Genomic DNA, 56789 nt, shown 5'->3' with positions numbered 1-56789 from the left:
CCTCGACCAGCCCGGCATAGGGGGCATCGACCCCCGGCAGGCGGAAGATTCCGCACACCCAGGGCGCGGTCTGCACCGTCCTCGTCCCCATGCGGGCAAAAGCGCCGGCGCCGGAGACGACCACCTGGAAGGCGCGCACCCGCGCGCGGCTGGTGGTGATGTATTTCCGCAGGCCGTTGAGATCGGCCGAGAGCGCCCCGTCGATGGGAACGAACCGGACGCCCGCCGCCCGCGCGGCGGTTTCCAGCGCCGCGCGCAGGGGTGCTGTGGCGATACGCTCGGCCGGCACCACGCCGAGGGCGGCGGCAAATGCCGAGGTCCCGAGCAGCGCCGCGACGTCCTGCGCATCGATGAGCACGGTGGAATCGGGGGCGAGCTTCTGCCGGATCTCATGCTCGCGCACCAGTGCGTCGGCCGCGTGCGCGCGGGCCACCGCCAGTGCGCCTCGGGGTCCGGCGGACACGCCGGCCTTTTCCGCCAATCGCAGGCCACGCTCGGCGGCATGGGCGGAGAGGATCAGAAGTTCCTGCGCATCGGCCTCACCCACCCGCGCGACGAGTTCAAGGGTGGGAAGGGCAAAGCCGGGTGCGAGCACACCGTCGAGCGGTAGCCAAGTGACCTCCCCGGTCGACAGCAGGATGACGTCGCGACCGCGCGAGGCGAGATCGCCGGCGACGACAAGTCCCGCCACGTCGTCGCCGACGACGCAGACATCGCAGTCCAGGGTGCGCTTCGGCGCCGCTCCCGACCGCCCGGAGGCAGGGGCTTGCTGCACCGCCGCGCGGGGAGAAACCGTCTGGGTCATCTGAAATCATCCGCCGGCGCCGGAGGCCACCCTCGCGCCTTCCCCTTGAGAAAACGTTTATTTGCGGCGCTCTCGTGACGCGCGAAGGGGAGCACCCGGGTGGGCGTGACGCCGGAGCGCGGCAGCGCCGGTTGCACCGCACACATTGCCTCTGCGATAAGGACCCACATTTTGATGATTGGTTCGGATATCCATGCGCCGTCTGATTTTGCTGCGCCACGCCAAGTCCGACTGGCCGGACGGTGTCGCCGACCCCGAGCGCCCCCTCGCCCCCCGCGGGCGGACGGCGGCGCCGCGCATCGGCATCTACATTGCGCGGGAGGAACTCGTCGCCGACCGCGTCCTCGTCTCCCCCGCCCGCCGCACCCGGGAAACCTGGGACCTGGTGGCGGCCCAGCTGCCGCCGGTGAAGGTGGTGGCGAGCGAGCCGCGCATCTACGATGCCTCCGCCAGCCGCCTCCTCTCCGTCCTGCGCGAACAGCCCAGGGACGCCCATTCGCTGATGCTGGTGGGCCACAATCCCGGCCTCGAGGACCTCGCGGAGATGCTTGCGGCCGGCGGATCTGCCACCTATCTGTCGAAAATGTCCGAGAAATTCCCAACCGGCGCGCTGGCCGTGATCGACCTGCCGGTGGACGACTGGAGCCTTGTGGCCCCTGGGAGCGGGCGTCTCGACCGCTTCGTCACCCCCCGCGACCTCCCCGGAGCCGACTGACCGATGGTGCCCTTCACCGCCGCCATGGATGATGCGCGCATCGCGCTGAAGACCCTGGCAGACCGCGTGGAGGGCTTGGCCCATCCCACCCTGCGCCTGGGGGTGACCGGCCTGTCGCGGGCCGGCAAGACCATCTTTACCACCGCCCTTGTCCATGCGCTGACCCGCGGCGGGCGCCTGCCGGTGTTCGAGGCCATGCAATCCGGCCGCATCGCCCGCGCAGAGCTCGAGCCGCAGCCCGACGACGCGGTGCCGCGCTTCGCCTATGAGGACCACCTGAAAACGCTCTCGCAGGTTCGGGCCTGGCCGGCCTCCACCACGCGGGTGAGCGAATTGCGGCTTTCCATCCGGTTCGCCACGGCGCGCGGCAGCCTGCGGACTCTGACGCTCGACCTCGTCGACTATCCGGGCGAGTGGCTGCTGGACCTGCCGCTGCTCGACATGAGCTATGAGCAGTTCGCCCGCCAGAGCCTCGCTCTCGCCCGCGCCCCGGCACGGGCCGACGTGGCCGCGCCCTATCTCGCCGCCGTGGCCGACGCGCCAGCCGCCGGCCCGGTCGACGAGGCCAAGGCTCGGGAAGTGGCGGCGCTGTTCACCACCTATCTCGAAGCCTGCCGCACGGAAAAGCTCGCCATGAGCCTTTTGCCGCCCGGCCGCTTCCTGATGCCCGGCGATCTTGAGGGCTCCCCCGCCCTCACCTTCGCTCCCCTCGACGTGGGCGACGACACGCCACGCGCCGGTACTCTGGGCGCCATGATGGAGCGCCGCTACGAGGCCTACCGCAACGCCGTCGTGCGTCCCTTCTTCCGCAACCATTTCGCCCGCCTCGATCGGCAGATCGTGCTGGTGGACGCGCTGTCCGCCCTCAATGCCGGCCCGGCGGCTCTCGCCGACCTCGAGCGGGCGCTGGACGGCATCCTCGCGGCCTTCCGGACCGGCCGGAACAGCCTCGTCAGCACCCTGTTCCGCCCACGCATCGAGAAGGTGCTGTTCGCCGCCACCAAGGCGGACCACCTGCACCGGGCCAGCCATGACCGGCTGGAAGCGATCCTCGCCCGCCTGGTGGAACGGGCGCGCGGGCGGGCAAGCGATCACGGCGCCTCCCTCGACGTGGTGGCGCTGGCCGCCATCCGCGCCACCCGCGAGGCGCGCGTGCGGCGCGACGGTCACGAGCTCGACGCCATTGTCGGCACGCCCGACAAGGGACAGGAGGCCGGTGGCCACGTCTTCGACGGGGAGGAGGAGGTGGCGGTGTTTCCCGGCGAGCTCCCGGCCGATCCGGACACGCTGTTCGATCCCTCCGGCGCCGGATTCCGCGGCCTCGCCTCGGCGGTGGACGGGGACGTGGACTTCCGCTTCCTGCGCTTTCGTCCGCCCGCTGGCATCGGCGCGGGCCCCATGCCGCACATCCGCCTCGACCGGGCGCTGCAATTCCTGCTGGGCGACCGGCTGGCGTGAGGCGCCGGAGGGGCTTGCCAGCGCCACACTTGCGCGCCATGCCTTGCTCATGAGCGACGAACGATGAGCGACCAACGCCCCTCCTCCCGGCGGCCGCAGGTGTTTCGCCTCGATGAGACGAACATCACCCTGGCACCGCCCGACCCCATCGAGCCGGAGACCGCCCTGCTCCCAGCCGCCGCGCCGCCGCGCCGCTCCGGCATGTCCTGGGGCGGCCTGTTCTGGTCGGCGCTGGGCGGCATCGCCAGCCTCGCGGCCTATGTCGGCCTGAGCCGCCTCGTCGAGGACCTGTTCGCGCGGGCCGAATGGCTGGGCTACGTGGGGCTCGGCTTTACCGCGCTGCTGGTGCTCGCCGTGGTGATCATCGTCGGCCGGGAGGTGGCGGGCCTCTCCCGCCTCGCCCGGCTCGACGACATCCGCCGCCGCGCCACCCTGGCCATCGCCGCCGACGACCGGTCGGAGGCCGAAGGCGTGGCACGCGACATGCTGCGGCTCGCCGCGCAGACCCCGACCCTCGCCCGCGCCCACGCGGACCTCGAAAGCCACCTCTCCGGCATCATCGACGGCGCCGACCTCGTGCGCCTCACCGAGCGCACCTTGCTGGCGAGCCTGGATTCCCGCGCGCGGCAGATGGTGTCCGACGCGGCGCGCAACGTCTCCGTGGTCACCGCCGTCTCGCCGCGCGCCCTGGTGGACCTCGCCTTCGTGCTCTACAGCGCGGTCTCCCTCGTGCGGCGGCTGGCGCTCCTCTATGGCGGCCGGCCGGGAGCGCTCGGCATGCTGCGGCTGGTGCAGCATGTGGTGGGGCATCTCGCCATCACCGGCGGCATGGCGGCCGGAGATACGCTGGTGCAGCAGATCGTCGGGCAGGGCCTCGCGGCGCGCCTTTCCGCCCGGCTCGGCGAAGGCGTGGTGAACGGGCTTCTGACCGCCCGCCTCGGGCTCGCCGCCATGGCGGTCACCCGGCCCCTGCCCTTCGCGGCCCTGCCGGCCCCCCGTCTCGCCGACGTGGCCTCCGGCCTGCTGCGAAAGGCTGAGGAGGAAGAAGCGGTCGCCTCACGCCGGCAGTAGGTGGGCGGGGATGGCGTCCGGCTGGTAGGTGACGGGGCGGTTCCGCCAGATCAGTTGCGCCGTGGGCCAGACGACGAAGGCCGACATCGCGGCGAGGAACATGGCGAAGCTCCATTGCCGTTCCACGAGGGCGAACCCCAACACGGCGGCGAGGCCGGCAAGGGCGATGGCGCCCATGGCCGCCATCAGCCAGAAGCGCCACGCGGGAAAGCCGCCCCGGAACAGGCACGGACCGCCAGCCTGCGCCCGCGCCTGATGGAATGCGCGCACGAATGCGGCATAATCCGGCCCCTGGTCGCGCACGCCGGTGAGCGAGATGCGCGAGGCGGAGCCGATCTTGAGCCGGGTCCCGTCCCGCGCCGAAAGTTCCATCTCGAAGCTCGAGCCGGCGAACTTCGCCGCCTGAAAGCGCAGCCGCACCCCGTCCACATCGGCAAGGGCGAGATGCCCCTCCTTTGCGCCGACGGCCCAGTCGAGGGCCGGCGGCGCCAGATCGAGGCGCACCCCCGCCCCGCCCAGGCGCGGCAGATAGGCATAGGAACGCGCGCCCTGCCCGCCCTCGGCCCTCACGTGAGCTCCCGCATGGCGGCATCGAGGCCGTGGACGGTGAGCGGATACATCCGGTCCTCCATCAGGTGGCGGACGAGCCGGATGGATTCCGTATAGCCCCACTGCGCCTCCGGCACCGGGTTAAGCCAGGCCGCCTTGGGATAGGTGGCGAGAAGCCGCGACAGCCACACCTTGCCGGGCTCGGCGTTGCTGTGTTCAACCGAACCGTTGGACATGGTAATTTCGTACGGGCTCATGGAGGCGTCGCCGACGAAGATCAGCTTGTAGTCGTGGGCGAACGTGTGGAGTACGTCGAACAGGGGGAAGCGCTCCGAAGCCCGGCGGACATTGGATTTCCACACGCTCTCATAGACGCAGTTGTGAAAATAGAAGTGCTCGAGGTGCTTGAATTCCGAGCGGGCGGCGGAGAACAGTTCCTCCACCTGGGCGATGTGCCAGTCCATGGACCCGCCAATATCGAGAAAGAGCAGCACCTTCACCGCATTGCGCCGCTCAGGCCGCAGCCGGACGTCGAGATAGCCCTGCCGCGCCGTCTCCCGGATGGTCCCGTCGAGGTCCAGTTCCTCCGGCGCGCCCACACGGGCGAACTTGCGCAGGCGGCGCAGCGCCACCTTGATGTTGCGCGTGCCCAGCTCGACCTGGTCGTCCAGGTCCCGGAATTCCCTTTTGTCCCAGACCTTCACCGCGCGAAAGTTGCGGTTGCCGTCCTGCCCGATGCGGATGCCTTCCGGATTGTAGCCATAGGCGCCGAAGGGCGAGGTACCGGCGGTGCCGATCCACTTGCTACCCCCCTGGTGGCGCCCCTTCTGCTCCTCCAGGCGTTTCTTCAGCGTCTCCAGAAGCTTGTCGAGACCGCCCAGGGCCTCGATCTGGCGTTTCTCCTCGTCGGAGAGATGCTTTTCCGCGAGCTTTTTCAACCACTCCTCGGGAATCGCCTGACCCATCTCATCAGCAATCGCCTCCAACCCCTTGAAGCATTTGCCGAACACCTGATCGAACCGATCGAGGTGCCGCTCGTCCTTCACCAGGCAAGAACGGGCGAGATAATAGAAGGCATCCACTTGGCGGCCGGCCACATCCTTGTCCATGGCCTCCATGAGGGTGAGATACTCGCGCACCGAAACCGGCACGCCGGCGGCCTTGAGCGCCTCGAAGAAGGCGATGAACATGCGGGTCGATCCTTCCTGAGGCGCGTCTGCCGCGAAAGCCCTTGCGAGGATAACCCGCCTCGGCTGGGCGAAGCAAAATCCCGCCGGTCTCGACACCCTGCATTCTCGCAACGCCGCCCCGACGCGCCGGGATGCAGGCGCTTCATACGAAAGCGCCCCGGCAAAGCCGGGGCGCGAGCACTTCCGAGGCTGACGGGCGCCGGAAACCCGGCGCCGCTCCCGCTCAGTTCGGGCCGTACAGGATGGAGTTCGCGTCCGCGATTTCCCGCGCCGTGGTGGCGCCGAGGAGCACGAGGTTCAGGAACTTGGTGATCTCCACCGAACCGGCATTGCCGATATAGATGATGTCCTTGTTGCGCATGGGCACCTTGGTGGTCAGCAGGAAGCCGGTCGGCTCCCGGTAGTTCACCGTGTAGATGGTGGGCACCTTGCCTTCGGTGGGAATATCGGACACGTCCACGCCCATGCGCTCCAGAGTCGAGCGGTTCTCCAGGCGGAACATGAAGACGGACTGCGGGTCCGCCTGCGCATCCACCAGGCCCTCGGCCTTGGCCACCGCCTCGCTGAGGCTGATCGCATCGTCGCTGAAGTTGAACTGTCCCTGCTTGCCCGAGGCACCGAAGGCGAGGAACGTGCGCGCGCGGCCGTAGATGTAGATGGTGTCGGACGGCTGCAGATAGATGTTGTTGACCGGATCGCGGATCAGCCGGTTGAAGCTGATGGTGGCTTCGCGCCCGCCGCGCTGCAGGGTCACGAACATGTCGTAGCCCTTGTTCTGCGTGGCGCCGGCGCGGCTGATGGCGTCGAGAACGCGCTCGCCGTTCGCGGTCAGCGGGAACTTGATGGGCGCGTCCACCTCGCCGAGAACGGTCACCGTGTTGGAGCGCTGCTCCTTCACCGTCACCACGGCCTGAGGATCGATGGCCCGGTTGCGAAGACGGTCGATGATCTCTTTTTCCACCTGCGAGGGGCGCAGGCCCGCGACCCTCAGCTGGCCGGCATACGGAACCGAGATAGATCCGGTGCTGTCCACCTGCTGTGTGGGAATGTCGACGAAGTTACCGGCGCGCGAGGCCGCTTCCGCCGGGATGAACAGGCCGCCGGCGGACGCCTCGAAGATCGAAACGCCCACGAGGTCGCCGATTCCGATCTTCACGTCCGGGATGGGGCGGCGGTCGTTGCGGAAGGTGCCGATGAGGCCTTCCCCGTCCAGCTGGGACAGAACCCGGACGACGCTGGCCGTCATCGGGACCAGCTTGTAGCCGACACCATCGGTGTCCTGCGTCTGCGGATTGCGTACTTCCGCGCTATAGGGCCCCGAAGCCGGAAGAAGATTGCATCCCGCGAGCAAAGCTGCAGCGGCAATGCAACCGGCGATCCGAAGGCGTCCGAGCCAGCCGTTCTGGAAAGTGTGCACTACGAAATCCCCAGCGAAAGCATTGACCACGCCATAACACGGGGGGCATCTCGCGAAAATTCAGAAAGGGGGTGAAAGCCCGTGGGCGCTGGCGTTTGGAAGGCCTTGTAGTTTCTTCGCAACAGGTGGCATCGTATCATGATACCGCAAAACAGGGTGCAAAATCAGCTTTGAGGATCGCACCCGAGCGCTCCCGCTCAGGTTGCGCCACTAAACCTCAAGCCGTGCATGGGCTTAAGTGATCCAACGGAAAGCGAGGCAGCCTCACGTGGCGATGAGGAAGCGATCGGCACCCTCGAGTACCAGGCAGGTGAGGTGCCCGGTTGCATAGGCCCCGGTATCGATGTTGATTCGATTGCCGAGAACCTCCGCATCGCGCATGGGCGTGTGGCCGTGGACGACGCAATGGCCGAACCAGTCGGGGCAGTCGAGGAACTCCCGCCGGATCCACAGCATGTCTTCCCGCCGCTGCGCCTCGAGCGGGATGCCCGGGCGCAGGCCTGCATGGACGAACAGATAGTTGCCGCACACGTAATTGGTTGAGAGACGGCGCAGAAAGGCCACGTGCTCCTGCGGCACGGCGCTGCGCCAGTCGAGCCACAGCTGCGCTTCCTCGATCCCCGGAGCCGCCGGAAGGTAGGAAAAGACCGTTTCGAGCCCGCCCATCCGCAGCCAGTGGGAGAAGGCCTCCTGGGAGGCCATGGCATCGAGCATCACCGCTTCATGGTTGCCGGAAAGGCAGACGACACGGCGATGATTCGCCCGCTCCATCAGGGTATCGAGGACACCGGCGGAGTGTGCCCCGCGATCCACGTAGTCCCCGAGATAGATCTCCATGCACGCGGGACCTGGATGGGCCTCCATGTCCTCGTCGATGGCCGCCTGAAGAGTGGTCAGGAGATCGAGGCGCCCGTGCACGTCGCCCACGGCGTAGATGCGCACATCGTCAGGCACGATCGGAGCCACCGGCTCGTGCAGGACTTCGGGAGCAACCTGGGGTCGGGGCTTCAGCATATTCATGACACTACCCGCCGTGCCGGCCCAGCGCCCCACCGTGCTGGCACGGCGCCTTGCAAACCGCTAGAAGACTTTACATTAACATGACATTTTGATTTTTGCGAAGTCATTATTGCGATGCAGCATCCCGGCAGGGGCGCACGCGGGCTTTGGCTTACCTCCTTTCACGGGCCTGTGATTCGAGGAAAGCGGCCAAGCTTGCGGATGGCCGGTACGTTGGGGAAGGACTCTCGATGGCGTTCGACGTGGCAGCGCTCTCCATGGCGCTGGAGGCTCTGCTCGGCTATCCGGCATGGCTGGTGCGGCGCATCGGCCATCCGGTGATCTGGATCGGCCGTCTCATCGTCGTCCTTGACCATGGCTTGAACCGGCCCGGCGTCTCCGCCTCCGGACGTCGCCTGCTCGGCATTTTCGCCCTGCTGGTCGTGCTGGTCGGGGCGGCAGCCCCCGCCCTCGCCCTTGAATGGCTGCTTCGCCCCCTGCCCTTCGGGCTTGTTCTCATCGGCCTCGTCGGCAGCACCTTCATCGCCCAGCGCTCCCTGCACTGGCATGTGGCGCGCGTCGCGCAGGCGCTCGAAGTTGAGGGGCTCGATGCCGCGCGCGCGGCGGTGAGCCACATCGTGGGGCGCGATCCCCAGACGCTGGACGAAGCCGGCGTCGCCCGCGCCGCTATCGAGAGCCTGGCGGAGAACTTCTCCGACGGCGTGGTCGCGCCCACCCTCTGGATGTGCGTCGCCGGGCTGGCTGGAGGCGCGGCCTACAAGGCGCTGAACACCGCCGACAGCATGATCGGCCACCTCACCGCCCGGCACGCCGCCTTCGGCTGGGCCTCGGCCCGCACCGATGACTACGTGAACCTGCCGGCCTCGCGCCTTGCCGGCATGCTGCTCATCGCCGCCGCCGCCGTGACGCCGGGAGCCGATGCGCGGGCAGCCCGGCAGGCCATGCTGCGCGATGCCCCGCGTCACCGTTCGCCCAATGCGGGCTGGTCGGAGGCGGCCATGGCCGGCGCGCTGGGCCTGAAGCTGAACGGACCGAAGGTCTATGCCGGCGTCCTCACCGAGGACGCCTACATGGGCAACGGACGCAGCGAGGTGACCGCCGCGGACGTGCGGGCCGCCCTCCGGCTCTATCGGCGGGCGGATGCAATGCTGATGCTCATCGTGCTGGCCGGCGCCGCCCTGCCGTTCATCGTGCCAGGCTGAGGAGGCGGTCGAGGTCGAGATGCCCCTCGAGGTGCGCCGCGAGGCGATCGAGCGTCGCCTCCACCTCCCGTTCGTAGGCCACGCCGGTATCCTCAGCCCCAAGCCCCTCCAGCCACGACCGGCGGAAGGCGTCCGAGGCAAACAGGCCGTGCACGTAGGTCCCGGCGACCCGCCCGGAGGCGGCGATTGCGCCGTCGGCCCGACCGTCGGAGAGCATGGCGAACGGGCGCTGCGTATCCGTGCCGGCGGTGATGCCCATATGCATCTCGTAACCCGAAAAGACGGCGCCAGCGGCGGTCCCCGTCACCTCCTCCAGCCGCTTTTCGCCCGACAGCACCGTATGGGCCTTCAACAGCCCGAGCCCGCGCGCGATTCGGGGCTCCCCCTCGACCCCTTCCGGATCGGCGATGGTTTCTCCCAGCATCTGGTAGCCGCCGCACAGGCCGAGCACGCGCCCGCCGCGCCGCGCGAAGGCGAGGATGTCGTGGTGCAGGCCCTCAGCCTTCAGCGCCGCGAGGTCGGCGATGGTGGCCTTGGAGCCGATGAGGAGGACGAGATCTGTGTCGGGCGGGAGCGTCTCATGCGGGCGGATGCGGCTCACCTCCACCTGGGGCTCCGCGTCGAGCGGGTCGAGATCGTCGAAATTGGAGACATGGGGCAGGATCGGCACGCAGATCCGCACGGTTGCACCGGGGTTCGGCGCGGGCGGGGCGGACAAGGCAAGGGCGTCCTCCGCCGGCAGGCGGGCGGCGTCGGCGAAATGCGGCACCAGCCCGAGCGCGGCCCAGCCGGTCTTCTCGGCGATCAGCGCCATGCCCGCGGAAAAGAGGCTCGGATCGCCACGGAACCGGTTCACCACGAAACCGGCGATCAGGGCCGCGTCGGCGGGGTCGACCACCACTTTGGTACCGACGAGGCTGGCGATGACGCCGCCGCGGTCGATGTCGCCGATGACCACCACCGGCACGTCCGCCGCCCGCGCGAAACCCATGTTGGCGATGTCGCCGGTCCGCAGGTTTACTTCGGAGGCACTGCCGGCGCCCTCCACCAGCACCAGATCGGCCTCCGCCTTCAGCCGGCCGAAGCTCTCCAGCACGAACGGCAGGAGGGAGGGCTTCATGCCCTGGTAGGCGGCGGCCTTCGCCGTGCCGTGCACGCGGCCCTGCACCACCACCTGGGCGCCGCTCTCGCCCTGCGGCTTGAGCAGGACCGGGTTCATGTGCACGCTCGAAGGAACGCGCGCCGCCTGCGCCTGAAGCGCCTGCGCCCGGCCGATCTCGCCGCCGTCCGCCGTCACCGCTGCATTGTTGGACATGTTCTGCGGCTTGAACGGCCGCACCTTGAGCCCGCGCAGGGTGAAGGCCCGCGCAAGGCCGGCAACGAGCAGGGACTTGCCCACGTCGGAGCCGGTGCCCTGGAACATGAGCGCGCGCGCCATGGAGGTCAGAACTCGATGCCGGCCTGCGCTTTCACGCCGGCGGCAAAATGATGCTTCACCAGGCCCATCTCGGTCACGAGGTCAGCGGCGGCAACCAGCTCCGGCTTCGCATTGCGCCCGGTCACCACCACGTGCAGGCCGGGGCGGCGGTTGGTGAGGGTCGCCACCACGTCGGCGAGGTCGAGATAGTCGTAGCGCAGGGCGATGTTGAGCTCATCGAGCACCAGCAGGTCGATGCTGTCATCCGCCATCAGCTCCCGCACCCGCTCGAAGGCGCGGGCGGCGGCGGCGCGGTCGCGGACGAGGTCCTGCGTCTCCCAGGTGAAGCCTTCGCCCATGGTGTGCCAGACGACCTTGTCCCCGAACGCGGAAAACGCCTCGGCCTCCCCGGTCTGCCAGGCGCCCTTGATGAACTGCACCACGCCCACGCGCCCGCCCCGCCCGAGCATGCGCAAGGCCAAACCGAACGCCGCGGTGCTTTTCCCCTTGCCGGGGCCGGTATGGACGATGAGCAGGCCCTTCTCGACGGTCTTGCCGGCCACTTCCCGGTCCTGCACGGCCTTGCGCTTGGCCATCTTCGCGCGATGGCGGGCGGCTTCGGCCGCCTCCGCGGCGGCGGGCGGTGCGGGATCGGTCACGGCGTTTCGTCCTTCACGATGAGGGGCAGGCCGGCCACCACCAGCACAACGCGCCGGGCGCTGCGGGCGAGGCGCTGGTTGAGCAGGCCCGCGGCGTCACGGAAGCGACGGGCCAGCGCGTTGTCCGGGACGATGCCGAAGCCCACTTCGTTGGCGACGCAGACCGTGAGGCCGCGCCGCGCCGCCAGCGCCTGCTCCAGCACCGCCCCCTCGGTCGACAGGTCATGTTCGGCGAGCAGATGGTTGGTGAGCCACAGGGTCAGGCAGTCCACCAGCACCGGCTGCTCCGGCGGGAGCTTCGCCAGAAGCCCGGCGAGATCGAGGGGCGCATCATGCGTCTCCCACCCCACGCTCCGGCGGGCGCGGTGGTGGGCGATGCGCGCCTCCATCTCGGCGTCCCGCGCCTCGGCGGTGGCGACATAGGCCCAGGGGGCCGGCCGGCGCTCCACCTCGGCCTCGGCGAAGCGGCTCTTGCCGGAGCGCGCGCCGCCGAGGACGAGGACGAGGCCACCGCTCAAGCGGCGCGCCGGGTGAAATGCTGCCGCAGGAACCCGGCGAGGGCACCGAGCACCGCCCAGAACACGAAGCTCGTGACCACCACCGTCACCGCAAAGCTCTGGGCGAGGGCGTGGGGCACCGGGCTGTCGTGGCTCGCCGGCTGGGGCGCGCCCACCAGATGGGGCAGCACGATGAGACCGACGGCGAGCGCCGCCAGCGGCAGCGAGCGGCCATAGACCAGCAGCGCGATGCCGGCGCCCGTCGCCACCACCGTGCCGACCCACCATGCCTGACGAGCGAGGAGGTCCGCCGCCGGCATGGCGGGCAGTTCCGGAGGAAGGCTGATGCTCGGCGCCAGCGCAACGGCGGCGAAAGCGGCAAGGCCCCAGGCGAGCCCGTCCCGCCATCCGGAGAGGCCGCCGGCGGCCTCCGAGACAGCAAGGAGCAGCAGCGCGAAGCCCGCTGCGCCCACCACGTTGGCAAGGGCGGTGTAGAGCAGGCGCTCCATCCCCTCCGCGGGGGTCCATTCGTCCGCATGGTCATGGCCGGCGGCCACCTGGCCGGCACCAGCCGGGCCGGGATCGGAATGGTCTTGGGCGGCATGGTCATGGGAGGCATGGTCATGGACCGCAGGCGGGGCTGCTTCCTCGTAGGTCTCGGCCTTGAGGATAAGCGGAACGGTTGCGGTCTGCTGCATCACGGCCAGCAGGAGGCCGGCCAAAAGTCCGCTGATCGCCGCCGCGAACACGAGGGCGCGAAAGATAGCCATGATGGTTTTCCCCTCAGTGGCAGGGAAAGCCGGTGGAATGGCGATAATCGTGCGCCGCATTGTGCAGGGCCGGCAGGCTGGTGAAGCCCGTGCCGACGATGATGAACAGGCCGAGCAGGCCCGCGAACGTGATCTGGACGGCGCGGGAGGCAAGCCCGGCCTGAACGAGGGAGTCTGTGCGCGTCGTCATGTCCAACCCTTTCGATCCTCCCGCCGAGGACCCGGTGGTGATGCCCTGAACGGGCGATGCGCGTCGGCAGGTCTCCTGGCTCGCGGTTCATCACGGCGCCTGCGCCTTCCCGGATTGCTCCAGTGGCCTCTTGCAGGTCCGCTCACCGCCGACAGTTGCGGGGGCAGCCGCGGCTTTGGGCCCAAGGCCCGCACCGCATTCCCTTTTCGTCCGCCCGGGGGGCGGACACCGACGACACCGCGACTATAAGCCTCCCGCAGCGCATCGCAACCGCGCCGTCGGGGGCGCAGGGTGTCTCACGTCACCGCGTTTCGCGGCTTCAGGTGGCCGTTCACATATGCCGCGACACCGTCCTCCAGCGAGGTGAAGGGGCGCGTGAAACCGGCCGAGCGCAGCTTGGCAACGTCGGCCTGCGTGAAATACTGGTACGCCTTCTGCAGGCTCTCCGGCATGTCCACATAGGTGATGTCCGGCGCGATGCCGAGCGCCGAGAACACCGCGTTGGCGAGGTCCGCGAAGGAACGCGCCACGCCGGTGCCCACGTTGAAGATGCCGGAGACGTCCGGGCTTTCGAGCAGCCACCGCACCACCTCCACGCAGTCGGACACGTGGACGAAGTCGCGCAACTGCCCGCCATCCGGGTAGCGCGGGTCATGCGACTTGAACAGCGTGACGCTCTCGCCCGCCGCCGCCGCTGGATAGATCTTGTGCACCACGGAGCGCATGTCGCCCTTGTGCGCCTCGCCGGGGCCGTAGACGTTGAAGAAGCGCAGCCCCGCGAACTGCGGCGGGCGCGGCCGGCCTTCCGCCACGTCGGCCATAACGCGCCGGTCCACGAACAGCTTCGACCAGCCGTAGGGATTGAGCGGGGCAAGGGCCGCGAGCGCCGCGGCCTCCTCCGCATCCACGAAGCCGTCGGCGCCGTCGCCGTAGGTGGCCGCGGAGGAGGCGTAGATGAGGCCCAGCGCCTTGCGCGCGCACAACTCCCACAGGTCCAGGCTGGCGCGAATGTTGCGCGCGACGATCTTGTCCGCGTCGCGCTCCGTGGTGGCGGAGATGGCGCCCATGTGCACCACCGCGGTGAGGCGGCCCCCCTCCTTCTCCACGAAGGCGTTGACCGACTCGGGCCGGATCACGTCATGGAGTGGGATATCGGCGATGTTGCGCCACTTGGGGCCGTCTTCCAGCCAGTCGGCCACCACCACGCGGTAGCCATCCTCGGCGGCGGCGCGGGCGATGTTCGATCCGATGAAGCCGGCACCGCCGGTCACGAGGAGCAGGTCGCGGCTCAGCGCCACCGGTCGGGTCATGTCGGGCTCCCCTCGTCTGTCGGGAGCCCCGTGTGCCATGCCGGCTCAGGCCTTGTCCATCGCGGCACCGGCGCGCAGGCGGGTGAGCGCGTTCCATACCTCGACGGCGGCGATGTCCGCGAGGCAAGGCGGCCCCTCCCGGGTTTCCGGCGCGATGCGGCAGACCGCCTTTTCGCATGGCGCACAGGGCCGGCGTGCCTTCAGCTCCAGCGCGCGCGGCCCATAAAGGCCGGTCAGGCGCGGATCGGTGGGGCCATACAGACCCACTGTCGGCACCCCGCAGGCGGCGGCCAGGTGGCCAAGCCCGGTATCGACGCTGACCACCCCGGCGGCACCGGCGATGACCGGGGCAAGGGTTTCAAGCGTCTGGGGCGGAAGGAGCCGCACCTGCGGCAACCCCTCGGCGATGGCATCCGCCCGCGCCCGCTCCTGCGGCCCGTGGGCGAAGAGCACCACCTCGAGCCCGGCCGCGCCCGCAAGGTCGGCCAAGGCGCGCCACCCGGCCAGGCTCCAGGTCTTGGTGGGCCAGGTGGTGCCGTGCAGAAAGACCAGATAGGGCGCGCCATCCACCGGTGCCGGCCGCAGGCCCGCATCGGCCGGCCGGCCTTCGAGGCCATAGCCGAGCGCGGCGGCGAACAGCTTGCGGATGCGCACCGCCATGTGCTCCACCTCGGGCACGTGGTGGCGGCGGGAATAAGTCAGCGCCGCGGCGGTTTCGCGCGCGCTCGCCCGGTCGAAGCCGTGACGGGGACCGCGGGCGAGGGCGGCGACGGCGGCGCTCTTCATCAGCCCCTGGGCATCGATGACCAGATCGTAGGGCTCCGCCGCAAGCGCCGCCCGGATGCGCGCCACCTCCCCACCTCGGAACGCCGCGAGCGGATTGCGCAGGAGCCGGCGCAGGGGCACCGTGATCACGTTCCGCACCGCCGGATGCAGCCGCGCGACGGGGGCGAAGGCCTCCTCCACCGCCCAGTCCAGCTCAAGGCCGGGGATGGCGGTGCGCGCGTCCGTCAGCGCCGGGAACGTGTGCACCACGTCGCCCAGCGAGGACAGCTTCACCAGCAGCACCTTCATCGGCGCAGATGCTCGGCGGCTGCCAGGACCTCCTCGGCGGCAATGCCCTCAAGGCAGGCGAGGGTCTTCAGCGGGCATTCCCGCTTGTGGCACGGGCGGCACGGCAGGTCGCGCGCCAGCACGCGGGCGAAGGGCGAGGCGGGTGGCGTCATCTTCTCGGACGAGGCGCCATAGAGCACCACCAGCCGCCGGTCGAATGCCCCGGCCACGTGCATGAGGCCGGAATCGTTGGAGACCACCACGTCCGCGCAGGCGAGGATCGCGGCGGCCTCGATGAGGGTGGTTCGGCCGACCAGATTGTCCACCGGCACGCCCGCGCCGCCCGCGATGGCGTCGGCGGCTTCCGCGTCCTTGGGCGAGCCGAGGATGCGGATGCGGTAGCCGGCCTTCACCGCGAGGGCGGCAAGGGCAGCGAATTTCGCGGCGGGCCAACGCTTCGCCGGGCCGTACTCGGCACCGGGACACAGCACCATCACCGGCCCTTCGCCCTCCAGCGGGAACTTGGCCGTCGCCACGTCCACGGCGCCGTCCGGCAGCATCAGCCGCGGACGGGGTGCGCGGGCGATGGAGCCCACGGGCAATCCAAGCGCGACGAAGCGGTCGAGGGTGCGTGCCGTCTTGCGGTTGGGGTCGGGGCGCGCGTCGGTGAGCAGCGGGCTGCGAAGCTCCGCCTTGTAGCCTACCCGCTCGGGGATGTCGGCCGCGAGGGGCACGATGGCGGCCTTGAAGGCGCGGGGCAGGATGATGGCCTTGCCGTAGCCTTCATTGCGCAGGGCGCGGCCAGCGCGCCAGCGTGCCAGCACGCCGAGTTCGCCGTGGCCAAGGCCAAGAGGAATGGTCCGCCGGACCCCGGGAATCATGCGCGCGATGGGAAGGGCGGCGGGCGGGGCCAGCACGTCGATGGGACGCCCCGGCTCGCGCAGGCGCAATACCTCGACCAGGCTCGCCGCCATGACCATGTCGCCGACCCAGGAGGGGCCGACCACAAGCAGGGGCGAAACAGATCCAAGGGCACGCATGCGAACAGCTCGCGGGAAATGATGCCCGCGTCATTGCAAGGTGAACCCGCCACGTCAAGCGCGATCGCACCCCACGTGGCGGAGGTTGCCGCTTCAGACCAGGTCCGAATGGCGGTCAGGCGGCGGGACGAATCGTCTTCTCGACCGAGCTTTTCAGCGGCTCGGCGGATTCGGCGGCGACCTTCTGCGCCAGCGAGGTGAGATCCTTCGCCTGGGCGGTGAGGGTCTCGAACTGCTTGCGCGCATGGCCGGTGGAAAGTTCCACGGCCTCGGCCACCGTCTTCGCAGTCAGCAGCGAGTTGAAGTAGTCAAAGGCGGAGTTCACGTTCGATTGAACCGCCTCGAACACCTTTGAATTATACTGCGCCACGCCCTTGCTGGCAGTGGTGTAGGTATCTTCAAGGGCGGTGTTGACCTGGTCCGCAGCACCCTTGAGCTTGGCGTAATTCTCCTTGCAGGCGGCGAGGCCCTTCTCGGCCACCTCGCGCACCGCCGGGGGCACTTCCACGCCGGGGACGCCGTTGGCGGAGAACGCCTTTTTCGCGGCTTCGATCTGGTCCTGGTAGGCCTTGATGAAGGTGTCGTTCATGTCTTCCTCGATGAAGCGGGCAGGCCGATCCGTGCGCCGAGTCACGCCGCCGGCGCCATCGAGACGGGGGGCACCGAAAACGGTGCAGCCACACGACCGAACGACGAAAAGAGTGGCAGTAGATCCCCGACCACCCGACTATACCCGAGGGAAGAATGCAGCGCAAAAAGAAATTCTGCGCTGCACAAGCACTTGAGGCCGAAACGCGGCCCGAATCAGTGCGACTGGTTCGGATCGGTGGCCTGGGCAGCGGTGGTGGCGGCGTGCTCGGCCGTGGTCTTGGCATCACGCACGGCGGTCTCGCTTACGCTCTTGAAGTCCTGCGCGGCGCTCTGGGCGTTCTGGGCGGCAGTGGCGGCCAGCGTCTTCAGGCGTTCTGCAAGGACACGCGCGTCCTCGCCGAACGTGCGCACGGCGGATTCACCCAGCGACTTCGCCTCGGTACCGAAGCTCTTGGCCTGTTCCGCCACCGACTTCATCTGGGTGGTGAGGAACTCCGCCTGCACGCTCAACATCTCCTGAGGGCTCTTGGCGGCGACCAGCTTGTGCAGGAAGTCGAAGCTCGCCTCCACATTGGCCTCCATCAGGCCGATGGCCTTCTGGCGCAGGTCCAGGATGCCGCTGCGCACCTCCTCCAGCCGGCCCTCGGTGTCGCCCACGGCCTCGCGCGCATTGGTGAAGAGCGTCTCGAAGGCCTGGCGCGCCTGCGCCACGTTCTTCTCGGCGATGGCGCGCATTTCCGCAGGCAGCTCCAGGTCCGGACCGAATTTCGTCGTCATGGCCGTCACTCCTCGGGTTGTCAGGGCGGCGCAAGCAACCGCACCTTCACAGATCTTAGTATGGCGCGGGTGCGCCTCGGCAATATGAAAGGCGAATTTTCGCTCACATTGCACCGACATTAATCAATAGTCATGACAATCCGGAGCGCATGATCGCAACGGACCCGCGCGCCGCGGCGGAAGGGATGACGCGAACAGATGACGCAGACGAGCGCACGCCCCCTCCTCGTGTCGCATGCGGCCCTGGCGCCGCTGGCGCGGACCGACCTCCCCTCCTTCGCCGTCGCGCTGCCGTCCCGGCTGATCGTCGAGGCGACGCCGGCTTGTGCGGCCCTGGGGCTGGCCGTGGGCGAGGAAGCGCCGGCCGCCCTTGCCCGCACGGTGAAGGGGCTGTCCCGCAACCAGATCAAGACCTTCGGCTTCGCGCGCCTGCTTCTGCCCGGCGCCTTCGTGCCCCGGCTCTTTCGCTACGCACCGGTGCTGCTGGCGTCGGGCCCGGCGGTGCTGTTCGCCGATCCGGGCGCCCTCGATCAGGCGACGACGGACAAGGCCCTGCCGCGTCGCATCCGCGAGACTCCCCCTCATCAGCTCCCCGTGGCCGCGACCGCACAGGCCGGCCCGCTGCGCATCTCGTTCGAGACGGACGCCGATGACCGCGTCCGTCGCCTCTCGCCCCAGTTCGCTGAGGCTCTGGGCGCGCGGGCGGGGGCCATTCTTGGCCAGACCTTCGCGGCCCTTGAGGCGGAGGGGCTCATGGTCTCGAACGGCGCACTCGCGGCGGCGTTGGCGTCCGGCGGCAGCTTCAGTGACATCGCCGTCGAAGTGCCCCCGCTCGGACCCGACGAAGCCGCCCTTGAGCTCGAGCTCGGCGGTGTCCCGCTCATGGATTCCGCCCGGCGACGGCGCGCCATCCTTGGATTCGGCCTGATGCGCGGGCAGATCCCGCCGGCCCCGCTGCCCGAGGCCGTGCCGGCGCGGCCGGTCGGCGCGGGCGACGCCCCCATTCGCGCGCAGAACGTGGTGCCGCTGCGCGGCGGCGGGCTCTCGCCGCAGGAGCGCAGCGCTTTCCGGGAGATCGCCCGCACCCTCGCCGCCGCCATCGAGGACTGGCCCAAGCCGAAGACCGTCCCTTCCCTGCTCGGTTCCGACGACGCCGATGGCGTGTCGGTGGACGCCGCCGAAGCCGGGCTCATGCCCGCGGAGCCGGGGGCGACCGACGCGCCCGTTCATGCGGAGACGGACCTGCTCGACCGCCTGCCGGTCGGGCTCATCGTCCAGCAGGATGGCGACCTTGCCTTCGCCAACCAGACGCTGCTCCGCTTGTCTGGATGGGCCGACCTCCCGGCCCTCAAGGCGACCGGGGGGCTCGGGCGGGTGCTGGAGCGCGAACCTTCCGGGGCGCTCTGCCTCGTGAACGCGGACGGACGGCGCCTGCCGGTGGAGGTGCGCCTGGTGGCGGCTCCGTTCATGGGGCGTCCCGCTTTGCTGCACGTCATCCGCCAGATCGACGTGGACGACGCCCGGGAGGCGCGCGCCGTGGCCCGCCGCGAAGCGCTGGACATGGTCCCCTGCCCCGTCTTCCTGCTGGAAGCGGAAGGCACGATCCGCGTGGCGAACCGGGCCGCCGCGGAACGATTCGGCTTTGCCGCGCTGGACCTTGCCGGCGAGCCGTTCACCATCGCCGTGGCTCCGGAGGACCGGGGAGCGGCCATCGCGGCCCTTGATCGCGCGGCATCGGGCGGAGCCGCCGAAGAGGTGATGCTCACGTTGCGTGACAGCACGGGCGTGACGTTTGCCGGGCGCGTCGGCATCGGCCGGGCCGGCGCCGACCAGCACCTGCTGTGCGCGGTCGTCAGCGCGGTGGTCGCCGACCCGATCGAAACGCAGGCGGCGCCGGATCGACTGCCGCATCTCGCGCGCAGGATGATGGAAAGCCTGGGTCAGCCCATCGACACCGCCTTGTCGTACGCCGAGCGCCACGCGACCGCGACGGATAGGTTTCCGGGCGAGGTGACCCAGGCCCTGTCCACGCTGCGCCATTCCCTCGGCGACCTCGCCGCGCTCGCCACTCCGGTGCCGGACGTAGCGCCCGGTCCCTGCAATCTGACCGATCTGGTCCGGGCCGCCATTGCCGGGCTCGTTCCGGCGGCCCGCCGTCGGCGACTGGTGTTGCGCTCGGATCTGCCCGAAGCGCTCACCGTGACCGCTCGCGTGCCCCACCTCGCACGCCTGGTGCGCATGATGATCGAGGAAGCGGTGGAAGCGACTCCCGCCGGCGGCACCGTGGCGGTTTCGCTCTTTCGCGACGAGGACATGGCCGGCCAGGCCTGCCTTCAGGTGTCCGACGGAGGCGAAGCGCTGGACGAAGTCACGCGCGCCGCAGCGCTGGCCCCCCTGGAGAACGCGACCGGGCTGGACCGATTCAGTCTCGCGGGCCGGCCGTTGCGAGCGACGCGCCTGTCGTCCGAGGCAGAAGCCCTGGGCGGCGTGTTCAGCCTGCGCCCCGATCTCACCCGCGGCATGATCGCGCGGCTCACCCTGCCCTGACCGGCCCGACTCGCCGATTCTGGTGCAGGGGCACCGCCCGCGGGGCATCTAAAAATAGAATGGCTCGAATCTGGCATGGGATGACTTCCGCATGGCCGGCAGAAGCACCATGTCGCATTTTACCGGAGTTGACGAAAGTCGGCCCTATCTGCGAAAAGTGTAATAGAAACAACTCTTTAGAAGTCTTCTAATTCAGCCGTTTCGGACCGAGACCATGATCGTTTGTTCATGCAACGTCTTTTCAGACCGTCAGGTTCTCGACGCCCTTTCGGGTCCCCAGAGCCTGCGCACGCCGGGTGAGGTTTACCGCTGCCTCGGCTGCTCCCCCAGTGCGGGCGCTGCGCCCGCACCATCCGGGCCTTGATGGACCAGGTTCAGGCGCACAATTGCGGCGCCTGTGCCGAAGACTGCCCGGTGGCCGCCATAACCGGTCTTGTCGCGGCGGAATAGCCCACTTAACCAGCTGAACGGATCTGCCCCTTCCGTAAGGAATCCTCGGGTAACGCGGGACCGCTGTTGCCAGAAGATTAGAATTAGTCTAAGCCTGAATCCAAACTACACGCCTGCCGATACGGCACCAGGAGCAAAAACATGAAGGGCGATCCCAAGGTCATCGAGTACCTGAACCGGGGCCTGCGCTCGGAGCTCACCGCCATCAACCAGTACTGGCTGCATTACCGCATGCTGGACAATTGGGGATACAAGGCGCTGGCGAAGAAGTGGCGTGCGGAATCCATCGAGGAGATGGTGCACGCCGACAAGTTCACCGACCGTATCCTGTTCCTCGATGGCTTCCCCAACATGCAGGTGCTCGATCCGCTGCGGATCGGCCAGGACGTCAAGGAAATCCTCGACGCCGACCTCGCCGCCGAGCTGGACGCCCGCGCCCTCTATCAGGAAGCTGCCACCTACTGCCATTCGGTGAAGGACTACCCGAGCCGCGACCTCTTCGAGGAGCTGATGGCGGACGAGGAAGGCCACATCGACTTCCTGGAAACCCAGCTCGACCTCGTCTCCAAGCTCGGACTTCAGCTTTACGCCCAGCACCACATCGGAGAGCTCGACGAGGATTGATCACCCGTCCAAGGCACGTCTTTTCGGAAGCCCGGCCATGCGCCGGGCTTCTTGCATTTCAGGGCATGCTTGCGATGATGCCGCCACGGCGGACGCCGCGAATGGTGCAATCCCCCTCTCCGGCCGGACGGGGTTCCGTTCATTTTAATTAGAGTGATTTTAAAGAAGAATTAGACGTCTTCCAATGTTGTTTTCTCACCTCCTTATTCATTGACGTTAGGGCAAAGCAAAAGCTAGCGATTAGAGCAATCCGACGTCCAACTCCGCGCACCTCTACGGGAGTTCCGGAAAGGGAACTTGGAAGGTTTGCTCCACTACCGCCGGCGTGCGCCCGCAGAGGACTTCCCATGCTTGAGTATCGCGTTTCCCGCCGCCTTCTCGCCGCTGGCGCACTTGTGCTCGCCGCGGGCCTGCTCTCGGCGCTGCCGACCATCCCGGCCCGCGCGCAGCAGGTGGTGAACATCTACACCACCCGCGAGCCCGGCCTCGCGGCCCCGCTGTTCGAGGCCTTCACCAAAGCCACCGGCATCGAGGTCAAGAGCGTCTACATCAAGGACGGTCTCGCCGAACGGGTGAAGGCGGAGGGAGCTTCCTCCCCGGCCGACATCCTGATGACGGTGGACGTGGGCAACCTGCTCGACGTGGTCGATGCCGGCGTGACCCAGCCGGTGGAGACGCCGACCCTGAAGGCCGCCATCCCCGCCAACCTGCGCGATCCGGCCGGCAACTGGTATGCCCTGTCGCTGCGCGCGCGCCTGGTCTACACCGCGAAGGACGTGGTGAAGCTCGACGCCATCACCTACGAGGACCTCGCCGACCCCAGGTGGAAGGGCAAGGTCTGCATCCGCTCCGGGCAGCACCCCTACAATGTGGGGCTCGTCGCGGCCTTCCTCGTCCATCACGGCGAGGAGAAGACGGAAGCCTGGCTGCGCGGCCTCAAGGCCAACCTTGCGCGCAAGGCCGCCGGCGGCGACCGCGAGGGCGCGCGCGACATCCTCGGCGGCATCTGCGACCTCGCCGTCGGCAATTCCTACTATGTGGGCCTCATGCGCTCGGGCAAGGGCGGGCCGGACCAGAAGAAGTGGGGCGACGGCATCGGCGTGCTGCTGCCCACCTTCGCCGGCGGCGGCACTCACGTGAACGTCTCCGGCGCGGCCGTGGCGAAGAACGCACCCCACAAGGACGCTGCCATCACGTTCCTCGAGTTCGCGGTGTCCCCGGCCATGCAGGCGGTCTACGCCAGGGAGAACATGGAATATCCCGTGATCGCCGAGGCCAGCATCGACCCCGTCATCGCCGGGCTCGGCAAGCTCAAGGTGGATCCCATCTCGCTGGTGGACATCGCCAAGAACCGCAAGCGGGCCAGCGAGCTCATCGACAAGGTCGGCTTCGACAACTGACCCCAACGCGCCCCGTGGCCGACGCCACCACGAGCCAGATGTCCCTCCGGGCGCGCCTGCCGGCGTTCCGGAGGGTTTCGCCTTGGGTGGCGGCCTCCGGCCTCGTGGCGCTGTTCGTCCTGCTGCCGCTTCTCGCCCTCCTGCGCATCGCCGCGGAAGGCTCCGGGGACATGTGGCCCCACCTGATCGCCACGGTGCTGCCGTCGGCCCTGATGCAGACGGGCACGCTGCTCCTCGGCGTCGGCCTGCTCACCCTCGCCTTCGCGGTGCCGTGCGCCTTCCTCGTCGCAACCTGCAGCTTTCCGGGCCGTGGCGTGCTGGAATGGGCGCTGCTGCTGCCCCTGGCCGTGCCCGGCTACATCGTGGCCTTCTCCTATCTCGATGTGCTGCATCCGCTGGGGCCGGTGCAGGAGGCCCTGCGGGCGCTCCTCGGCATCGCCAGCCCGCGCGACCTGCGCCTGCCGGACATCCGCTCGACCGGGGGGTGCATCATCGTTCTGTCGGCGGTGCTCTATCCGTACATCTACCTCTCTGCGCGGGCCAGCTTCGCGCTCCAGTCCGCCGCCGCGCTGGAGGTCGCCCGCACCCTCGGGGCGAGCCGCGCGCGCGCCTTCGTTCGCGTCGCCCTGCCCCTCGCCCGGCCGGCCATCGTCGCCGGCCTGACCCTGGTGCTGCTGGAGACGCTCGGCGACATCGGCGCATCCGAATTCCTCGGCGTGCGCACACTCACCGTGTCCATCTACGCCACCTGGGTGAACCGCTCGAACCTGCCGGGGGCCGCGCAGATCGCCCTGGTCATGCTGACCCTAGTGCTGGTGCTGATCCTGGTGGAGCGGGCCGCGCGCCGGTCCCGGCGCTTCACCGCCACCGGCTCCGTCCGGCCCCAGAGCCCCACCGCGCTGAAGGGAATCGCCGGCCTCGCCGCGACCCTCTTCTGCCTCGTCCCGGTGACGGCCGGCTTCATCGTGCCGTTCGTGCACCTCTCCGTTTCCGCAGTGCGGCGGCTGGGCGAGACCGGCCTGCCGGTGCGCATCTTCGGCGAGGCCGCCACCACGGCCACCATCGCCTTGTGCACCACCGTCCTCGCCCTCGGCCTCGGCCTCGTGGTGACGCTGGCGCAGAGGCTCGACCGGCGCCCCCTCGCTTTCGCCTTCGCCCGGCTGTCAAGCCTCGGCTATGCCGTGCCCGGCACCGTGCTCGCTGTCGGCCTGCTCAGCCCCCTCGCCGGCTTCGACAACATGCTCGACGCGACCCTGCGGCAGACGTTCGGCCTCTCCAGCGGCCTGCTGCTTTCCGGGTCCGGCGCCGCATTGGTCGCGGCGCTCGCCATCCGCTTCCTCGCCATTCCCGTCGGCGGCATCGAAGCGGGGTTCGCCAAGCTCTCCCCGCATCTCGACATGGCGGCGCGCAGCCTTGGCTGCGACCGGCCCTCCACCGTGCGCCGGGTGCTGCTGCCGCTGCTGCGCCCCTCCCTTGCCACCGCCGCTCTTCTGGTCTTCGTGGATGCCATGAAGGAGCTGCCCGCCACCCTCCTCTTGCGCCCGCTCGGGCTCGAGACGTTGGCCACCCACGTCTACGGCGAGGCGGCGCGCGGCACCTACGAGGATGGCGCCCTCGCGGCGCTCGTCATTCTGCTGGTGGGGCTCGGCCCGGTGATTCTCCTGGCGCGCATGTCGGCATCGGCCATACGCGCCTCCTCCGACACGCCGCGCAGCACGCGAGGCCGTTGAATCCGGGCCGCTTCCGGCCCGGCGCCCCCAGCCATCAAAGCGACACAGACGCCAAGGATCTTGCGCCCACTTGATCGGGTCCGGCTTCGGGCCGCTGCCCCGCCTGCCCTTCGAGGCACGGGTGCCCCTCGCGATCGGAGACTTCTGGGCCGAAATGGTGCGTCTCGGGAAACATGCCCGCCGGGCAGGCGTGGTGGCTCTTTCAGCCGTTGGCGGTGCCGTGGTCGTGGCGCTCGTCCTGGCGCTCGCTTTGCCGCGGCTGATTTCCGGTGACGAGCTGCGCCGCGCCGCCGCCCAGGCGCTGTCGGGGTCCACCGGCCAGCGGGTGGTGATTCTCGGCGAGCCGTCGCTCAGCGTCCTGCCGTCGCCGCGGATCCATCTCGGCAAGGTGTCCTTTCCCCTGCCCGCCGGCCAGTCCCTCGACGCGGAGAATGTGGACGCGCGGCTGGACCTCTGGCACCTCCTCGCCGGCCGCGTGGACGTGACCGACGTGATCGTCGTGCGTCCCACCCTGGTGCTCACCGGCGACGGCCTGAGGCCCGCCCTCGCGGTAGCGCCCGCCCTCGCGGCGCAGGACCGGCCGGAGCTGCGCATCGTCGGCGGCACCATCGCATGGCGGACGGCGGGCGGCCTGACCCGCGAGCTGGTCAGCGACATCGACGCCAGTCTCGACCGGATCATGAAAGGGCGCGGCATAGCCCTGTCCGTGGAGTTCGACTGGCGCGAGGAACGCATCGCTTCCACCCTCATCCTGGACGATGCGACAGACTTCCTCGCCGGCACGCCCACCACCGCGCGCTTCCTCATCGCGCGCGACGGCGCGAAGGCACGCTTTACCGGGGAGGCCTCGGCCGGAACGGCGCTCGCCCTCGACGGCAAGGTCACCGCCGAGGCAGACTCCCTGCGCGACCTCTTCGACTGGGCCGACATGAGCATGCCCGGGCGGAACGGCTTCGGCGACTTCCTCCTGGGCGCCCACCTGAACGTGGACGATGACGGAATCTCGCTGACCGAGGCGACCCTCGACCTCGATGGAAACCGGGCTGAAGGCGGACTGCTGGTGAAGCTCGGCGGTGCGCGCCCGGTGGTGCAGGGCACCTTTGCCACCGAACGGCTGAATCTTGCTCCTTATGGCACCATCCAGCTCACCACCGCGGAAGGACGGGAGTGGGACCGCAGCGCCATCGACCTCGATTTCCTGCGGGCCTTCGACCTCGATCTGCGCCTCTCGGCGGGGCAGGTGCGGCTGGAGCACTCGGCGTTCGAAACCATCGCCGCGAGCGCCGTGCTGAATGACGGACGCCTCGTGCTCGCCCTCGGCGAGGCGCGGGGCTGGGGCGGCCTGCTTCAGGCGTCCCTCACCCTCGCCCCCGCCAACGACGGAACGACGGGCCCCACCGGGGCCGAAGTCCGCCTGGAGGCGGAAACCAGCGACCTCGATCTTGCCCGCGCCCTCGACGAGTTGGCCGGCGTCCGGCGGGTCGAGGGGACGGGCGCGCTTCAGTTCGACGTGCAGGGGCGCGGGCGCAGCGTGCACGACATCGCGCGCAGCCTCTCGGGCACGGCGAGCCTCACCAGCGCCGATGGCTATCTCTCCGGCATGGACGTGGCGCAGATGCTCCAGCGCATCGAGCGCCGCCCGCTTTCAGCGGTCAACGAGGCGCGGGGAGGACGGACCGCCTTCTCGAACCTCACCGGCCGCATCGCCATCGCCAATGGCGTCGGTGCCGTGGAAGAGCTGCGGATCGAGGGCAAGCAGATGCGCGTGACCGCCGAGGGCGACGTCTCCATCGTCGGCCGCTCGCTCGACCTGAGCGGGCACGCGGCCCTGCTGCTGCCGGCACGCGGCAGCGAAACGACGGGAAGCACCGGCCGGACCGCGCAGGGCGCCGCGCCGCGCGAACCGACGGACCTGCCCTTCACCGTGCGCGGGCCGTGGGACAATCCGAGCATCATGGCCGACCCGCTGAGCCTGATCGAGCGCTCGGGCGCGGCCCAGTCCCTCATCGAGGCGGTGAAGAGCCGGAGCGGCCCGGCGAACGCCCAGCCGGCGCTCAACACCATCACCGGCCCGGCGGCTCAATCCCCGGCGGCGGTGCCGCCAGGCAATTGAGGGCAAGCATCTGAGGGCAAGCATCGCTTTCAGGCTGGCCGATTCAGGCTGCTCGCCGCAGATCCCACCCGCGCAGGACTTTGCCGGTCGGCTCCGTCAGCCCTTCAGGCTCGCCTCGAGCGCGACGCCGAGGCCCTTGAAGGAGAGCGGCAGGATGATGGGATGGCGCGAGCCGTCCTCGAACATGAGATCGCCCACGCCGGCACTGGCCTTCAGCGCGGTAATCTCCTCGGCCTTCAGCTCGGTCGAGGCGATGCAATACTGGCCGCACCGCTTATAGGTAAGGACCACATCCGGCACGCCGGCGACCTTCAGGGTGACGTGGGCGGGCAACCACACGCCGGGAGGCACCTGGGTGATCAGGCGCACCAGTCCGCCCTTCTCCGCCCGCACCGCCACATGGGCGAGGATGCCCTTGCCATCGGCAGGCTGAAGGGTTTGCACCGCCTCGCACTCCCGCTTGTCGCCCGCGCCCTTGCAGCGCACCGTCCAGTCGTCGTGGGTGGAGCGGGTCTCGGACGCGGGGGCCGCCGCCGTCTGGGCGGCCGCCGGGGCAACGAACGCGGCGGCGGACAGGAACAGCGCCGGCAGAAGGGCGGCGCGGAGGGAGGGGACCAGATCGGAAAGCGCCATCTGCTTCGTCCTTTGCATTTCGCCGTCTCGCCGGCCGTAGCCAGGCGCCCCGCCCTCGCCCACCCGCGCAGGCCATGGGGACATATCCGACGCGGGCCGCCGGTGGCAACGGGAATTGCGGACCGGCGCAGCGTCACTCCCGCCGTTATCGGATCACGCGCCGGCCCGACGTGTCGCCACCGCATCCAGCACCCGCTCCGCCGTTGCCGGCGCATCGAGGCGGATGGGTCCCTCCCCGGGAATGCTCGCGACGGCGTCGCGGATGGCCAGCCATATGGAAATGGCGAGCATGAGCGGCGGCTCGCCCACGGCCTTGGAGCGCAGCACCGTCTCCTCCCGGTTCGGCCGGTCGAGGAGATGGACACGCAAATCCGGCGGCACGTCGCGCGAGCCGGGGATCTTGTAGGTGGAGGGGCCGCGGGTGGCGAGGCGGCCCTTTTCGTCCCACCTCAGCTCTTCGCAGGTGAGCCAGCCGAGCCCCTGCACGAAGGCGCCTTCCACCTGGCCAAGGTCGATGGCCGGGTTCAGCGAACGCCCGCAATCCTGAACGATCTCGGCCCGCAGCACCCGCACCGCGCCGGTCAGGGTGTCCACGGCCACCTCGGCCGCAGCGGCGCCGTAGGTATAATAATAGAAGGGACGGCCCTGGGAGGTCGCCAGATCGAAATGGATCTTTGGCGTCTTGTAGAAGCCCGCGGCCGAGAGCTGGACCCTCTGTTGCCATGACAGCTTCGCCGCCTCGCCGAACGACAGGCTCCGGTTTCCAGCGCTCACCCGCCCGTCGGCGAACACCACCTCGTCCGCCGGGCAGCCGAAGTGCGTGCCCACGACGCCTGCCATGCGGCCCCGGATCTCCTTCGCCGCAACCAGCGCCGCCATGCCGTTGAGGTCCGAGCCGGAGGAGGCCGCCGTCGGCGAGGTGTTGGGCACCTTGGCCGTGTTGGTGGCGGAGACGCGCACATGGCCGAGGGGAATACCGAAGGTATCCGCCACCACCTGCGCCACTTTCACGAACAGCCCCTGCCCCATCTCCGTGCCCCCGTGGTTCAGGTGCACCGAGCCATCCGTGTAGACATGCACGAGCGCCCCGGCCTGGTTCAGGGTCGTGAGGTTGAAGGAAACGCCGAACTTGATGGGCATGGTGGCAAGGCCCTTGCGGATCACCGGGCTCGCGGCGTTGAAGGCGGCAACCTGGCGCCGCCATTCGTCCATGTCCGAAACCGCGTCGAGATGGGCGACCACATCGGGGATGATGTTGTCCTCCACCTCCTGCCCGTAGGGGGTCACGTTGCGCGGCGCCTCGCCGTAATAGTTCGCCGCGCGGACCTCCTCGATGGGACGGCCGAGCGCGCGGGCCACCGATTCCATCACCGCCTCGATGGCGAGCATGCCCTGCGGCGCGCCAAAGCCCCGGAAGGCCGTGTTGGAGACGGTGTGGGTCTTCGCCAGCACCCCGCGATAGCGCGCCGCCGGGATGAAATAGCAATTGTCCGCGTGGCACAGGGCGCGGGAGACCACGGCGGGGGAGAGGTCGGCCACATTGCCGCAATCCGCCGCCAGCTCCAGGTCGAGGCCGGCGATGCGGCCCTCGCCGTCGAACCCCACGTCCCAGCGGATGCGGAAGGGGTGGCGCTTTCCGGTGGCCTCCATGTCCACGTCGCGCGGGAGGCGCAGCTTCACCGGCTTGCCGGCATGGTGGGCGAGCAGCGCCGCGATGGCGGCGATGATGGTGGCCTGGCTCTCCTTGCCGCCGAACGCCCCGCCCATGCGCCGCACCTCCACGGTGACGGCGGCGAACGGCAGCCCCAGCACGTGGGCGACGCCATGCTGGGCTTCGGTAGGGTGCTGGGTGGAGGAAAAGACCTGCATGTCGCGGTCCTCCCCCGGAATGGCGATGGCGATCTGGCCTTCCAGATAGAAGTGGTCCTGCCCGCCGCAGCGCACCTCGCCGGTAACGCGGCGGGGTGCCGCACCAAGGGCTGCGGCGATGTCGCCGCGCGCAACCATCTGGTCCGGGCCCACCCGGGCATCGGCGGCGAGCGCCGCGTCGAGATCCAGGAGAGCCGGGAGCGGCGCGTATTCCACCTTTACCAGAGCGGCGGCGGCGCGGGCGGCATCCAGCGTCGGCGCCGCCACGGCGGCCACCGGATGGCCCACATATTCCGCCTCGCCCTCGGCCAGCGCCGGCTCGCCGGCGCGAATGGGGGCGATGTCGTTGATGCCCGGCACATCGGCCGCCGCCACCGCCACCACGCCCGGCAGGGCACGGGCGGCCGAAAGATCGATGGCGACGATGCGGGCGTGGGCATGCGGGCTGAGGACCAGCGCCGCATGCAGCAGGCCGGGCGGCTCCGGCATGTCGTCGAGATAGATGGCGCGGCCGCTCACGTGCGCATTGGCGCTTTCATGCCGGGCCGGCACATGAACGGCGCGGGTCATAGCGCCTCCAGCTCCAGCGGCAGATCCGCCCGCGTGGTGGCGAGATGCAGCCGCCGCACGAGATTGGCGGCCGCCGCCCGGCGATAGGCGGCGCTGGCGCGATGGTCGGAGAGCGGCGCGAAATCCACGTCCAGCGCCGCTTCGATTCCCCCGGGAACCGCCACCCACGGCTGGCCGACGAGCGCCTCCTCCAGCGCCCGTGCCCGCTTCGCCCGTGCCGCCATGCCACCGAAGGCGGCGACGAGGGAGACGAGCCTTCCGCTCTCGATCCGCACGCGGAATGCGGCCAGCAGGGTGGAAATGTCCTGGTCGAAGCGCTTCGAGAGCTTCCAGGCGAACAATTGCTCGTCCGCAGGCAGGCGCGGCAGGCGCAGCGCCGCGATCACCTCGTCCGGCCGCAGTGCAGTCGCGCGATAGCCAGTGAGGAAATCATCCACCTTCATGCGGCGCAGGCCGGCCGCCCCGGCGAGCTCCACCTCGGCATCCAGTGCCAGCAGCACCGGCAGCGTGTCGCCCACCGGAGAGGCGGTGCCCAGATTGCCACCGAAGGTGCCCATGGCCCGGATCTGCCGCGAGCCGATGCGGCGGATGAGGCCGCCGAACGCCGGGAAGACCGCTTCCACCGGCGCGAGCCCCTCCGCATAGGTCACGGCCGCGCCGAGGACGAGGGCACCATCTTTCTCCGCCATGTGCTTCAGCTCGGGCACGCGGCTGGTGGAGATCGCCAAAGGAAAGCCGCGCCGCTGCTTCGCCGGGATCAGGCCGAGGTCGGTGGCGCCGGCGATGAGCACGGCATCGGGATAGGCCGAGCGCAGGGCCACCAGCTCCGAAAGCGTCTCCGGGAACAGGTGCTGCTCGTCGCCCGCCACGATGCGCGCGCTGCGTGGCGGTGCAGGCACCGGCGGCTCGGACGGTGCCGGCTCGGCGCACAGGGCACGGGCGGCATCCACGATGGGGCGATAGCCGGTGCAGCGGCAGAGATTGCCTGCCAGCGCCTCGTGGATCTCAGGATCCAGGATGCCGTCGCGCGCCGCCGCGTCCTGCTGGAGCACGTAGAGCGACATGACGATGCCCGGCGTGCAGAAGCCGCACTGGGTGCCGTCGCTCTCGGCCAGCGCGCGCTGGACCGGATGGAGCGCATCGCCCCGCGCCAGCCCTTCCACCGTCTTAACCAGCGCGCCGTCGAGCTGGGACAGGAGCATCAGGCAGGAATTGACCGCCTGCCAGCGCACGCCGCCTTTCTCCACCCGGCCGATGGCAATGGTGCAGGCGCCGCAGTCGCCTTCGGCGCAGCCTTCCTTGGTGCCGGTGAGGTGACGGCGGACGCGCAGATAGTCGAGCACCGTCGTGGAGGGGGCGACGCCCTCCTCCCGCACCGTCTCCCCGTTCAGCACGAAGGCGACGGCCACGCCGTCAGCCCCCCGCGCTGTTGGTGGAGCGAAAGGCCCAGGCGACCATGCGCCGCTCGAAGGCGGCGAAGACGGCGTACATGAGGATGCCCTCGATCGCGAGCGCCAGCAGGCCGGCGAACACCAGCGGCATCTGGAAGTTGGACCCCGCCTGCACCATGAGATGGCCCACGCCCGCATTGGCGCCGATGGTCTCCGACACCACCGCCCCGACGAAGGCGAGGGTGATGCCCACCTTCAGCGCCCCGAAAAGATAGGGCCCCGTGCGCGGGATTCCCACCTTGCGCATGATGTCGAGCTTGGAGGCACCGAGCGCCCGCAGCACGTCCTCCAGCTCCGGCTCGGTGGTGGCAAGGCCGGTGGCCACGTTCACCACGATCGGAAAGAAGGAGATGAGGAAGGCGGTGAGGATAGCCGGGATCTCGCCGATGCCGAACCACATGATGAGGATCGGCACCACCGCGACCTTGGGCACCGAATTGAAGCCGATCATCACCGGATAGAGCCCGCGGTAGATGGTGCGCGACCAGCCCACCACGATGCCGAGCGCGATGCCGAACACCACCGCGATGGCAAAGCCTGCCATGGTGGTCCACAGGGTGACGAAGGAGTTCTTCAGCAGCGGCCACCAGTATTTGACCATGGCGGCGAAAATTTCCGTGGGCGCCGGCAGGATGAAGCTGTCGATCCGGAACAGCCGGCAGGCCGCCTCCCAGATCACGAACAGGCCGACGGTGAAGGCGACGGGGGCGATATCCTCGGCGGAGACTTTCATGTTCGCCTCATGCCGCCTGCCGGACTTCGGCGATCTTGCCGCGCAGCTCGTGCACCAGTTGGGTGAAATCCGGCGTGTAGCAGACATCAAGGTCGCGGGGCCGGGGGAAGTCCACGGTGCGGCTCTCGACGATATGGCCTGGGCGCGCGCTCATCACATGGATGGTGTCGGCGAGGAAGCCGGCCTCACGCAGATCATGGGTCACCAGGACCACGGTGAAGCCGAGCTTCTGCCACAGGTCGCGCAGCACGCACCACAATTCCTCGCGGGTGAAGGCGTCGAGCGCGGCGAAGGGCTCGTCCAGCATGAGCAGCGCCGGCTCGTGGATGAGCGAGCGGCACAGGGAGGCGCGCTGCTGCATGCCGCCGGACATCTCCCACGGAAAGCGATCGGCGAAGGCGCCGAGGCCGACCACGTCGAGCAGCGCCATGGCCTTGTCCTGGAACGCCGCCTTGTCGCGCGAGAAGCGCTGCCGGTAGGGCGGCACGATCTCCAGGGGCAGCATCACGTTGGCGAGCACGGTGCGCCAGGGCAGGAGATTGGCGTTCTGGAAGGCCATGCCGGCCATCTTCACCGGGCCGGTGACCGGCTTGCCATCCACGCGGACGGTGCCGGCGGTCGGGCGGATGAGCCCCGTCACCAGCTTCATGAGGGTGGACTTGCCACAGCCGGACGGCCCCACCACGGCGGCGAACTCGCCCTTGCGCACATTCAGCGTGGTGCCGGCCAGCGCCGTCACGGGTCCGGTGCGTCCGGGATAGGTCAGGGTCACGTTGTCGAGGACGATCACGGGGAGGCCTTTCGGTGGGCCAGGATCGGATGAACTCCCTCTCCCCTTGCGGGAGAGGGTCGGCGTGAGGGGTATGGCGCCCTTCGTTCCAGCGTTTGGAAAAGCCGCGCCAAGCCCCGCACCCCCAGCCCCTCTCCCGCAAGGGGAGAGGGGAGATCGAAAGGTTCACATCTTCCGGTCGGCCACCGGCGGCAGGAACTCGCTGGTGAAGATGTCCGCAGCCGTGGGCTTGGCCTTGAAGTCGTAGGTGATGGCCACCTGGTCGATGGACTTGGCAAGCCGCGCCGCATCCACGTCGCCGATGCCGTTGGCCTTCACCCAGTCGGTGACGATGTTGTCGCGCAGAGCCATCTCCAGCCGCGCGAGCTCGATGGCCTCGTCCGCCGTCTCGTTGCGCTTCATCACCGACTTGATGGCCGCCTTGGGGTCCTTGGCGGTGTCGATGATGCCCTTGATGGTCGCCTTTACGAAGCCCTTCACCACGTCGGGATGGGCCTTGGCGTAATCCGGATTGACCATGATGGCGTTGCCGTAGAGGTCGAGCCCGTGGTCGGACATGAGCATCACGACGATGTCGTCCGCCGGCACGCCTTTCTGGCGCAGGTTGAAATAGGAGGAAAAGGAGAAGCCGGTGATGGCATCCACCTGCCCCGCCGCCAGCATGGGCTCGCGCACCGGGAAGCCCACGTTCTCGACCTTCACCTTGTCGGCGTCGATGGCGTTCTCCTTCACGAAGGCCTTCCACTGGGCGAAGGCGCCGTCGGGCGCAGGCGCGCCCAGCGTCTTGCCTTCCAGGTCCTTCGGCTTGGTGATGCCGGTCTTCTTCAGCGTGACGATGGAGAAGGGCGGCTCGTCATAGACCATGAGCACGGCCTTCACCGGCTTGTCCGGGTTCTGGTCGCGGAACTTCATCAGCGAGTTGATGTCGAAGAAGCCGATGGGATAGGTGCCCGCCGCGACCCGGGCGATGCCGGCGACCGAGCCGGGGCCGGAATCGATGGTGACGTTAAGGCCCTCCTGCTTGTAGTAGCCCTTGTCCAGCGCCACGAAATAAGGCGCAGACGGCCCCTCGAACTTCCAGTCGAGGGCGAACTTCACGTCCGTCTCGGCCGCCGCCGGCCACGCCGCGAGGACGGCGAGCGCGGCGGCGAAGGCATAACGCATCGGCTTCATGAAAAGCTCCTCCGGTGATCCCGGTTCGGCGTGTTCCCGCACCTCCCGGTGCAACCCGCATGCCAAGGCCGTCTCACATGACACACGGTTCGCCCCTGCCAGCCCCCGTCCGCCTGCCCTCCGCACCGCGCGGGATATGCCTGATTATTAGTCTAATTGCCTTCAGAAAAGGCAGTTTCAGGCCAAGCCACCGGTTCGGCTGGACAAGCCTTCCGGGCTCCGCCATGCGAAACATCTGAGGGCAATCCATCGCTGCTGTCCAAGGGAGTCCTGGGTGATGCGGGCCAAGCGCGTGCTGCTGGCGTGGGAACAGGGAGCTGGATTCGGCCACACGACGCAGCTCGCGCGCCTCGGCCGGCGACTGGCGGAGGCCGGCGCGGAAGTGGCAGCGGCGGTCCGCTATCCGGAACTGTCACGCCCGCTGGCAGACGCCGGCATCCGGCTGATGCAGGCGCCACCCTGGCCCGCTCCCGCCCCGCGCCCCGACGACGCCTTTCCCGCTTCCGCTACCCTGACCGACACCCTGGCCCGCGCCGGCCTGCGCGATCCGCAAAGCGTCGGAACCGTTCTGAGGGGGTGGCGCGCCATTCTCGATGCGGAACAGCCGGACCTCCTGGTGTGCGACTATGCTCCCCTCGCCGCGCCGGCTGCGCTTGGACGCTGCGCGGTGATGCAGGCGGGGACCGCCTATTGCCTGCCGCCGGCGCATCTGGTCGACATGCCGGTGCTCCACGCCTTCGCGCCCCCGCTGCATCGCGATGCCGACGTGCGCGACGCCATCAATGCCGCATTCGCCGCCGAAGGGATCGCGCCGCTAGCCGGTATCGGCGCCCTGTTCGCGGGAGACGACGTGTTCGTCCGGACCTTCCCGCTCATCGATCCCTATGCGGACCTGAGGGACCGGCAGGCGGAGGGGCCGGTGCTCTCGGCGCCCATCGGCGAAATGCGGCCCGACGCCCGGGGGATCTTCGCCTATCTCCACACCGACGTGGCGACCCGCCCGGACGTGGCGCGGGCGCTGCTCGCGCTCGGGCGGGCGCTGGAGATCCACATTCCCGGCGCGGCGCCCGCCGTCACCGAACGGCTGCGCGCGGCCGGTGTCCGCGTGCATGAGCATCCCGCTCCCATGGCGGAGGTGCTCGCCCGCAGCCGGCTGATCCTGCATCAGGGCAGCGCGGGCGTCGCCACCGAGGCTCTGCTGGCCGGCGTGCCGCAATTCACCCTCAGCGTGCATGTGGAGCACTATCTGAACGGGGAAGCCCTCGCCGCTGCGGGTTTGAGCCGCAACGTGCCCCTGTTCGATCCCGCCGCGCAGGTGGAGGCGGCACAGATCCGCGCCATGCTGTTCGATGAAGACGCCCTGCTGATCGCGGCTGCGGCGGGCCGCATGCATCGCGCGATGGTCGTCACCGACCCGCTTGACGCATTGACCTGCCGCTGCCTCGCATTGCTGTAGCCGGCGCGTCCGGCATCCCGCGCGCGGATCAGTAGCCGCCGGGACCGCCCGTTCCCGGAAGGCCGCCGGGCAGGCCCGGAAAACCGGGCAGGCCGGGCAGGCTCAGTCCGCCCCCCAAGCCGCCCCCGTAGCCCCCCGGACCGCCGCCGGGGAAGCCGCCATACCCACCACCGTAGCCGCCGCCATAGCCGTAAGGCGGCGGAGCGACCGGGATGGCCACGTTGCCCTGGTTCTGCTGGACCGCGTCCTTGACGATGGTGTCCGCCTCGCCCTGCAGCTGGGTGTTCACATAGCGGCAGGTGGCGGCGGAGAGATCCAGCGTGGTCTGGCCCTGCACCGGCGCGGAGCAGGGGTGGCTCGCCCCCTTGTCGACGGTGGTCACGTCCGGCGTCGGCTCCGGCCGGCCGCCGGTCTGGCTACCGCGGCTGCGCGTCTCGGCGATGATGGTGTCGATCTCGCCCTGCGGCACGCGTGTCGGCCCGGCAATGCCCGAGCGGCCCACCGTGACCATGAAGCCGGGGCGGCGCACCACCACCGTCTCTCCGGACGGGCCGACGATGGTGAGCGTGCCGAACTGCAGGATCGCCTGGGTGACCCCGTCGCGATGGCGGATGGCCGCCACCCCGCCGCGGATGCCGATGGTGGCGACGGGCGTCTTCACCTGCGCCCCGCCCGTATGGCTCGCATTGCCACCCACGAACCGCACCGCGCCCTTGGTCAGCGAGATCGCCATGGAGCCGGTCTTGGCGTTGGGGTCGTAGACGAACTCGTCGATCAGCAGGTTGGAGTTGGGCCCGATGTTGAGGGTCGTCTTGTCGACGAACATCACCTGGACCGAACCCGAGGCGCTGGTCTCGATGCGCTCGCGGTGAATGATGCTGGCGCCGAGCTCCAGCACGCGCGTGCCGGAGGCACCGACGCCGGTGGAGCGGGGATTGACGGCGGCCGCGGTGCCGACCTGGCCGCTCTGCGCGAGGGCCGGCCCGGCCCCCGCCACCAGAGCGAGGGAGGCGACGGAGGCCAGAAGGTGGGCAAGAAGCCGAGCGGGGGTGCTGATGGGCATGGCGCGTCCCTCCTCAGAACCGCACGTTCGGGCCGACGGAAATGCTGAAATTGTCGAACGCGTAGTTCGGCAAGCTCGATTCCGACCAGCTGTACTGGATCTGCGTCAGCAGGCCCCATTGCTCGTGGATCGGCACGTCGAGGGCGAGGCCGACCCGATACTGGTTGTCCACCTGCGTGACCAAGTTTGTGATGAAGGGGTTCGGCGCATCGTAGCTGTAGCGCGAATAGCCGACGCTCGGGATGGCGATCCAGCGGCGGACGCCCCAGAGCCCCTGGAACTCGATGGGGACAGCCACATCCACCGAGAAGTTGTTGTAGGAGAACCAGGGCAGATCGCCGCTCGCGTCATTGTAGGAAAAGCGGGCGCGCCAGCCGACGGTGTCGCTGATGCGGCCGAACATGTTGGCGCCGAGCGTCCACATGCTGCCACTCTGGAAGCCGGCGGTGGGATAGTCCGCCGTGTTCTGGTAGTCGCGCTGGCGCACTTCGAGGAACGGCTCCAGGCCGAACCAGAGGCTGAACGGCGCATAGAGCGAGACGCCCGCGCCATAGGTGCCGAGATAGCCCGCGCCGCCCAGCGCGATGCCGCCGGCGATCACGTAGGCGCGGACGGATGAGCCCGGCAGCTCGTCCGGCAGCAGCGCGAAGCGCGGGCCGGTATTGAACTCGGCGAAGCCCAGGTTGAGCTGATCGAGCTGGAACTGCTGCGAATAATAGAGGTTGAGGTTGCTTTCCCAGACGTCGCCGCGCTGGTTCCCGAAATCGTAGACGTGGCGGATGGTGGCCAGGGCGAAGGCGTTGCCGTCCGCCTGCGCGGCATAGCTCGGCGGCAGCAGCGCCGGCACGCTGCCGCCGAGGATGAGGGTGCTGGACGGCCCGTAATTGGCGTTTGACTGATACCGCACGCCCGCTTGGCCGTAAAAGCTCCACTGGCTGGTTTGCAGCCGGCGGTCGATCTCCACCAGATACGCCGCGACATTGTCCAGTTCGGACGCGCTCAGCTCCGTCGACTGGGCGATGGGCTGGAAATAGGAGCGGGCGGATTCATAGGCGCCAAGGCGGTAATAGAGCCGCCCCAGCTCCAGCTTCACCCGCACCAGCCGCGGATTGTAGAAGAGGATGCGCTCGTAGACGCCGATGGCGGCTTCGTAATCCCCCACCTCGACCGCCCGGCGCGCCAGCCGGAACGCAAGCTCCACGTCCGCCGGCCGCTGCATCGACTGATGGAAAAGGGTGTTGAATTCCAGATCCGCGTCGGCCGCCGCGGTCTTCTGCTGGGCAAAGGCCGCCGACGAGGCGCACCCCGCCAGCAGCGCCGCGAACGCAACCGCCCGCGCGCCCTTGCGCGGCCTTGGCCGCGCATTGGATTCCGCAACAAAATGAATGTTTTGCTTCACCAGCATGCCCGATCTTCCGGCGATTGCTGGCAAGGCCCCGCCCCTTGCCTTAAGCGCTCATTAACACCTCGCCATCGGAAAAGGGATTCGCGGACCCCGACAAAGATGGAAAATGCTCAACGTTTCCTAAAGGCAAGTGCATTTATGCCACACACACGCACCGCGTGCGTGACCATAGTACCGACGGCCCGGTGCAGGCGACGGGCAACCGCCTGCACCGACGTCACGCGCAATTCCGTGCAAATGTGCGGTCAACGCACCACGCAGCCGACGGGATAGCCGACGCGGGTGCAGTAGACGACACGACGCGGCGAAACCACGACGGCGCGCGGAGCCGGCCGCACGACCACGGCCCCGCGCGCGCCACGCACCCCTTCGGATAGCCCACGGTCTTGCAGTAGACCACCGCATGGCCAGCGCCGCCGGTGGCAAGCAGGCCGAAGCCGGCAAGGACGCCGAGCGTGGCAAGGCGGGCCGCGTTCCGTGCGAATTTTGTCATTGAGACCTCCCCAGCCCGCCCAGCGGGAAGAGGATCTGCCACCGGGGGGCCCTTGGTTCCTAACACGCCCGCCAGATGCGACCAACGTCCGCTGCACCGCCCCGCCTGGGCCGATCACCGACGATCGACGAACGCAGACGTCGCTTGCATAAACGCAATGAGAGCGGCATTTAAATTCTAATTTCATTGCGTAGATTAGCTCCAACGCCGGATCACGACGATCTGGCCAGGAGATCAGCGCCATGCACAGCAACGGCCTTCACCACGTCACCGCCATCGCCGGCCCGGCCGCGCGCAATCTCGACTTCTACACCCGCGCTCTCGGGCTGCGGCTGGTGAAGAAGACGGTGAATTTCGACGATCCGGGCACCTATCACTTTTATTTCGGTGATGCCGCCGGTCAGCCCGGCAGCATCCTCACCTTCTTCCCGTGGGAGCATGCCGGGCAGGGCCGCGCCGGGGTGGGCGAGGCGCAGGAGACCGCGTTCCGCATTCCGGAGGCCTCCGTCGGCTTCTGGAGCACGCGGCTCCTCTCCCTCGGCCTCGCCCCCGACCTGCCGGAGAAGCGCTTCGGCGCCACCGTCATCGGCTTCAAGGATCCGGACGGCATGCGCCTCGCCCTTGTCGGCGTTCCGGGCATCGAGGCCGAGGCCGCCTGGGACGGCGGCGAGGTGCCTGCGGAGCACGCCATCCGCGGCCTGCATTCCGTCACCCTGCTGCTGAAGGAGGCGGGGGCCACCGCGGCGCTCCTCACCGACGTCTTCGGCTTTGCCGAGGTCGGCCGCGAGGGCACCCGCATCCGCTACGCGGCTCCGGGGGACGCCATCGGCGGCATTGTGGACATCCGCGAGGCCGGAGACTTCCTCTCCGGGCGGCAGGGACGCGGCAGCGTGCACCACATCGCCTTCCGGGCGGCGGACGACGCCACGCAGGCCGCCATGGCCGAACGGGTGGCGACGCAGCATGGCCTCCACGTCACCGGCCAGCGGGACCGCACCTACTTCCGCTCGGTCTATTTCCGCGAGCCCGGCGGCGTCCTGTTCGAGATCGCCACCGACGATCCCGGCTTCGCCGTGGACGAGGCGCCCGAAAGCCTCGGCGCGGCCCTCAAGCTGCCGGCGCAATACGAGGCGCATCGCGCCGAGATCGAGGCGGTTCTGCCCGCCGTCGCCTGACCGAATCCCAGCCCGGCCACACCGTGCGGCCGGGCCATTCCCGATTGCCGGCCCGTGGCCGGATCGAGGAGACAGCCATGCCCATGTCCCGAATCGCCGCCCCTATCGATACCGGCGCCCCTGCCCTCGCCTTCACGCACCGCTTCGTTCCCGCATCGGCCACCGGCCTGCCGCCGCTGCTGCTGCTGCACGGCACCGGCGGCGACGAGAACGACCTGCTCCCCCTCGGCCGCATGTTGGCGCCCGGCGCCGCGTTGCTGTCGCCCCGCGGCCGGGTGAGCGAGGCGGGAATGCCGCGCTTCTTCCGCCGCCTGGCCGAAGGCGTCTTCGACGAGCAGGATGTGGTGCGCCGCGCCCACGAGCTCGCCGACTTCGTCGCCGAAGCCCGTGCCGCCTATGGCCTGCCCGCGCCGGTGGCCGTGGGCTTCTCCAACGGCGCCAACATCGCCGCCGCCGTGCTCATGCTGCGGCCGGAAATCCTGGCCGGCGCCGTGCTGCTGCGGTCGATGGTGCCCCTCGCCTCGCCGCCGGAGACGGTCCTGCCCGGTACGCCGGTGCTGATGCTGTCCGGGGCCATGGACCCCATCGTGCCGCGCGAGAATGCGGCGCGGCTCGCCGATCAGCTCGCCGCGCGGGGCGCACGGGTGGAGCACCGCGTGCTTCCCGCCGGCCACGGGCTGACCCCCGCCGACATGTCCGCCGCCCGCCAGTGGCTGGACCTTCACGGCCCGGCCGCAGCCTGACGGCTCAGCGTCCGGCCGGGATCGCCTCCTGATCCTTCGGCCGGGCGCTGCCCGGCTTCGCCGTCGGCGCCGGAGCCGGCTTTTCCTTCACCAGCACGCCGGCGAGGATGGCGGGCGTGATGAGGTCGGCGAGGCAGGCATAGCCGGCATCGCTGAGATGGAAACGGTCCCAGGAGAGCGCGGCGCGAAAGCCCGTTGGATCCTGCGCCGCCCATTGCTTCATCATCCGGTAGCGGCGCAGGAGCGGCACGCCGCGGGCCGACGTGGCCGAGTCCACGGCTGCCACGAAGGCCTCGTATCGGGCGAGGTCGGAGATCGCCGGAAAAAACTGCTGGTCGATCACCAGCGCCGCCGATCCCGACGCCGCGATGGCATCCAGCCCCCGCGCCACCAGTTGGGCCAGGCGGGCGGGATCTCCGCCGAAGATCACGTCGTTGGTGCCGACCTGCCAGATCACCAGATGCGGGACCGGCGGGTGCGAGAGAAAAGCCTCCAGCCGGCCCACGGTGGACGGCGCGCTCTCGCCGGACACGCCGGCATTGGTCACCTCCACCTTGCCCTCGCCCCACTCCTCCGTGAGACGGCGTGCGATCAGGCTCGGAAAGTTGGTCTGCGCGCTCGATGCCCCGACCCCGGCCGTGGTGGACGAGCCGATGGCGAGGATGCGCAGGGGCTCGCCGCCGCGCAGCGCCCGGGCTCCCTGCTCCATCACCAGCGAGGGCGAGGGCCGCTCGTCATCGGGACAGGCAGCTGCGCCATGGGGCGCGGCAAGCATCAGGGCTGCGCAGACAAGCGGAACGAGGCGGAGGGCAGGAAGGGGCATGGGCAGGGAAGACACATAGGGCGGCATCGCGATCGCGATCCTTGATGGCCGACGCACATTCCTCCAGGCCACGCGAGCTTGGCAAGGGTGAAGCGGCCGCAAGCATGCGATTGCCGCCCAATCGCGGTTTCGCAGGAGCCCGGACGAACGAAACGCGCATCGGCGAGCACGCGCTCGACCTGCATCACGGGGTGCGGGCGCTGCGCCTTGCGGACGGAGCCAGCGATCGCGCAACGCGAGGGCCGCCAACGAAATGATGAGGGATTTCAGCACCATGAATGGCGGGAGTGACGGGGCTCGAACCCGCGACCTCCGGCGTGACAGGCCGGCGCTCTAACCAACTGAGCTACACCCCCGAACCGGCGCCGGACCGAACCGTGTCGCCGAGGAGAGCGGCGTGGTACGGCAGCCCTTGGCCCAAGTCAAGCAAGACGGATCCGATTTCGGGGGGATTTGTCCACAGATGCGGCCAAAGCCTTGCCGGCACACATTTCGCGGACGGCCGGGCGGACGCCCGCGGCCCCGGAAACCGCATTCATGACCTGCGCCGCCGGCCGGGCTTTCAGCTTGGACATGGCGGGCGCCCCGGGAATCGCGGCGACACCCGACACCGGCCCGACACCGCCCGCGTCGCCTGGTGTCCGACCCATGTCGTGGCAGTGTCGTGTCATGCCAGCCCCGGCCAGGTCCGCCGGCCCCGCTCCGCCGGTCCGGCGCGCCGATGGCTCGCAGCCGGGGCCGGCACCGGCGAGCGTGCGCAACCGCCGCCCGGATGACGGGGGAAGCGGATGGCCCGGATCAGGACGAGAAGAAGATGGATGGTCGTGGTGGGCGGTGACGGGCTCGAACCGCCGACCCTCTCGGTGTAAACGAGATGCTCTACCAACTGAGCTAACCGCCCGCGCCGCTGGTGCGCAGGCGCTATAGTCTCCGCCGCCGCCCACCGCAAGGGTGCCCCGGCGCCGGACTGCGGCGCATCGTCGGAATTCGTCCGGGGATGAGCGCGCGCCCCCGGAATCCAGCCGTGGACGAAAGGACGCAACAGCAACCGCCGCCGCGTCTCAGGGAACCGCAAGTCGCGATTTGAAAGTGGAAGCGGGGCGAGGCTGTGAAGCGCCCCTGCAGCCTTGATGCGCCGGTGACACCCCCGCCATGCTGGCCGCGGCGTGAGCTCCAGGCGCCGTCCCGATGCTCACCGGGACCGGCTTCACTCCTTTGCTCCGGGACGCTCCGCCCGCGGCTGAGCGCAGGGCGTGAGCGTCCGCGAAGCGACCTGAAGGTCGATCAGCCGTTGACGGCTTCCTTCAGACCCTTGCCGGGGGTGAACTTGGGAGCCTTGGAGGCCTTGATCTTCACCGGCTTGCCGGTGCGCGGGTTGCGGCCTTCACGGGCAGCGCGCGTCACCACGGAGAAGCTGCCGAAGCCGATCAGCTTGACTTCCTCGCCCTCTTTGAGCGCCTTGGCGATGATGTCAAAGGTGGCGTCGACGGCCGCGGCTGCAGCCGTCTTCGTCAGCTTCGCCTCTTCGGCCACCGCGGCGATCAGTTCGTTCTTGGTGGTCATCTGACCTTTCCTTCCGTTGTCAGAACGCGAATCGTGCAGGGACAAGCCCCGACGAACGGCGCGAGCATCACGGAAAATATGGCTTTTGCAAGCGTGATCCGCCTCAAACCCGCGCCAATGCACGATTTCTCGCTGTGCGCCTGCGAAGGGAACCGCCTGCCGCGCGGCTCCCCAAGGCCTCGCTTCGCCCGCTAAGCCATTGAAAAGACGAAGGGCGTGCACCGCTCCCCCCGCCAAGCGGGGAGAAACGGCAACACGCCCTCCAAATGTTCGAGGAAAATCCTTGAACCGGGCCGGGTTGCAGGCAACCCGGCCCTTCAGGCTCAGTGCGCCACCACGCCCGGGGTCTCTTCGCCCGCCACCGGAGCATTCACCGGGCGCTCTTCCCAGGTGATCGGCACCGGCGGGCGGACGAGGGCGTTGGCGAGCACCTCGTCCATGCGGGAGACCGGAACGATCTCCAGCGCGTTCTTCACGTTGGCCGGGATGTCCGCCAGATCCTTGGCGTTCTCCTCGGGGATGAGCACCTTCTTGATGCCGCCGCGCAGGGCCGCCAGCAGCTTCTCCTTGAGGCCACCGATGGGCAGCACGCGGCCGCGCAGGGTGATCTCGCCGGTCATGGCCAGGTCGCGGCGAACCGCGATGCCCGTCATCACCGAGACGATGGCGGTAGCCATGGCGACACCCGCGGACGGGCCGTCCTTCGGGGTCGCCCCCTCGGGAACGTGCACGTGGATGTCGCGGCGCTCGAACAGCGGCGGCTCGATGCCGAAGTCCACCGCCCGCGAGCGGACGTAGGACGCCGCCGCCGAGATGCTCTCCTTCATCACGTCGCGCAGGTTGCCGGTGACCGTCATCTTGCCCTTGCCGGGCATCATCAGGCCCTCGATGGTGAGCAATTCGCCGCCCACCTCGGTCCAGGCGAGGCCGGTGACGACACCCACCTGATCCTCGCTCTCCACCTCGCCGTAGCGATAGCGGGGCACGCCGAGGAACTCCTCGAGGTTCTTCGGCGTCACCTTCACCGACTTCTTCTTCGCGATCATGAGCTCCTTCACCGCCTTGCGGGCGAGGGTGGAGATCTCACGCTCGAGATTGCGCACGCCCGCTTCCCGCGTGTAGCGGCGGATGAGGGTGAGCAGCGCCTCGTTGTCGATGGTCCATTCCTTGGCGGTCAGGCCGTGCTTCTGGATCGAGTTGGGGATCAGGTGCTTGCGCGCGATCTCCACCTTCTCGTCTTCCGTGTAGCCGGCGATGCGGATCACCTCCATGCGGTCCAGAAGGGCCGGCGGGATGTTCAGCGTGTTCGCCGTGGTCACGAACATGACGTTCGACAGGTCGTAGTCCACCTCCAGGTAGTGATCGTTGAAGGTGTGGTTCTGCTCGGGGTCCAGCACCTCCAGCAGGGCCGAGGACGGATCACCGCGGAAATCGGCGCCCATCTTGTCGATCTCGTCCAGGAGGAAGAGCGGGTTCGACTTCTTGGCCTTGCGCATGGACTGGATGACCTTGCCCGGCATGGAGCCGATATAGGTCCGCCGGTGGCCACGGATCTCCGCTTCGTCGCGCACGCCGCCGAGGGCCACGCGCACGAACTCGCGCCCCGTCGCCTTGGCGATGGACTTGCCCAGCGAGGTCTTGCCGACGCCGGGGGGGCCGACGAGGCACAGGATCGGGCCGGTCAGCTTGTTGGCGCGGCTCTGCACGGCGAGGTACTCGACGATGCGCTCCTTGACCTTGTCCAGGCCGTGGTGGTCGCTGTCGAGGATCTCCTGCGCGTAGTTGAGGTCCTTCTTGACCTTGCTCTTCACCCCCCACGGAATGGAGAGCAGCCAGTCAAGATAATTGCGCACCACGGTGGCTTCCGCCGACATGGGCGACATCTGCCGGAGCTTCTTCAGCTCGTGCGTCGCCTTCTCGCGGGCTTCCTTGGTGAGCTTGGTGCGCTTGATGCGGTCTTCCAGCTCCTGCAGGTCGTCCTTGCCGTCCTCGTCGCCGAGCTCCTTCTGGATCGCCTTCATCTGCTCGTTGAGGTAGTACTCGCGCTGGGTCTTCTCCATCTGCCGCTTGACGCGGGTCCGGATGCGCTTTTCCACCTGGAGCACGGAGATCTCGCTCTCCATAAGGCCCAGGACCTTTTCGAGACGATCGGAAACCTTGAGGGTCTCCAGCACCGCCTGCTTCTCCGGGATCTTCACGGCGAGGTGCGAGGCGATGGTGTCGGCGAGCTTGGAGTGGTCGTCGATCTGGCCGACGACGCCCACGACCTCGGGCGACACCTTCTTGTTGAGCTTCACATAATTCTCGAACTCGGTGACCACAGAGCGGCCGAGCGCCTCGGCTTCCACCAGGTCACCGGTCTCGTCGTTCAGCGTGATGGCCTCGGCCTCATAGAGGTCGGTGCGATCCGTGTACCGGGTCACCTGCGCGCGGCTGACGCCTTCCACCAGCACCTTCACGGTGCCGTCGGGCAGCTTCAGCAGCTGGAGCACGGTGGCGAGCGTGCCCACCGAGAAAATGGCCTCGGCGGCGGGATCGTCATCCGATGCATTCTCCTGCGTGGCCAGCAGGATGTAGGTGTCGCCGCGCATCACCTCCTCGAGGGCGCGAATGGACTTCTCGCGGCCGACGAAGAGGGGAACGATCATGTGGGGAAACACCACGATGTCGCGGAGCGGGAGAACCGGGAAGGTCTGGGCCACTCCGGCAACGAGCGGTGGGCGCGGCTTCTGGCTCGTCATGACGCAATCCTTTCAAGAAGTGCACGCGCCGGAACAGGACGCAATTGGACGCTGCCGCGCGTGCACGCGGCCGGAGACGGGTGTGGAATTTCAATGCTGAAGCGGCGGATGCCGCAGGAGGCACGAGGTCCGACCCCCGAGACCGGAACATTCGAAAAGTAGATGGACACGCAACCTGCCCGTTTCAAGGGCGACCCGTTTACGTCTGTGGGGAGAGGGCGGATCGCTGCCGCGGCGGCGACCGTCATCCCCCGTTTCCCGCCCCCGGCCGTGCCACGGCCCGGGACCCGAACCCGACCCGAGCCCCAGCCTCCCCCCTCGCCGCAAGGTCGGGGGAGAGGCATGGGGTCCAGGCCACTACGCACTGGCGCCGGCGTCGCCGACGCGATCCGCGTAAATATAGAGCGGACGCGCATTCTGCTCGACGACCTCCCGGCTGATCACCACCTCTTCCACCCCTTCGAGACCGGGGAGGTCGAACATGGTGTCGAGCAGGATGCCCTCCATGATGGAACGAAGCCCGCGGGCGCCGGTCTTGCGCTCGATCGCCTTGCGGGCGATGGCGCCGAGGGCTTCCTCGTGGATGGTGAGGTCGACGCTCTCCATCTCGAACAGCCGCTGGTACTGCTTCACCAGCGCGTTCTTCGGCTCGGAGAGGATCTTCTTCAGCGCCTCCTCGTCGAGGTCACCCAGCGTCGCCAGCACGGGCAGGCGGCCGATGAACTCGGGGATGAGGCCGTACTTCAGCAGATCCTCGGGCTCCACCTCGCGGAACAGCTCGCCCGGGCGACGATCCTCGGGCGGGGCCACCTTGGCCTGGAAGCCGATGGAGGTGGAGCCCTTCGAGCGCGACGAGATGATCTTGTCGAGGCCGGCGAAGGCGCCGCCGCAGATGAACAGGATGTTGGTGGTGTCCACCTGCAGGAACTCCTGCTGGGGATGCTTGCGCCCGCCCTGGGGGGGAACGGAGGCCACCGTGCCTTCCATGATCTTCAGCAGCGCCTGCTGCACGCCCTCGCCCGACACGTCGCGGGTGATGGAGGGATTGTCGGATTTGCGACTGATCTTGTCGATCTCGTCGATGTAGACGATGCCGCGCTGCGCCCGCTCGACGTTGTAGTCGGCGGCCTGGAGCAGCTTGAGGATGATGTTCTCCACGTCCTCGCCCACGTAGCCGGCTTCGGTCAGCGTGGTGGCGTCGGCCATGGTGAAGGGCACGTCGAGGATGCGCGCCAGGGTCTGCGCCAGCAGCGTCTTGCCGGAGCCGGTGGGCCCGATCAGCAGGATGTTGGACTTGGCGAGCTCCACGTCCCCGTGCTTGGAGGCGTGGTTGAGGCGCTTGTAGTGATTGTGCACCGCCACCGAGAGGACCTTCTTCGCGTGGTCCTGCCCGATGACATAATCATCGAGGACCTTGCGGATCTCCTTCGGGGTCGGGATGCCATCCCGCGACTTCACCAGAGAGGACTTGGACTCTTCCCGGATGATGTCCATGCACAACTCGACGCACTCGTCGCAGATGAACACGGTCGGTCCGGCGATGAGCTTCCTGACCTCATGCTGGCTTTTGCCGCAGAACGAGCAATAAAGCGTGTTCTTGCTGTCGCTGCCGCCGGTCTTGCTCATCTTCGTCTCCTACGATCTACCGACCCGGACACGCTATGTGTCCGTTTCGCTAGGATCACATATGGGGATTGGACGAAGCAAAAAGCTCGCCAATCCCGAAACGGTGATTGGTTCGCAAGAGCCAATCACCCCGAGGCGACACGATCAAGGCAGGGAAGCGACATTCCCCAAATGGCGAATTGCCGGAAAAATAAACATCCGGCCGATCACGCGCGCCTTCATCGCGTCGTCCGCCCCATCCTGAGCCGAGGGTCCTGCCGAAAGGTGAAGACCCCGGAACGCAACGGCCCCCGCCTTTTCGAGGCAGGGGCCGACTACGCGGCATCCGATGCCGGCTTAATGACATGCAAGCGCGATCTTGCACCGCACGCAAGGGGGGGAATTTCGAGAACACCCCCCGGGCTGCGCCGGATCAGGCCGCCTTTGCGGTCTCGTCGGTCGGGCGCTTGTCGATCACGGAATCGATCAACCCGAAGTCCTTGGCGGCGTCCGAGGTAAGGAAGTTGTCGCGTTCCAGCGCGTCCTCGATGGCCTTCAGCGGCTGCCCGGTGTGCTTCACATAGATTTCATTCAGGCGCTTCTTCAGGTTCAGGATCTCCTGCGCGTGCAGCATGATGTCCGTCACCTGGCCCGAGAAGCCGCCGGACGGCTGATGGACCATGATTCGCGCGTTCGGCAGCGCGAAGCGCATGCCCTTCTCGCCCGCGGTCAGCAGCAGCGAGCCCATGGAGGCCGCCTGGCCGATGCAGAGCGTGGACACCGCAGGCTTGATGAACTGCATGGTGTCGTAGATGGCGAGGCCCGACGTCACCACTCCCCCGGGGGAGTTGATGTACATCGAGATCTCCTTCTTCGGATTGTCCGCCTCCAGGAACAGGAGCTGCGCCACGGCAAGCGTCGCCATGCCGTCCTCGACCGGGCCGGTGAGGAAGAGGATGCGCTCCTTCAGGAGACGGGAAAAGATGTCGTAGGACCGCTCGCCACGGTTGGTCTGCTCGACCACCATGGGGATGAGGTAATTCATATAAGTATCGACAGGATCACGCATCGTCAGTCCTCAGGGCGCGGGGCGGCGGCACGCCGGGCGGGCGGGCCGCGCAATTTCGTCGCAGGACGGGAGCGGCCTCCGAGCCGGCCCCGGCCCCCCGCATCGCGCGGGGCGCAAGTGCCGTCTCCGACCTCAGGAAAAGAGACCGTCTCCCCGATCGGATGACCATCCCATCGGAACGAACTCCGCCCCTCAGGCGGCCTTCTCGTCGTCCTCTTCCTTGTAGAGCTCTTCCTTGGTGACCGTCTTCTCGGTCACGTTGGCGAGCTCCAGAAGGAAATCAACGACCTTCTCCTCGAACAGGGGTGCACGCACGGAGGCCAGCGCTTCGGGGGTGCGGCGGTAATAGTCCCACACCTGCTGCTCCTGGCCGGGGAACTGGCGGGCCCGTTCCACCACCGCGCGGGTCACCTCGTCGTCGGAAACCTGGATATTGTTGCGCTCACCGATTTCCGCAAGCACCAGGCCGAGGCGCACGCGGCGTTCGGCGATGCGGCGGTAATCCTGGCGGGCTTCCTCTTCGGTGGTGCCCTCGTCGGCGAAGGTGCGGTTCTGGCCGGCGAGGTCTTCCTGCACCCGGCCCCACACGCCGGCGAACTCCTGTTCCACGAGGCCTTCCGGCACGTCGAACCGGTGCGCGGCGTCGAGGGCGTCGAGGAGGGCGCGCTTCACCTTCTGGCGGGCGGCGCCGGCATGCTCCTGGGTGATGCGCCCGCGCACCGTCTCCTTGAGCTTGTCCAGGCTCTCCTGGCCGAGGGTCTTGGCGAACTCGTCGTCGATGGCGATGGGGCCGGCCGCGTCCACCGACTTCACCGTCACCTCGAAGGTGGCGGCCTTGCCGGCGAGTTCCTTGGCGGCATAGGTCTCGGGGAAGGTGACCTGGAGGGTGCGGCTCTCGCCGGCCACCGCGCCGACCAGCTGCTCCTCGAAGCCCGGGATGAAGCCCTTGGAGCCGAGGAGGACGTCGATGTTCTCGCCCTCGCCGCCGGGGAACTTCTCGCCGTCCACATAGCCGGTGAAGTCGATGGTGACGCGGTCGCCGGTCTCGGCGGCGCCCTCCTTGGTGGCGAACGGCCGGTTGGAGTCGGCGATGCGCTGGATGGTCTCGTCCACCTCGGCGTCGCTCACGTCCACCACCAGCTTCTCGATGGCGATGTCCTTGAAGTTGCTGAGCTCGATCTTCGGCAGGATCTCCAGCTCCACGTCGTAGGCGAGATCCTTGCCGCCATCGAGCAGGGTCTCGCCCTGCTGGCCGTCGGAGAGCTTCACCTTCGGCTGGAGGGCGAGCTTGAAGCCGTGCTCCTCAACGAGCTTGCCGTTGGTCTCGTTGACCGTCTGCTCGATCACCTCGGAATAGACGGACTTGCCGTAGACGCGCTTCAGGTGCGCGGTCGGCACCTTGCCGGGGCGGAAGCCGTTCAGCTTCACCTGGCCCTTGAGCTCGTTCAGCCGGGCGTCGGCCTTGGCGTCGAGGTCGGCGGCGGACACCACCACACGGAACGCGCGCTTGAGGCCATCGGCCTGGGTCTCGGTCACCTGCATCGTCTTGCCTTCACATCCTGTCCCGCATCACGCGGTATTCCCTGGAAAACCGACGCCTCGCGCCCGGCGGCCGCGCCCGGGGTCCCTGCCGGGACCCGAGGCTGCTGGCACCCAGCGCCGACGACGCATGAGCCGCGACACATGAGCCGCGAAACATGAACCGCGACATATGGGCCGCGATGCACGAGCCGCGATGCATGAGCCGGCGACGTGGTGCGGGCGGAGGGTTTCGAACCCCCACGACTTGCGTCACGGGAACCTAAATCCCGCGCGTCTACCAGTTCCGCCACGCCCGCAGGACCCCCGCGCCGCGGGCGGCGCCGAACGACGCGCACCCGTCGCCGCGTTCCGTCGAGGACGCGCACCATCGAGGCTCAGCCGCTCGCGCGCGCAGCGGCACGCACGGTCGGGTCGGGGCTTATATCACGCTCCCGCGCGGGCGCAGCAAGAAAATGGCGCCCCGCACGGCGGCCGGGCGGCGCCCCGGGAACGGCGGGCGGGCGTCCCCGGCGCCCCTCCCCCGAGGCGGACGGGCCTGCGCCGCACGTTGTCCCGCCGGCGCCCGCGATGCGTCCGCCGGGCCGGGCCGGAGCCGCGCGCCCCGCGCTCTTCACCGTGAAACGCAATGCCGCTTGCCCTTTTTTCGGCCACGTTGGATGGTCCTGCGACCTGGCCCGGAGACGTAGCGTGACCACGCCGATTCCCTCCCGTCGCACCCTCCTCAAGGGGGCCGCAGCCCTCTCTTTCGCCAGCACGGCGGGCGCGGTGCTTCCCGCCCTCGCGCAGGCGCCGGCAGCGACGCCGAAGCCGACCCCCGCACCTGCGACGCTGCCCCTGGCGCCGCCGGTGCCCCTCGCCGCGGCACCGGGCAGCCGGCCGGAGCTCGCCGGGCAGGGCAGCATCGCCCTGTTCAACGACGCCCTACCGGGACCCGTCCTGCGGGTGAAGAAGGGCACCGAGCTGGCGGTATCCGTCAGCAATGGCTTGAACGAAGGCTTCTCCCTGGTCTGGCAGGGCGTGCGCCTGCCGGGCGCCGACGACCTGGCCGGAGCGCCGGTGGCGCCGGGCCACACTCGGGACATCCGCTTCACCCCGCAGGATGCCGGCACCTTCTGGTACCATGCCACCTCCCCTTCCCTTGCCCGCCGGGCGTTGTCGGGCGCGCTGGTGGTGGCGGAGGCCGGCCCCCCGGCCTATGCGTCGGAACACCTTTTGTTCATCCAGTCCTTCCCGCCCGAGAGCGGGGTGCCCATCTTTCCGGTGAACGGGGCCATCTCCCCCACCTTGCAGGGACCGGCGAGCGGGCGCACCCGGCTGCGCCTGGTGAACGCGACGCCCCTGTTCCTGCGCCTGAAGATCCGCGGCCCCGCGAGCTATGTCATCGCGGTGGACGGCCAGCCGGTGGACCAGCCGTTCGAGGTGAAGGACGGACGCGTCAACATCGCTCCATCGGGGCGGGTGGATGTGGCCGCCACCCTCGACGACGCGGACGCCACCATCATCGAGATCGAGACCACGCAGGATCCCATTCGCCTCGCGGTCATCACCCCGGTCGGGCCGGCGGGAACCGCCCCCTCCGGCCCGCCCGCGCCGCTGCCGGGCAACGGCCTGCCGGCGGAAATCCCGCTCAAGGATGCCTTGCGGGTCGAGCTTGCCATCGGCGGCGGCCCGGCCGGCAAGGCCACGGCCCTGGGCAAGGTGAAGGCGGGCAGGAGCGTGGTGCTCACCCTCGTCAACAGCCTCGACGCGCCGGTGTCCGTCGCCATTGCCGGCCATCCGGTGCGGCTGCTGGACGGGCTCGACGACGGTTGGAAGCCTTGGTGGCATGATACCGTGCCAGTTCCCGCCAAGGCCACGGTTCGGGTCGCCTTCCGCGCCGCGACGCCGGGCACCTGGTCCATCGTGGGCCAGCGTGGCGGCGACGGCGAGGTGGTGGCGACGGCGAACTACGAGGTGACCAGCTGAGGCTGGGCTTTTCCCGCTGCCGATGCAGCTTCAGAAATGGCTGAAGCTGCCGGCGCCGAGATCCAGGGGCCGCCCGCCGGCATCGGTCACGTCGAGCCCCTGCCCGTCCCGCGTCTCGCCGATGCGGGCCACCGGCACGCCGGCCCGGGCCGCATCCGCCGCGAAGGCCGGCAGCCGCGCATGGGGCACGCAGGCGACGATCTCGTAGTCATCCCCGCCGCCGAGCACGGTGGCCAGCAAGGCCGGCTCCGCCGCCACCACGGCCGCGGCGGCCGCCGACAGGGGCACCCGCCGCGCCTCGATGCGCCCGCCGCATCCGGACACCCGCAGCATCTTGGCCACGTCCCCGGCGAGGCCGTCGGACACGTCCATGGCGGCCGTCGCGTAGGCGCGCACGACAGGGGCGAGGGCAAGGCGCGGCTGCGGGTGGAGATAGCGGTCGAGCAGGTGGCCGCGCTGTTCGAGATCCAGGCCGGCAAAGGCGCGCCGCGCCGCATCCTGCCTCAGCACCAGGCCGAGGGCCCCGTCGCCGATGGTGCCGGACACGACGATCGCCTGTCCGGGCCCTGCCCCCGTGCGCGGCACGAAGCCGCCCTTCGGAACCGAGCCGAGCGCCGTGAGGGAGATGGTCACCGGACCCGGCGTCGAAACCGTGTCGCCCCCGAGAATCGGGCAGCCGAAGGCCGCCGCATCGGCGCCGAGGGCGGCGGCGAAGGCCTCCATCCAGGCGTCGGGCGTGCCCTTCGGCAAGGCGATGGCGAGCAGCGCCCCGAGGGGGGCCGCGCCCTTCGCCGCGAGGTCGGAAAGGTTCACCCTGAGCGCCTTGCGGGCGATGGAGGCGGGCGGGTCGTCGGGGAAGAAATGCACCCCCGCGACCACGGCGTCCTTGGTGAGGACGAGGTCGCAGCCGTCCGGCGGCGCGAGCAGCGCCGCATCGTCCATGAGGCCGAGAGCGGCGGCGGAGCCGGCGATGGGACGGAAGAAGCGGGCGATGAACCGGTCTTCCCCCGAATCGCCGCTCTGCATGTCAGCCCCCGGAAAACTCGGACGGCCGCGCCTCGCGGGCCAGCGTGTCGAGCACGGCGTTCACCATGCCGGTCTCGTCCCGGTCGAGGAAGGCCCCGGCCACGTTCACATATTCGGTGATGACCACGCGGGCGGGCACGTCCGGCTTGGAGAGAAGCTCATAGGCGCCGGCGCGCAGCACCGCGCGCAGCACCGCCTCCACCCGCTTCAGCGGCCAGCCGTTGGACAGGGCGCCGTCCACCAGCGGATCGATCCGCCGCTGCTCGTTGAGCACGCCTTCCACCACGCTGCGGAACAGCCGCACGTCGGCGTCGGGCATCTCGACGCCCTCCACCTCCTGGCCGAGCCAGTGGCTCTCGAACTCAGCCAGCACGTCGTTCAGGGGCGTGTGGGCGAGATCCATCTGGTAGAGCGCCTGCACCGCGCCGAGGCGGGCCGCGCTCTTCTTCATGGGTTTTGCCGGAGCGTTCGCGTCCCTCATGCTTCGAGCCGGCGTTTGAGGCGCAGCAGGTTGAGCGCCGCCTCGGCCGCGCCGCCGCCCTTGTTGCCCTCGGAGACGCGCGCGCGCTCCCAGGCCTGGGCCTCGGTGTCCACGGTGAGGATGCCGTTGCCCACCGGCAGAGCGTGGGCCATGCCGATTTCCATGATCCCCCGCGCGGATTCTCCCGCCACGATGTCGAAATGGAAGGTCTCGCCGCGGATCACCACGCCCAGCCCCACCGCCGCGTCCACCGCAATGCCGGTGATCTCGGAGGCCTCCAGGGCGATCTCGATGGCGATCGGAATCTCCAGGGCGCCGGGGACGGTGATCACCTCCACCTCGACCCCCGCCGCCTCCAGCGCCTTGCGGGCGCCGGCGAGCAGTTCGTCCGCGAGGGCCTCGTAATACCGGCCCTCAACGATGAGCACCCGGGCCCCTTCGAGCGAGGCGTCGCTGGCGCCCGCGCTTTCCCTGCGCGTCGTGACCATGGGAACATCTCCCGAAATGTGAGGCGCCGCGACCGGCGCCGGAATTGGCCGCGAGGCGTACTAGGCCCGGGGGAACTCCGCAAGCCGGGCGGCGTAGCGGGCCATCAGGTCCACCTCGAAATTGACCGCGTCCCCCGCCTTGACGCCCCCCCAGGTGGTGACCGCCAGGGTGTGGGGAATGAGCAGGCAGGAGAAGGTGTTGCCCTCCACCGTGTTCACCGTCAGCGAGGTGCCGTCGAGCGCCACCGAGCCCTTGGCCGCGACGAAGCGCGCAAGCCGCTCCGGCACCTCGAACACGAAGCGGGTGGTGGTCCCCAGGTCCTCGCGGGATACCACGCGGGCGGTTGCATCCACATGGCCGGACACCATGTGGCCACCCAGTTCGTCCCCCATCTTCAGGGAGCGCTCCAGGTTGATGCGGCGGCCTTGCGACCAGTTGCCCACCGTGGTGATCGCCAGCGTCTCCGGCGCCGCGTCCACGGTGAAGAGCGTGCCGCGCGGCCCGCCGGCCGACACCGACGTGACCGTCAGGCAGACGCCGGCATGGGCGATGGACGCCCCCACATCGATGCCCGCGGCCTCATAGTCGGTCGCGACGGTGAGGGTCTTCACCTCCCCCTTCGCCTCGACCGCGACAATGTCGCCCATGTCGGTGACGATCCCGGTGAACATGTCAGCGTCTCCACAGGCGCACGAGGTGATCGGCGCCGAGTTCGGTCCGCTCCACCTCGGCGAAGCCGACAGGGGCGAAAAGACGGGCGATGGGCCGGCCGGCGAGAACGCCGTAGGCGTCCGGCCCGAGCAGGATGGGGCTGTGGAACACGGCCACCTCGTCGGCAAGCCCGGCCTCGAGGAAGGCGGCGGCGACGCTTGGGCCGCCCTCCACCATCACCCGGGTGACGCCGAGGAGGCCGAGCAGCTTCAGCACCGCCGGAAGGTGCAGCCGCCCCTCGACGCCGCCCCGGGGCACGCGCAGCACCTCGACGCCCTTTTCCGTGAGGATGGCGGCGCGGTCCGCCGGCGCGTCCTCCGCCGCGATCACCCACAGGGGTACGTCGCAGGCGGAGCGGACCAAAGCCGAGGTGAGCGGGATGTCGAGCCCGCTGTCGAGCACGAGGCGCACAGGCGAGCGGTCCTCGTAGCCCTCCAGCCGGCAGGTGAGCATGGGATCGTCCGCCAGCACCGTGCCGAGGCCCACAAGAATGGCGTCAGCGTGGGCGCGCATGAGATGGGCCCGGTCGCGCGCCTCCCGGCCGGTGATCACCGCCGGCTTCGGCCCCGGATGGGCCGCCTTGCCGTCGGCGGACACCGCCATCTTGAGCAGGACATGCGGCCGCCCCTCGGTGACGCGCCGGATGTGGCCGGCATGGTCGGCGAGGGCCTGCTCGGCCCCCACCCCCACCGTGACCCAGATGCCTGCCCCCCGGAGGCGGGCGACGCCGCGTCCCTTCACCCGGTGGTCGGGATCCTCGATGGCGGCCACCACCCGGCGGATGCCGGCGGTGATCACCGCATCGGCGCACGGCGGCGTGCGGCCGTGATGCGAGCAGGGTTCGAGCGTGACATAGAGCGTCGCCCCGCGCGCCGCCGCGCCGGCCTCGGCGAGGGCCACCGGCTCGGCATGGGGACGCCCCGTGGCGGCGGTGGCCGCGGCGCCCACCACCCGGGGACGGCCGTCCACGTGCTGCACCACGACGGCGCCCACGGAGGGGTTGGGCCAAGTGCGCCCGAGCCCCCTTTGGCCGACCTTCAGCGCCTCGGCCATGAAGAACTCGTCCTCCTCCGGGGAGGCGACGGGCTGGGCCGACAGCGGATGCCGGCTCATTCGGAACTCCGCGGCGCGGCGCGGGGTGCGGCCTTCGGCTTGTCCTTCACCGGCTCCGTCTCGCCGTCCTGGGAGAGCTCGGCGAGGGCGTGCTCGAAGTCCTTGGCCTCGCGGAAATTGCGGTAGACCGAGGCGAAGCGCACATAGGCCACGTCGTCGATCTGCTTCAGGCCCTCCATCACCATCTCGCCGATGGTCTGCGAGGTGATGTCGCTGTCGCCCATGCTTTCGAGCTGGCGGACGATGCCATTGATCATCCGCTCCACGCGGTCACCCTCGACGTTGCGCTTGCGCAGCGCCACGTCCACTGATTTTTCCAGCTTCTCGCGCTCGAACGGCACCCGCCGGCCCGAGCGCTTCAGCACCATCAACTCGCGCAGCTGCACCCGCTCGAAGGTGGTGAAGCGGCCGCCGCAATCGGGACAGACGCGGCGGCGGCGGATGCTGGTGTTGTCCTCGGTCGGCCGCGAATCGCGCACCTGCGTGTCGAGGCCGCCGCAGTAGGGACAGCGCATGCTTCACCCCCTCCGGCGCTCAGGCGCTTCCGAGCGCAGTGGATCCCCGCCCGCATGACGAAAACGCGCCGACACGCGCCCCTCAGGGATAGATGGGGAAGCGGGCCAGGAGGCTCGCGACCTTCTCGCGCACGGCGGCTTCCACCAGGCTGTCCTCGTCCGCGCCCTTCTGGGAGAGCACGTCGAGCACCTCGGCGATGAGGTCGCCGACCAGCTGGAACTCCTTCACCCCGAAGCCGCGCGTGGTGCAGGCCGGCGTGCCGAGGCGGATGCCGGAGGTCACGAACGGCTTTTCGGGGTCGAACGGGATGCCGTTCTTGTTGGTGGTGATGTGGGCGCGGCCGAGCGCCCCCTCGGAGGTCTTGCCGGTGAGGCGCTTGGGCCGCAGGTCCACCAGCATCAGGTGGGTGTCGGTGCCGCCGGAGACGATGGCGAAGCCGTGGCCCTTCAGGGTCTCGGCCAGCGCCCTGGCATTCTCCACCACGTTCTTCGCGTAGAGCTTGAAATCCGGGCGCAGCGCCTCGCCGAAGGCCACCGCCTTGGCGGCGATGACATGCATCAGCGGCCCGCCCTGGATGCCGGGGAAGATGGCCGAGTTGATCTTCTTGGCGAGCCCCTCGTCATTGGTGAGGATCATGCCGCCGCGCGGCCCGCGCAGGGTCTTGTGGGTGGTGGTGGTCACCACATGGGCGTGGGGGAACGGGCTCGGGTGGGCGCCGCCGGCCACCAGCCCGGCGAAATGCGCCATGTCCACCATCAGCAGCGCACCGACGCTGTCGGCGATGGCACGCATCTTCGGGAAGTCGATGATCCGCGGATAGGCGGAGCCGCCGGCCACGATCAGCCGCGGCTTGTGCTGGTCGGCGAGCCGGGCCACCTCTTCATAATCGATGCGCTGGTCGTCCTCGCGCACCGTGTAGGGCACCGGGTTGAACCACTTGCCGGACATGTTGACCGGCGAGCCGTGGGTCAGATGCCCGCCGGCGGCGAGGTTGAG

Annotated in this window: 50 protein-coding genes, 3 tRNA genes, 1 pseudogene and 1 riboswitch (2 of these 55 only partly in view); of the genes and pseudogenes, 14 read left to right on the top strand and 40 right to left on the bottom strand. The window is 69.1% G+C overall.

Features of this window, described 5'->3' with window-relative positions:
• Positions 1–805: the 5' portion of an FAD-binding oxidoreductase/lyase gene (locus EZH22_RS20625; protein ID WP_203192324.1), read on the bottom strand. It extends 695 nt beyond the left edge of the window; the window shows 805 of its 1500 coding nt (coding positions 1–805); its start codon is at positions 803–805; its stop codon lies off the left edge, out of view.
• 193 nt (positions 806–998) lie between these two features.
• Here EZH22_RS20625 and EZH22_RS20620 point away from each other — a divergent pair, with 193 nt between their 5' ends.
• From EZH22_RS20620 to EZH22_RS20610, 3 genes are all read left to right on the top strand, one after another.
• Positions 999–1520, top strand: a complete 522-nt coding sequence (locus EZH22_RS20620; protein WP_203192323.1) for a SixA phosphatase family protein — start codon at positions 999–1001, stop codon at positions 1518–1520.
• A gap of 3 nt (positions 1521–1523) precedes the next feature.
• Positions 1524–2978 carry a YcjX family GTP-binding protein gene (locus EZH22_RS20615; protein WP_203192322.1) on the top strand — a complete coding sequence of 485 codons (1455 nt, stop codon included), beginning with the start codon at positions 1524–1526 and terminating at the stop codon, positions 2976–2978.
• Between the two features lie 63 nt (positions 2979–3041).
• Positions 3042–4049 (top strand): YcjF family protein, encoded by a 1008-nt coding sequence (locus tag EZH22_RS20610; protein WP_203192321.1) that lies wholly within the window; start codon positions 3042–3044, stop codon positions 4047–4049.
• Here the strand turns inward: EZH22_RS20610 and EZH22_RS20605 are convergent.
• From EZH22_RS20605 to EZH22_RS20590, 4 genes are all read right to left on the bottom strand, one after another.
• Positions 4035–4619: a hypothetical protein gene (locus EZH22_RS20605; protein WP_203192320.1), complete on the bottom strand. Its 585-nt coding sequence runs from the start codon at positions 4617–4619 to the stop codon at positions 4035–4037. The genes EZH22_RS20610 and EZH22_RS20605 overlap by 15 nt on opposite strands.
• Positions 4616–5788 (bottom strand): vWA domain-containing protein, encoded by a 1173-nt coding sequence (locus EZH22_RS20600; protein WP_203192319.1) that lies wholly within the window; start codon positions 5786–5788, stop codon positions 4616–4618. The genes EZH22_RS20605 and EZH22_RS20600 overlap by 4 nt, the downstream gene beginning before the upstream one ends.
• A gap of 223 nt (positions 5789–6011) precedes the next feature.
• The gene (locus EZH22_RS20595; RefSeq protein WP_231711073.1) at positions 6012–7034 is read right to left on the bottom strand and encodes a polysaccharide biosynthesis/export family protein; all 1023 of its coding nucleotides are present in this window, start codon (positions 7032–7034) and stop codon (positions 6012–6014) included.
• 435 nt (positions 7035–7469) lie between these two features.
• Positions 7470–8225, bottom strand: a complete 756-nt coding sequence (locus EZH22_RS20590; protein WP_231711072.1) for a metallophosphoesterase family protein — start codon at positions 8223–8225, stop codon at positions 7470–7472.
• Positions 8226–8455: 230 nt separating this feature from the next.
• Here EZH22_RS20590 and cbiB point away from each other — a divergent pair, with 230 nt between their 5' ends.
• Positions 8456–9427 (top strand): adenosylcobinamide-phosphate synthase CbiB, encoded by a 972-nt coding sequence (gene cbiB, locus EZH22_RS20585; protein ID WP_203192317.1) that lies wholly within the window; start codon positions 8456–8458, stop codon positions 9425–9427.
• On the opposite strand, the gene EZH22_RS20580 is transcribed toward cbiB, so the two are convergent.
• The 10 genes from EZH22_RS20580 to EZH22_RS20535 form a co-directional block, all read right to left on the bottom strand.
• Complete coding sequence (locus tag EZH22_RS20580) at positions 9411–10865, bottom strand: cobyric acid synthase (protein WP_203192316.1); 1455 nt, start codon at positions 10863–10865, stop codon at positions 9411–9413. The two genes, cbiB and EZH22_RS20580, sit on opposite strands and share 17 nt — an antisense overlap.
• Before the next feature lie 5 nt (positions 10866–10870).
• Complete coding sequence (cobO, locus tag EZH22_RS20575) at positions 10871–11440, bottom strand: cob(I)yrinic acid a,c-diamide adenosyltransferase (protein WP_231711561.1); 570 nt, start codon at positions 11438–11440, stop codon at positions 10871–10873.
• Positions 11441–11499: 59 nt separating this feature from the next.
• Positions 11500–12021: a bifunctional adenosylcobinamide kinase/adenosylcobinamide-phosphate guanylyltransferase gene (gene cobU / locus EZH22_RS20570; protein WP_203192314.1), complete on the bottom strand. Its 522-nt coding sequence runs from the start codon at positions 12019–12021 to the stop codon at positions 11500–11502.
• On the bottom strand, positions 12018–12770 hold the full coding sequence (locus tag EZH22_RS20565; RefSeq protein ID WP_203192313.1) for a CbtA family protein: 753 nt from the start codon (positions 12768–12770) through the stop codon (positions 12018–12020). Before EZH22_RS20565 ends, cobU begins: the two co-directional genes overlap by 4 nt.
• A 13-nt stretch (positions 12771–12783) precedes the next feature.
• Positions 12784–12960: a CbtB domain-containing protein gene (locus tag EZH22_RS20560; RefSeq protein ID WP_203192312.1), complete on the bottom strand. Its 177-nt coding sequence runs from the start codon at positions 12958–12960 to the stop codon at positions 12784–12786.
• Positions 12961–13008: 48 nt separating this feature from the next.
• A riboswitch (cobalamin riboswitch) is annotated at positions 13009–13208 on the bottom strand.
• Between the two features lie 48 nt (positions 13209–13256).
• The gene (rfaD, locus tag EZH22_RS20555; protein ID WP_203196660.1) at positions 13257–14240 is read right to left on the bottom strand and encodes an ADP-glyceromanno-heptose 6-epimerase; all 984 of its coding nucleotides are present in this window, start codon (positions 14238–14240) and stop codon (positions 13257–13259) included.
• Positions 14241–14315: 75 nt separating this feature from the next.
• Complete coding sequence (gene waaC / locus EZH22_RS20550) at positions 14316–15344, bottom strand: lipopolysaccharide heptosyltransferase I (protein ID WP_203192311.1); 1029 nt, start codon at positions 15342–15344, stop codon at positions 14316–14318.
• Positions 15341–16363, bottom strand: coding sequence for a lipopolysaccharide heptosyltransferase II (gene waaF, locus EZH22_RS20545; protein WP_203192310.1), 1023 nt, complete (start codon positions 16361–16363; stop codon positions 15341–15343). Before waaF ends, waaC begins: the two co-directional genes overlap by 4 nt.
• 115 nt (positions 16364–16478) lie before the next feature.
• Complete coding sequence (locus EZH22_RS20540) at positions 16479–16952, bottom strand: phasin (RefSeq protein WP_203192309.1); 474 nt, start codon at positions 16950–16952, stop codon at positions 16479–16481.
• Positions 16953–17167: 215 nt separating this feature from the next.
• Entirely contained in the window at positions 17168–17731 is a 564-nt protein-coding gene (locus EZH22_RS20535) for a phasin family protein (RefSeq protein ID WP_203192308.1), read from the bottom strand.
• A 198-nt stretch (positions 17732–17929) separates the two neighbouring features.
• Here EZH22_RS20535 and EZH22_RS20530 point away from each other — a divergent pair, with 198 nt between their 5' ends.
• The 6 genes and pseudogenes from EZH22_RS20530 (at position 17930) to EZH22_RS20510 (ending at position 26595) form a co-directional block, all read left to right on the top strand.
• A complete protein-coding gene (locus EZH22_RS20530) occupies positions 17930–20278 on the top strand; it encodes a PAS domain-containing protein (protein ID WP_203192307.1) in 2349 nt (782 codons plus the stop codon).
• A 214-nt stretch (positions 20279–20492) separates the two neighbouring features.
• Positions 20493–20728 (top strand): annotated as a pseudogene (locus EZH22_RS31940) ((2Fe-2S)-binding protein).
• Between the two features lie 141 nt (positions 20729–20869).
• Positions 20870–21352, top strand: a complete 483-nt coding sequence (gene bfr, locus EZH22_RS20525; RefSeq protein ID WP_203192306.1) for a bacterioferritin — start codon at positions 20870–20872, stop codon at positions 21350–21352.
• A 347-nt stretch (positions 21353–21699) separates the two neighbouring features.
• Positions 21700–22752, top strand: coding sequence for an extracellular solute-binding protein (locus tag EZH22_RS20520; RefSeq protein ID WP_203192305.1), 1053 nt, complete (start codon positions 21700–21702; stop codon positions 22750–22752).
• A 38-nt stretch (positions 22753–22790) separates the two neighbouring features.
• Positions 22791–24482 carry an ABC transporter permease gene (locus tag EZH22_RS20515; protein WP_203196659.1) on the top strand — a complete coding sequence of 564 codons (1692 nt, stop codon included), beginning with the start codon at positions 22791–22793 and terminating at the stop codon, positions 24480–24482.
• 70 nt (positions 24483–24552) lie between these two features.
• Positions 24553–26595: an AsmA family protein gene (locus EZH22_RS20510; protein ID WP_203192304.1), complete on the top strand. Its 2043-nt coding sequence runs from the start codon at positions 24553–24555 to the stop codon at positions 26593–26595.
• 96 nt (positions 26596–26691) lie between these two features.
• Here the strand turns inward: EZH22_RS20510 and EZH22_RS20505 are convergent, their stop codons facing one another.
• The 6 genes from EZH22_RS20505 to EZH22_RS20480 form a co-directional block, all read right to left on the bottom strand.
• Positions 26692–27228: an invasion associated locus B family protein gene (locus EZH22_RS20505; RefSeq protein WP_203192303.1), complete on the bottom strand. Its 537-nt coding sequence runs from the start codon at positions 27226–27228 to the stop codon at positions 26692–26694.
• A gap of 153 nt (positions 27229–27381) precedes the next feature.
• A complete protein-coding gene (gene xdhB, locus EZH22_RS20500; protein ID WP_203192302.1) occupies positions 27382–29667 on the bottom strand; it encodes a xanthine dehydrogenase molybdopterin binding subunit in 2286 nt (761 codons plus the stop codon).
• The gene (gene xdhA, locus EZH22_RS20495) at positions 29664–31076 is read right to left on the bottom strand and encodes a xanthine dehydrogenase small subunit (protein ID WP_203192301.1); all 1413 of its coding nucleotides are present in this window, start codon (positions 31074–31076) and stop codon (positions 29664–29666) included. Before xdhA ends, xdhB begins: the two co-directional genes overlap by 4 nt.
• Before the next feature lie 4 nt (positions 31077–31080).
• Positions 31081–31851 carry an ABC transporter permease gene (locus EZH22_RS20490; RefSeq protein WP_203192300.1) on the bottom strand — a complete coding sequence of 257 codons (771 nt, stop codon included), beginning with the start codon at positions 31849–31851 and terminating at the stop codon, positions 31081–31083.
• 7 nt (positions 31852–31858) lie between these two features.
• The gene (locus EZH22_RS20485) at positions 31859–32641 is read right to left on the bottom strand and encodes an ABC transporter ATP-binding protein (protein ID WP_203192299.1); all 783 of its coding nucleotides are present in this window, start codon (positions 32639–32641) and stop codon (positions 31859–31861) included.
• Positions 32642–32806: 165 nt separating this feature from the next.
• Positions 32807–33814, bottom strand: coding sequence for an ABC transporter substrate-binding protein (locus tag EZH22_RS20480; RefSeq protein ID WP_203192298.1), 1008 nt, complete (start codon positions 33812–33814; stop codon positions 32807–32809).
• A 277-nt stretch (positions 33815–34091) separates the two neighbouring features.
• On the opposite strand from EZH22_RS20480, the gene EZH22_RS20475 reads away from it, so the two are divergent.
• Positions 34092–35270, top strand: a complete 1179-nt coding sequence (locus tag EZH22_RS20475) for a glycosyltransferase (protein ID WP_203192297.1) — start codon at positions 34092–34094, stop codon at positions 35268–35270.
• 28 nt (positions 35271–35298) lie between these two features.
• Here EZH22_RS20475 and EZH22_RS20470 read toward each other — a convergent pair whose 3' ends face one another.
• The 3 genes from EZH22_RS20470 to EZH22_RS20460 form a co-directional block, all read right to left on the bottom strand.
• A complete protein-coding gene (locus EZH22_RS20470) occupies positions 35299–36333 on the bottom strand; it encodes a FecR family protein (protein ID WP_203192296.1) in 1035 nt (344 codons plus the stop codon).
• A 13-nt stretch (positions 36334–36346) separates the two neighbouring features.
• Complete coding sequence (locus tag EZH22_RS20465) at positions 36347–37738, bottom strand: tetratricopeptide repeat protein (protein ID WP_203192295.1); 1392 nt, start codon at positions 37736–37738, stop codon at positions 36347–36349.
• Positions 37739–37955: 217 nt separating this feature from the next.
• Entirely contained in the window at positions 37956–38231 is a 276-nt protein-coding gene (locus EZH22_RS20460) for a hypothetical protein (RefSeq protein WP_203196838.1), read from the bottom strand.
• 242 nt (positions 38232–38473) lie between these two features.
• On the opposite strand from EZH22_RS20460, the gene EZH22_RS20455 reads away from it, so the two are divergent.
• Positions 38474–39406, top strand: a complete 933-nt coding sequence (locus EZH22_RS20455) for a ring-cleaving dioxygenase (protein ID WP_203192294.1) — start codon at positions 38474–38476, stop codon at positions 39404–39406.
• Between the two features lie 77 nt (positions 39407–39483).
• Positions 39484–40149 carry an alpha/beta hydrolase gene (locus EZH22_RS20450; RefSeq protein WP_408647618.1) on the top strand — a complete coding sequence of 222 codons (666 nt, stop codon included), beginning with the start codon at positions 39484–39486 and terminating at the stop codon, positions 40147–40149.
• A 4-nt stretch (positions 40150–40153) separates the two neighbouring features.
• On the opposite strand, the gene EZH22_RS20445 is transcribed toward EZH22_RS20450, so the two are convergent.
• From EZH22_RS20445 to EZH22_RS20405, 9 genes are all read right to left on the bottom strand, one after another.
• Positions 40154–40999 (bottom strand): SGNH/GDSL hydrolase family protein, encoded by an 846-nt coding sequence (locus EZH22_RS20445; protein ID WP_203192293.1) that lies wholly within the window; start codon positions 40997–40999, stop codon positions 40154–40156.
• Positions 41000–41251: 252 nt separating this feature from the next.
• Positions 41252–41328, bottom strand: a tRNA-Asp gene (locus EZH22_RS20440).
• A 469-nt stretch (positions 41329–41797) separates the two neighbouring features.
• Positions 41798–41873, bottom strand: a tRNA-Val gene (locus EZH22_RS20435).
• A 383-nt stretch (positions 41874–42256) separates the two neighbouring features.
• Positions 42257–42535 carry an HU family DNA-binding protein gene (locus EZH22_RS20430; protein WP_203192292.1) on the bottom strand — a complete coding sequence of 93 codons (279 nt, stop codon included), beginning with the start codon at positions 42533–42535 and terminating at the stop codon, positions 42257–42259.
• Positions 42536–42858: 323 nt separating this feature from the next.
• Positions 42859–45276 carry an endopeptidase La gene (lon, locus tag EZH22_RS20425; protein WP_203192291.1) on the bottom strand — a complete coding sequence of 806 codons (2418 nt, stop codon included), beginning with the start codon at positions 45274–45276 and terminating at the stop codon, positions 42859–42861.
• Between the two features lie 357 nt (positions 45277–45633).
• Entirely contained in the window at positions 45634–46902 is a 1269-nt protein-coding gene (gene clpX / locus EZH22_RS20420) for an ATP-dependent Clp protease ATP-binding subunit ClpX (protein WP_203192290.1), read from the bottom strand.
• A gap of 412 nt (positions 46903–47314) precedes the next feature.
• Positions 47315–47950, bottom strand: a complete 636-nt coding sequence (locus tag EZH22_RS20415; protein WP_203192289.1) for an ATP-dependent Clp protease proteolytic subunit — start codon at positions 47948–47950, stop codon at positions 47315–47317.
• 192 nt (positions 47951–48142) lie between these two features.
• Entirely contained in the window at positions 48143–49492 is a 1350-nt protein-coding gene (gene tig / locus EZH22_RS20410; RefSeq protein ID WP_203192288.1) for a trigger factor, read from the bottom strand.
• A 211-nt stretch (positions 49493–49703) separates the two neighbouring features.
• Positions 49704–49788: transfer RNA gene (locus tag EZH22_RS20405), tRNA-Leu, on the bottom strand.
• Positions 49789–50179: 391 nt separating this feature from the next.
• Between EZH22_RS20405 and EZH22_RS20400 the strand changes: the two genes are divergently transcribed.
• Positions 50180–51457 carry a multicopper oxidase family protein gene (locus EZH22_RS20400; RefSeq protein WP_203192287.1) on the top strand — a complete coding sequence of 426 codons (1278 nt, stop codon included), beginning with the start codon at positions 50180–50182 and terminating at the stop codon, positions 51455–51457.
• 30 nt (positions 51458–51487) lie between these two features.
• Here the strand turns inward: EZH22_RS20400 and thiL are convergent, their stop codons facing one another.
• The 7 genes from thiL to glyA form a co-directional block, all read right to left on the bottom strand.
• Complete coding sequence (thiL, locus tag EZH22_RS20395) at positions 51488–52483, bottom strand: thiamine-phosphate kinase (protein WP_203192286.1); 996 nt, start codon at positions 52481–52483, stop codon at positions 51488–51490.
• Position 52484: 1 nt separating this feature from the next.
• On the bottom strand, positions 52485–52934 hold the full coding sequence (gene nusB, locus EZH22_RS20390; protein WP_231711071.1) for a transcription antitermination factor NusB: 450 nt from the start codon (positions 52932–52934) through the stop codon (positions 52485–52487).
• A 26-nt stretch (positions 52935–52960) separates the two neighbouring features.
• Positions 52961–53452, bottom strand: coding sequence for a 6,7-dimethyl-8-ribityllumazine synthase (gene ribH / locus EZH22_RS20385; protein ID WP_203192284.1), 492 nt, complete (start codon positions 53450–53452; stop codon positions 52961–52963).
• A 60-nt stretch (positions 53453–53512) separates the two neighbouring features.
• A complete protein-coding gene (locus EZH22_RS20380) occupies positions 53513–54124 on the bottom strand; it encodes a riboflavin synthase (protein WP_203192283.1) in 612 nt (203 codons plus the stop codon).
• A 1-nt stretch (position 54125) separates the two neighbouring features.
• On the bottom strand, positions 54126–55277 hold the full coding sequence (gene ribD, locus EZH22_RS20375; protein ID WP_203192282.1) for a bifunctional diaminohydroxyphosphoribosylaminopyrimidine deaminase/5-amino-6-(5-phosphoribosylamino)uracil reductase RibD: 1152 nt from the start codon (positions 55275–55277) through the stop codon (positions 54126–54128).
• Positions 55274–55792 (bottom strand): transcriptional regulator NrdR, encoded by a 519-nt coding sequence (gene nrdR, locus EZH22_RS20370; protein ID WP_203192281.1) that lies wholly within the window; start codon positions 55790–55792, stop codon positions 55274–55276. The genes ribD and nrdR overlap by 4 nt, the downstream gene beginning before the upstream one ends.
• An 82-nt stretch (positions 55793–55874) precedes the next feature.
• On the bottom strand, positions 55875–56789 hold the 3' portion of the coding sequence (gene glyA, locus EZH22_RS20365) for a serine hydroxymethyltransferase (RefSeq protein ID WP_269902887.1). Its footprint extends 399 nt past the window's final position; only the last 915 of its 1314 coding nucleotides appear in the window; its start codon lies beyond the right edge, outside the window; it ends in the stop codon at positions 55875–55877.

Source organism: Xanthobacter dioxanivorans, from assembly GCF_016807805.1.
GTDB classification, from domain to species: domain Bacteria; phylum Pseudomonadota; class Alphaproteobacteria; order Rhizobiales; family Xanthobacteraceae; genus Xanthobacter; species Xanthobacter dioxanivorans.
This window is presented reverse-complemented; position numbering and strand designations above follow the sequence as displayed.

What these genes read in the sequence shown, in the direction of transcription:
- lon (WP_203192291.1), bottom strand. Translation starts at nt 45,276, where the DNA reads ATGACGAGCCAGAAGCCGCGCCCACCGCTCGTTGCCGGAGTGGCCCAG.
- EZH22_RS20520 (WP_203192305.1), top strand. Translation starts at nt 21,700, where the DNA reads ATGCTTGAGTATCGCGTTTCCCGCCGCCTTCTCGCCGCTGGCGCACTT.
- EZH22_RS20610 (WP_203192321.1), top strand. Translation starts at nt 3,042, where the DNA reads ATGAGCGACCAACGCCCCTCCTCCCGGCGGCCGCAGGTGTTTCGCCTC.
- EZH22_RS20540 (WP_203192309.1), bottom strand. Translation starts at nt 16,952, where the DNA reads ATGAACGACACCTTCATCAAGGCCTACCAGGACCAGATCGAAGCCGCG.
- EZH22_RS20450 (WP_408647618.1), top strand. Translation starts at nt 39,484, where the DNA reads ATGCCCATGTCCCGAATCGCCGCCCCTATCGATACCGGCGCCCCTGCC.
- EZH22_RS20580 (WP_203192316.1), bottom strand. Translation starts at nt 10,865, where the DNA reads ATGGCGCGCGCGCTCATGTTCCAGGGCACCGGCTCCGACGTGGGCAAG.
- EZH22_RS20515 (WP_203196659.1), top strand. Translation starts at nt 22,791, where the DNA reads ATGTCCCTCCGGGCGCGCCTGCCGGCGTTCCGGAGGGTTTCGCCTTGG.
- tig (WP_203192288.1), bottom strand. Translation starts at nt 49,492, where the DNA reads ATGCAGGTGACCGAGACCCAGGCCGATGGCCTCAAGCGCGCGTTCCGT.
- EZH22_RS20460 (WP_203196838.1), bottom strand. Translation starts at nt 38,231, where the DNA reads ATGACAAAATTCGCACGGAACGCGGCCCGCCTTGCCACGCTCGGCGTC.
- EZH22_RS20615 (WP_203192322.1), top strand. Translation starts at nt 1,524, where the DNA reads ATGGTGCCCTTCACCGCCGCCATGGATGATGCGCGCATCGCGCTGAAG.
- EZH22_RS20505 (WP_203192303.1), bottom strand. Translation starts at nt 27,228, where the DNA reads ATGGCGCTTTCCGATCTGGTCCCCTCCCTCCGCGCCGCCCTTCTGCCG.
- EZH22_RS20590 (WP_231711072.1), bottom strand. Translation starts at nt 8,225, where the DNA reads ATGAATATGCTGAAGCCCCGACCCCAGGTTGCTCCCGAAGTCCTGCAC.
- EZH22_RS20535 (WP_203192308.1), bottom strand. Translation starts at nt 17,731, where the DNA reads ATGACGACGAAATTCGGTCCGGACCTGGAGCTGCCTGCGGAAATGCGC.
- waaC (WP_203192311.1), bottom strand. Translation starts at nt 15,344, where the DNA reads ATGAAGGTGCTGCTGGTGAAGCTGTCCTCGCTGGGCGACGTGGTGCAC.
- EZH22_RS20475 (WP_203192297.1), top strand. Translation starts at nt 34,092, where the DNA reads ATGCGGGCCAAGCGCGTGCTGCTGGCGTGGGAACAGGGAGCTGGATTC.
- ribH (WP_203192284.1), bottom strand. Translation starts at nt 53,452, where the DNA reads ATGGTCACGACGCGCAGGGAAAGCGCGGGCGCCAGCGACGCCTCGCTC.
- EZH22_RS20600 (WP_203192319.1), bottom strand. Translation starts at nt 5,788, where the DNA reads ATGTTCATCGCCTTCTTCGAGGCGCTCAAGGCCGCCGGCGTGCCGGTT.
- cobO (WP_231711561.1), bottom strand. Translation starts at nt 11,440, where the DNA reads ATGGCCAAGCGCAAGGCCGTGCAGGACCGGGAAGTGGCCGGCAAGACC.
- EZH22_RS20565 (WP_203192313.1), bottom strand. Translation starts at nt 12,770, where the DNA reads ATGGCTATCTTTCGCGCCCTCGTGTTCGCGGCGGCGATCAGCGGACTT.
- cbiB (WP_203192317.1), top strand. Translation starts at nt 8,456, where the DNA reads ATGGCGTTCGACGTGGCAGCGCTCTCCATGGCGCTGGAGGCTCTGCTC.
- EZH22_RS20445 (WP_203192293.1), bottom strand. Translation starts at nt 40,999, where the DNA reads ATGCCGCCCTATGTGTCTTCCCTGCCCATGCCCCTTCCTGCCCTCCGC.
- EZH22_RS20380 (WP_203192283.1), bottom strand. Translation starts at nt 54,124, where the DNA reads ATGTTCACCGGGATCGTCACCGACATGGGCGACATTGTCGCGGTCGAG.
- EZH22_RS20595 (WP_231711073.1), bottom strand. Translation starts at nt 7,034, where the DNA reads ATGACGGCCAGCGTCGTCCGGGTTCTGTCCCAGCTGGACGGGGAAGGC.
- nrdR (WP_203192281.1), bottom strand. Translation starts at nt 55,792, where the DNA reads ATGCGCTGTCCCTACTGCGGCGGCCTCGACACGCAGGTGCGCGATTCG.
- EZH22_RS20490 (WP_203192300.1), bottom strand. Translation starts at nt 31,851, where the DNA reads ATGAAAGTCTCCGCCGAGGATATCGCCCCCGTCGCCTTCACCGTCGGC.
- EZH22_RS20620 (WP_203192323.1), top strand. Translation starts at nt 999, where the DNA reads ATGCGCCGTCTGATTTTGCTGCGCCACGCCAAGTCCGACTGGCCGGAC.
- thiL (WP_203192286.1), bottom strand. Translation starts at nt 52,483, where the DNA reads ATGCAGAGCGGCGATTCGGGGGAAGACCGGTTCATCGCCCGCTTCTTC.
- bfr (WP_203192306.1), top strand. Translation starts at nt 20,870, where the DNA reads ATGAAGGGCGATCCCAAGGTCATCGAGTACCTGAACCGGGGCCTGCGC.
- waaF (WP_203192310.1), bottom strand. Translation starts at nt 16,363, where the DNA reads ATGCGTGCCCTTGGATCTGTTTCGCCCCTGCTTGTGGTCGGCCCCTCC.
- EZH22_RS20480 (WP_203192298.1), bottom strand. Translation starts at nt 33,814, where the DNA reads ATGAAGCCGATGCGTTATGCCTTCGCCGCCGCGCTCGCCGTCCTCGCG.
- clpX (WP_203192290.1), bottom strand. Translation starts at nt 46,902, where the DNA reads ATGAGCAAGACCGGCGGCAGCGACAGCAAGAACACGCTTTATTGCTCG.
- EZH22_RS20560 (WP_203192312.1), bottom strand. Translation starts at nt 12,960, where the DNA reads ATGACGACGCGCACAGACTCCCTCGTTCAGGCCGGGCTTGCCTCCCGC.
- xdhB (WP_203192302.1), bottom strand. Translation starts at nt 29,667, where the DNA reads ATGACCCGCGCCGTTCATGTGCCGGCCCGGCATGAAAGCGCCAATGCG.
- EZH22_RS20430 (WP_203192292.1), bottom strand. Translation starts at nt 42,535, where the DNA reads ATGACCACCAAGAACGAACTGATCGCCGCGGTGGCCGAAGAGGCGAAG.
- EZH22_RS20455 (WP_203192294.1), top strand. Translation starts at nt 38,474, where the DNA reads ATGCACAGCAACGGCCTTCACCACGTCACCGCCATCGCCGGCCCGGCC.
- EZH22_RS20470 (WP_203192296.1), bottom strand. Translation starts at nt 36,333, where the DNA reads ATGCCCATCAGCACCCCCGCTCGGCTTCTTGCCCACCTTCTGGCCTCC.
- EZH22_RS20465 (WP_203192295.1), bottom strand. Translation starts at nt 37,738, where the DNA reads ATGCTGGTGAAGCAAAACATTCATTTTGTTGCGGAATCCAATGCGCGG.
- nusB (WP_231711071.1), bottom strand. Translation starts at nt 52,934, where the DNA reads ATGAAGAAGAGCGCGGCCCGCCTCGGCGCGGTGCAGGCGCTCTACCAG.
- EZH22_RS20530 (WP_203192307.1), top strand. Translation starts at nt 17,930, where the DNA reads ATGACGCAGACGAGCGCACGCCCCCTCCTCGTGTCGCATGCGGCCCTG.
- EZH22_RS20415 (WP_203192289.1), bottom strand. Translation starts at nt 47,950, where the DNA reads ATGCGTGATCCTGTCGATACTTATATGAATTACCTCATCCCCATGGTG.
- ribD (WP_203192282.1), bottom strand. Translation starts at nt 55,277, where the DNA reads ATGAGCCGGCATCCGCTGTCGGCCCAGCCCGTCGCCTCCCCGGAGGAG.